We start from the raw sequence: 54,940 nt of genomic DNA on the forward strand, positions 1-54,940 counted from the left end.
TTGCGCAGGGTGTGGAGGTTGGCGAGGCGGCGGACATTGCGCTTGCGCCGCGCCGAGACGCCGTAGCGCAGCCAGTGCTCCTCGCGGGCGATCTGCCGGTCGAGCTTGTGCTGCTCCTTCTCCTCCTGCTCCAGCACCTCGTCGCGCCAGGCCTCGAAATGGGCGAAGCCCTTGTCGAGCCGGCGCGTCATGCCGCGGTCGAGCCAGACGGTCGTCCGGGAGAGGTTTTCGAGGAACCGCCGGTCATGGCTGATCATGACGATCGCCGAGGGCAGGCGCTTCAGCGTCTTTTCCAGCCACTCGATGGCCGGCAGGTCGAGGTGGTTGGTCGGCTCGTCGAGGATGAGGACGTCCGGCTCCGGCGCAATGGCGTGCGCGAGAGCGGCGCGCTTCGCTTCGCCCCCCGAGAGCGAGGCGGTGCCTTCCTCGCCGGTCAGTCCCAGCTCTTCCAGCAGCATCCGCGCGCGATAGGGGTCATCGCCGGGCCCAAGGCCGCTTTCCACATAGGCAAGGGTGGTCGGGAAGGCCGAGAGATCAGGTTCCTGCAGGAGATAGCGGATCGTCGCGGTCGGCTGGGCGAAACGGCTGCCGGAATCGGCCTCCACCAGTCCCGCGGCGATCTTCAGAAGCGTCGATTTGCCCGAGCCGTTGCGGCCGACCAGCGCCAGCCGGTCGCCGGCTTCCACCGACAGCGCGGCGGCGGTCAGCAGCGGCGTGCCACCGAAGGTGAGGGCGATGTCCTGGAGCTGAAGAAGGGGAGGAGCCATGGCCCGCCGTCTAGCATCCCCGCGCGGCTCGTGCACCCTGTCGCCACAGCGATTCTGACCGTGGTGCCGCCATGCGCATGCTCGTCGTCTATTGCCATCCCTGTCCCGAGAGCTTCACCGCGGCGGTACGCGACCGCGCGCTGGCAGCCCTTGCCGCCGCCGGCCACGAAACCCGGCTCATCGACCTGCACGGCGAGGGTTTCAACCCGGTCATGGATGCGCAGGAGCGGCGGGACTATCACAGCGAAGGCGTCAATGAGGCGCCCGTCGCCGCCCATCTCGACGCCCTGCGCTGGGCCGAGGGCCTGCTCTTCGTCTATCCGACCTGGTGGTATGGCCTCCCCGCCATGCTCAAGGGCTGGCTCGACCGCGTCTGGGTGCCGCATGCGACCTTCACCATGCCCTCTGGGGGCAAGCCCATCGGCCGCGTGCTGACGCAGATCCGCTTCATCGGCGCCGTGTCGACGCTCGGATCGCCCTGGTGGTGGTGGCGGCTCGTCATGGCCGAGCCGGGCCGGCGGACGCTGTTGAGGGGCTTGCGTCCCCTCGTCAATCCACGCTGCCGGACGCTGTGGCTCGCCCTGCACCAGATGGACACGGCGGGCGATGCGGAACGGCGGGCCTTCCTCGACAAGGTCGAGTCGAAGCTGACAGCGCTGCGCTAGTGCGTCAGTCGAAGAGGCTCGAGACGCTTTCCTCGCTCGCGGTGCGGGCGATGGCCTCGCCGATCAGCGTGGCGACGGAGAGGGTGCGGATGTTGCGCGCGACGCGGACGGCCTCGGTCGGCTGGATGGAATCGGTGATCACCAGCTCCTTCAGCTTCGAGGCGGTGATGCGGGCGACCGCGCCACCCGACAGCACGCCGTGGGTGATATAGGCCGAGACGTCCTTGGCGCCGCGGGCGAGCAGCGCCTCGGCGGCGTTCACCAGCGTGCCGCCGGAATCGACGATGTCGTCGACGAGGATGCAGCTCTTGCCCTCGACATCGCCGATGACGTTCATCACCTCGCTCTCGCCCGGCCGCTCACGCCGCTTGTCGACGATGGCGAGGAGGGCGTCGATGCGCTTGGCCAGCGCGCGGGCACGGACCACGCCGCCGACGTCCGGCGAGACCACCATGACGTCCTCGATGCTGCGGTTGTCCTTGATATCCTTGGCGAGGAGCGGAGCCGCGAAAAGGTTGTCGGTGGGGATGTCGAAGAAGCCCTGGATCTGCCCGGCATGGAGGTCGAGCGTCATGACGCGGTCGGCACCGGCCTGGGTGATGAGGTTCGCCACCAGCTTCGCCGAGATCGGCGTGCGCGAGCCGGACCGGCGGTCCTGGCGGGCATAGCCGAAATAGGGGATCACCGCGGTGATGCGCTTGGCCGAGGACCGGCGCAGCGCGTCGCAGATGATCAGCAGCTCCATCAGGTGGTCATTCGTCGGGAAGGACGTGGACTGGACGATGTAGACGTCCTCGCCGCGCACGTTCTCCTGGATCTCGACGAAGATCTCCATGTCGGCGAAGCGCCGCACGGAGGCCTTGGTGAGCGACGTGTTGAGATAGGCCCCGATCGCTTCGGCGAGCGGCCGGTTGGAATTGCCGGAAACGATCTTGATCCCGGATTTTCGCGACATTGGAACGTTTCTCGCGGCGGCAACAGTGGCGCCCTCTTAGCAACCCGTCCCCCCTGCCACAATGCCGCAGCGCGGCAAGGACGAGCGCAATCAACAGGGTGTGACGGGAGAGTGACGATTCCGCGAGTTGTTGCGTGCCGCCAGGCGATACGGTTCAGCCCTGGAGGGCGATTCCCGCGATGTGGCGGCCGTAATCCGCCTCGTGACGATGCGTGGTGCGCCGGTAGGAGTAGAAGCGCTTTTCGTCCGGATAGGTGTCGAGGCCGAGATCATCGACGGCCGCGACACCAGCCGCCGTCAGCCGGTGGGCGATGAAGCCCGGCAGGTCGAACTGCGCGTGACCGGGCTTGCCGTCAATGAAAAAGCGGGCATAGGCCTCGTCGGCGCTGCGGAACTGGTCGACGAAGACCTGGCTCACCTCGTAGCTCGGTTGGCGGATGAGCGGGCCGATGGCCGTGCGGATGCGGGCGCGGTCGGCACCAAGCGTCTCCATGGCGGCTATGGTCGCTTCCAGGATCCCGCCAATGGCGCCTTTCCAGCCGGCATGGGCGGCGCCGACGACGCCCGCCTCGGCATCGGCGAAAAGCACCGGACCGCAATCGGCCGAGGCGACGCCGCAGGCGATCCCCGGCACTTTCGTCACCACCGCGTCGGCCTTCGGGCGCTCGCCGCCGTCATGCGGCCGCTCGGCGATGACGACGAGGTCCGAATGGACCTGGTAGCAGGAGATCAGCGCATCCGGGCCGACGCCGAGCGTCTCCGCCATCCGCCGCCGGTTCTCGCGGACGCGATCGGGATGGTCGGCCGAGCCGAGCCCGGCATTCAATGAAGCATAGAGCCCCTCCGACACCCCGCCTTCGCGGGTGAAGAAGGCATGGCGGATGCCGGGGAGGGCGGAGAGGCTGGCCGATGTCACGTACATGGCTTGAAGCGAAATCTGCTTCGCCATGGACTGTCAATCGACGAGCGGCAGGCGCGCGAGGACATCCCGGTCACTGGCGAGCGCGATCGCCTTGAACAGGCTGCCCATGCCGGTCGGAGCCGGGTCGACCAGACGCTCGACGCCGGCGCGCAGCGTCTCGAAGGCCTCCGGCCGGGCTGCGGCCAGCCGCTCCGCCCGCTCCGCAAGCCCAAGCCCGAAGAGCAGGTCGCGCTGCGTCACCACGGGTCCGGCACTGAGGCCCGCGCTGCGGGCTGCCGCCGCGAAGGCGGCGAAGTCGACATGGGCCGTGAGGTCGGCATCGCCCGGTTCAGCCAGGGGATCGACGGGACGATGGGCCTTCACCGCCTGTAGCGTCTCACCGCCACGACTTGTCGCGTGGCCGTAGTCGATGAAGAGGGCGGCAAGCGGCGCGCCGCGCGCCGCGAGCGCCGCTGCGAGCGAGGCGAAGGCCGGACAGATCTCCACCAGCGTGCCCGGCGAGGCCTCGCGCAGGGCGTCCGGCAAGAGGCCGGGCGGCACGGGATCGCGCGACAGGCCGAAGGCGAAGGCGCCATCGCGCATGCCCACCAGCCTCTCGCGCCACCCCGCGTCAGCCCGGACGAACTGGCGGATCGGCAGGGCGTCGAGGAACTCGTTGGCGATGAGCAGGGTCGGGCCCGGCGGCACCTCATCGAGGCCGCGATGCCAGGTCGCTGCATCCCCAAGCACCTGCCGCTGGCGCTCCGCGAGGACCGGCGATGTCTCGACAAGATGCACGTCGAGGGCCGCGGCGAAGGCGGGCAGGGCCTTGGCCATCCTGAGGAGATCGGCCATCAGCGTTCCGCGCCCGGGGCCGATCTCGACCAGCTGCACGCGGTCCGGCCGGCCCATGGCCTCCCAGGCCGAAGCCGCCCAGACCCCCATCAGCTCGCCGAAGACCTGGCTGATCTCCGGTGCGGTGACGAAGTCGCCCGCAGCACCGAAGGGGTCGCGCGTCATGTAATAGCCGTGGCGCGGATGACCGAGCGCCAGAGCCATGTAGCGATCGACCGGGATCGGGCCCTCGCTGGCGATCAGCGCGGCGAGGTCCTCGGCCAGCGGCGTCATGCGGCAGCGCGGCGTGACCGCAGCACCAGCCAGATTCCCACGGCGATCAGCGGCAGCGACAGCAACTGGCCCATGGTCGCCCCGGCGAAGAGGAAGCCGAGCTGCGGATCGGGCTGGCGGAAGAGTTCCCCGAAGGATCGGGCAAGGCCGTAGCCGATGCCGAAGCAGCCGGCGAGGAAGCCTGGGCGCTTCAAGCCTCCGGAGCGGGCGATGAGGAGCAGGACGACGAAGAGCAGGAGGCCTTCCGTTCCCGCCTGGTAGAGCTGGCTCGGATGGCGCGGATCAGGACCGGCGCCGGGGAAGATGATTCCCCAGGGCACATCGGTGACGCGGCCCCACAGCTCCGGCTTGATGAAATTGGCGAGGCGCCCGAGGGCGATGCCGATGGGTGCGACGATCGCCGCGAGGTCGATCAGCGGCAGGACGGGCAGGCTGTTGCGGCGGGCGAAGATGGTGAGCCCGACGACCGCGCCGACAATGCCGCCGTGGAAGGCCATGCCGCCTTCCCAGACCGCGAGGATCGCCGCCGGATGGGCGATGTAATAATCGAGATTGTAGATAAGCACGAAGGCGAGACGGCCGCCGAGAATGCCGCACAGCGCCGCCCAGACGATGGCATCGTCGATGGCCGCGGGCGGCATTGGCGCTTTGCCCCCGGCCCAGAGCCGGTCGGTGGCGAGCAGGCGCTTGGCCAGCCACCAGCCGAAGAGGAAGCCGCCAATATAGGCGAGCGCATACCAGCGGATGGCGAGCGGGCCGATTTCGATCAGCACCGGGTCGATCACGGGGAAGGGCAGGGCGAGCAGCGGCATGGCGGTGCTGTGCCCGCGCCCCGCGACGCGGTCAAGACCGGCGCGACGACGCCGCGAGCCCTTGCAACGGCGCGGCGGGGTCCCCATACCCTCTCCCAGACCCATCACGACGCCGAGGAGGCGCGTTCCATGACCCAGACCACCGATCGCATCGCCGACGAGTTCGCCAAGTTCATGACCGACGCCGCCGGCTTCGCCCAGGGCATGAAGCGCGAGGCCGACACCTTCGTGAAGACCCAGGCCGAGCGCCTGCTGCGCGAGATGGACCTGCCGAGCCGCGAGGAGTTCGAGGCCGTGCGCGAGATGGCGGTGAAGGCGCGCGAAGAGAACGAGGCGCTCAAGGCCCGCATCGAGGCGCTGGAGGCGCGGCTCTCGGCAGGGTGACCGTCAGGCTTTGACGCTTTGCCCTTCGGAAATGCGTCCTTCGAGGCTCGCTGCCGCTCGCACCTCAGGATGAGGAAGGTTGCGAGCTGCAGGTCCCGTTCCGCATGAGCGGTGCGCTGAAGGCGCCTAACCCGAGGCGCCACACACGACGGTCCCCATCCTGAGGTGCGAGCGGCAGCGAGCCTCGAAGGACGCACTTGCGCGATGCAGGGCGCGTTCCTCGGGGAAACGGCAACCGCCGCTCACCCCGGCCAGCGCGAGGCCTTGGACACCAGGAAGTCGCGGAACACCTGCACGCGGGCGACCGACTTCAGCTCCTCGGGATAGACGAACCAGGCGTCGAGAACAGGCATCTCCTCCTCGTCGAGGATCTGCACCAGCCCCGAGCCGTCCCGGATGAGATAGTCCGGCAGTACGGCGATGCCGATGCCGTTCTCCACCGCCGCCACCAGGCCGGAAATGTTGTTGATCGTCATGGCGAAGGAGCGCGGCGACATGCCGTTGCGGCCCGCCGTCGACAGCCAGGTGACGTTCTGCATGTAGTTCGGCGCACGCCCGCCGAAGGCGAGGATGCGGTGGCCATCGAGCTCGGCGGCGCTCTTCGGTGTGCCGTGCCGCTTCAGATAGTCCGACGAGGCGAAGGCGTGGAACTTGATCTGGAACAGCTTGCGCTGGATCAGGTCGGGCTGCACCGGCTGGCGCACGCGGATACCGACATCGGCCTCGCGCATCGACAGGTCGAGCTCCTCATCGGTGAGGATCATCTTGATCTGGATGTCGGGATAGAGGTCGAGGAACTCGCCGAGGCGCGGCGCCAGCCAGGCGGTGCCGAGGCCGACGGTCGTCGTCACCTTCAGCTCGCCGTTCGGGCGCTCCTTCGAATCGGTGAGCTTCACCTTGGCGCTCTCAAGCTTCATCAGCACGTCCTGCGCCGTGTGATAGAGAAGCTCGCCCTGCTCGGTGAGAACCAGACCGCGCGCGTGGCGGTGGAACAGCGGCACTTTCAGGTCCTGCTCCAGCGAGGAGACCTGTCGGGAGACCGCCGACTGGGACAGGCCCAGCGTGTCAGCCGCATGCGTGAAGCTGCCGGCTGCTGCGGCGGCGTGGAAAATCCTCAGCTTGTCCCAGTCCATTCTATCCCCCGGAGCCGGCTGCCTTGTGCGTCTTATTCTGCGGCTTGGCGGATCGTCGCGTGGTGGGCGAGGAACCGTTCGGCTTCGAGCGCGGCCATGCATCCCATGCCGGCAGCGGTGACCGCCTGCCGGTAGATGTCGTCCGTCACGTCACCCGCGGCGAAGACGCCGGGAATGTCCGTGGCGGTGGAATCGGGGGCGGTCCACAGATAGCCCGAAGGCTTCTGGCGGAGCTGCCCCTCGAAGAGCGAAACCGCCGGCGCATGGCCGATGGCGATGAAGACACCGTCCACCGGCAAATCCCGCGTCTCGCCGGTCTTGATGTTGCGCAGTCGCGCGGCTGTCACGGCAGCCGGGTCGTCGCGGCCGAGGATCTCGTCGAGTGTCGAATCCCAGACCACCTCGATCTTCGGATGGGCGAAGAGCCGGTCCTGCAGGATGCGCTCGGCCTTGAAGGAGTCCCGCCGGTGGACGACGGTCACCTTGGCGGCGAAATTGGTGAGGAAGAGCGCTTCTTCGACGGCCGTGTTGCCGCCGCCGACCACCAGCACCTGCTTGTTGCGGTAGAAGAATCCGTCGCAGGTGGCGCAGGCCGAGACGCCGAAGCCGCGGAACTTCTGCTCGGAGGGCAGGTCCAGCCACTTGGCCTGGGCGCCGGTGCAGATGATCAGCGCCTCGGTCTCATAGACAGCGCCGCTATCGCAGGTGAGCCGGAACGGCCGCTGCTTCAGGTCCACCGCGGAGACATGGTCATAGACGATGCGGGTGCCGACATGGGCCGCCTGCTTCTCCATCTGCTCCATGAGCCAGGGGCCCTGGATGACGTCGGCGAAGCCCGGATAGTTCTCGACGTCGGTGGTGATGGTGAGCTGGCCGCCCGGCTGGATGCCCTGGATCAGGACCGGCTTCAGCATGGCGCGGGCGGCGTAGATGGCTGCGGTGTAGCCGGCGGGACCCGAACCGATGATGACGACGCGCTCGTGCTGAATGCCCATGATAGTCCGGCCGGGGAAAAGAGGGAGAAACCGCTCTCGGATGGCCGGTAATGTGAAGTAGCTATGCACGCCACGCAAGGCTGAATGGGCCTTGTTCCCCAGCCCTGCGACGAAAAGCGTTGATGGAATTCGTCAGATTTCTGAATGAGACGCATCGCATGCCGATACGCAGGCCGCGACATGCGATGCGTGAAGACCCTCAGGCGGCCTTGCCGGTGATCATCCGGATGAACTTCTTGAACCGGCTGGAACGGGCGTGGCGGCCCTGCTCGTGATCGACGACGGTCTGGCTGGTGACCCAGTTCATCTGGATGGCGCGGCGCTTGCCGGCAAAGGGCTCATGGCCGTGCCAGGACTTGTCCGAGCGCTTGAAGATCAACAGCGTGCCGCCGTTCGGTGGGATCTCCGCGACATGGTCGTTGAGGTCGCTACCGCTGCGCAGGATGCGCAGGCGCCCGCCATCGGCGTCCCAGTCATCGTTCATGTAGAGCAGGACGGTGATGATCTTGGTCTCGGAATCCGCGTGGATCTTGCCGTCCGTGGCGCGGGTATAGCCACGCACGGTGTACATGGTCGGCCGGCCCGCCAGGTCGATGCGGAACTTGTCCTCGACGATTGTCCGGAACGGTTCCTGGTCGAGCTCATCCATCAGCGCCTTGAAGTCACCGCGGATGTCGAGGACCGAGGGCGGATGCGATCCGGGGCCCGGAACATCAGGATAATCCTTCAGGATGTCCTGCAGCCGGTCGGCCTTCACGAAATTCGGCACCACCACATAGTCGTAGGGGTCGGTCTGCAGGGGCGTCGACCGCAGGCGGTCGAGATCGATCAAGCTCATGGCAAGCCTCTGAAAATCAGTCGTCGCAAAAAATGAGCGCGGATGATGGGCAACGCGCGGCGTCGGCAAAAGTCACAAGCCGCGCTGCGGCCCATCTTCGCAACCCCCGACACGTGAGGCAGGGTTGCGGCGAAATTTTGTTGCGGGGGCAGGGGGGCTGCGCTATCCGGCTGGTCAAGCCCCGCCGCTCGCCAAACCGGAGACGCGCCCCGTGAAGGCCCGCCTTGACGCCATCGACTGGAAGATCCTGAAGGAGCTCCAGGCCGACGGCCGGATGACCAACGTCGAGTTGGCAAGCCGTGTCGGCATTTCCGCGCCGCCGTGCCTCAGGCGCGTCAGGGCTCTCGAGGAGATGGGCATCATCCGCGGCTACCGCGCGTTGCTGGCCGCCGAGCGCCTCGGCTACGGCGTCACCGTCTTCGCCATGGTCCACCTTGCCAGCCAAGCCGAGGCTGACCTCAACGCCTTTTCCGAGAAGGTGCGACACTGGCCGGTCATCCGCGAATGCCACACGGTCTCCGGCGACTTCGACTTCGTGATGAAATGCGTCGCCCCGGATCTCGCGAGCTTCCAGCATTTCGTCGGTGAACTGACGGCGACGCCGAACGTGCGCAATGTCCGCACGGTTCTCACCCTTGGCCAGGTCAAGGACGAGGCCGCGGTGCCGCTGAAGATCGCGCCGGCCGACTGACGGCCAGAACCCTGCAAAGCGGCCTGCATGACCGACATTTTCACCACAGCCGCCCGCAGGTCCGACCTCACCGTGGGAGATGGGTCCCTGTCGGTCCTGCGCTGGGGACGGCAGGAGGGCGCGCCCGATCTCATTTTCCTGCACGCCACCGGCTTCAACGCCCTGACCTATGATCCGTTGCTGGCGCCGCTGGCCGCGGATGCAGCGGTTGCCGCCATCGACCAGCGCGGCCACGGCCTCTCGACCGTGCCTGCCGATCCTGCCGGCCTGATCGACTGGTGGCCCTATGCGCGCGACATCATCGCGGTTCTCGATCACTGGGTGCCGGAAGGCGCGCCGCCGGTCGTGCTCGCCGGCCATTCCATGGGTGGCATGGTGTCGTTGCTCGCCGCCAGCCAGCGGCCAAAGGCGGTGAGGGGGATCGTTCTGCTCGATCCGGTCTTCATGCCGCCTGCCGTGCGCTTCGCCCTCTACACGCCCTGGGGACGGGCCCGGTCGCGCCGCTTCGGCCTCGCCGTCGGCGCCGCCAAGCGCCGCCCGGTCTTCCCGTCCAAGACGGAGGCGCTTGCCACCTACCGCACCCGCAAGGCTTTCTCGACCTGGAGCCCCGGCTTCCTCGATGCCTATGTGGAGGGCGGCTTCGTCGCCGATCCCGAGGGTGTGCGCCTGGCCTGCGCCCCGGCCTGGGAATCCGCCACCTTCTCGGCCCAGCGCCACGCTTCCTGGCAGGCCCTCAAGCGCGTCCCCATGCCGGTGCATCTTCTCGCGGCCGGCAGTGGCTCCACCGTTGTCGGTGGCGCGGCCAAGGTCATGCGGGTCGCCCCCCGCACCGTCGCCGAAACGCTTGATGCGCAGACCACGCATTTCTTCCCGATGGAGCGTCCTGACCTGGTGCGCGAGCGAATTGCCGCCATGCTCGCGAAGTCGTGAGCGCGATCAGCGGGACGTGATTAGCCCGTTCAGGGTTTGGTGACCATAAGAGGGTATCGGCTTGTCGCAGTGCAGCAGAACGTCTGCCCGAATTTCCTGCCTCTCGCCCGCCCCTGTCGCTTTCACCAACGGCCTTCATGTCCAGCCCGCTCGGCTTCGGTTCCTGGTTCTGGTTCGGCGCGTCGCCCGCGGGCGCCGTGCGCGTGGAGCGTGACCCGCGCGTCGACATCTTCCGCGGTCTCGCCTTGCTGGTCATCTTCATCGACCATGTGGCGGGCAATGTGCTGATCCGCCTGACACCGTCGTCGATGGGTTTCTCCGACGCAGCGGAGGCCTTCGTCCTGCTCGCCGGTTTCTCCGCCGCGCTTGCCTATGGCGGCGTCATGGATCGTCGCGGCTGGCTCACCGGCACGGCTCAGGTCGTGGCGCGGATCTGGAAGCTCTACCTCGCCCATCTTGGCCTCTTCGTCTTCACCGCGGTGGCGGTGGCCTTCATGGCCGTGCGCTTCGGCAACCCGCTCTACTATGAGCACGTGGCGATCCTGCCTTTCTTCCAGGACCCGGCGACGACGATCCTGCAGACGGTCGCCTTGCTCTTCCTGCCGAACTATCTCGACATCCTGCCGCTCTACGTGCTGCTGCTGGCCATGCTGCCGCTGCTCTGGGTGCTTGCCCGCAAGGCGCCGGCGCTGGCCCTGGCGGTGTCGGTCGGCCTCTATGCCGCAGCCTTGGAGTTCGGCTGGGCGCTGCCGAACCTGTCGACCGGCGGCAACTGGTTCTTCAACCCCTTCGCCTGGCAGCTGATCTTCACCATCGGCGTCGTCGCCGGCCACGCGCTGCTCAGCGGCGTTGCCCTGCCGCGCTCACCGGTCCTGACCCTCGTCGCCCTTGCCGTCGTCGCCTTCGGCCTCGTCAGCGCCGCGCCCTGGGCGGCCGTTCCGGGCTTTGAGGGCGTGGTCCTGCCCGACGAATGGCGCCTCGACCTCGACAAGACCAATCTGTCGATGTGGCGCCTCGCCCATGCCCTGTCGCTCGCCTATCTCGTCGCCGCGCACGTGCCGCGGGACGCCCGCTGGCTTCGCGCCGGTGCCGGCGCCTTGCTGGAACAGGCCGGCCGACACTCGCTGCCGCTCTTCTGCTCCGGCGTGATCCTGTCGCTGCTCGGCACCTTCGCCCTCACCGAGATCGGTCGCGGCTGGGCCATGCAGGTGGCTGTTAATGTCGTCGGCATTGGCAGCTTGCTCCTGATGGCCAGTGTGCTTGAATGGTATCGCGGCGCCACGGCCAAGGCGCCCGCTCCGGCAACCACGGCAGGCGAGGTGAAGACCGCGTGAGGATGATTGGAAGGCTAGTGCGGCTCTCCGCGTCGGGCCTCGTCCTCGCTGGTGCTGTCACCGCCGCCGGCGCCAGTGAACTGCGCGCCGACACAGCCTGTACGGTCGCACGCGAGATGCGCGGCTTTGGGGGAGACCTCAGTGCCTCCCGCGGCCTGATTGCCGATGGCGGCAAGCTGACCGTCGTGGCGCTCGGATCCTCCTCGACCTTCGGCGTCGGCTCCTCCTCCCAGGACCGCACCTATCCCGCCATCCTCCGCCAGGAGCTCGGGCGTCTTCTGCCGGGCCACCAGATCGACGTGGTCAATGCCGGCATTGCCGGCAATTCCGCCCACCAGATGTACCAGCGCATCGATGACGACGTGCTCGGCGAGGAGCCGAAGCTGGTCATCTGGCAGACCGGCGTTTTCGACGCGATCAACGATGTGGGGATCGACCGTTTTAAGCGCATCCTGCGCAAGGGCATCGCCAAGCTGCGCCAGGCCGGCGTGGACGTGGTGCTGATGGACCAGATCCCGCTGCCGCGCATGGAACGCTTCCCCAGCTACCCTGCCTATGTCGCGGCCCTCCACGAGGTCGCCGTCGAGACCGGCACGCCGGTCTTCCGTCGCAACGACATGGTGGCGATGCTCCTAGGCGAGGGGCGGCTGCGGCCCGAAGAGGTCTTGCCGGCCGAGGGTCAGCAGCACCAGGTCGATGCGAGCTATTACTGCATCGGTGTAAACCTCGCCCGCACGCTCGCCGAGAAGCTCTCGCCGCGGGCCGTTCCCGAGGTTGCCGTCACTCGCTGAGCCGTCGTCACGCGACCGGCAAGGTCACCCTGACCGTAAAACCCTTCGGCTTGCGATCGGCGAAGCTGATCGTGCCCTCGTGCGCCTCGACCACCGCGCGGGTGATCGACAGGCCGAGTCCGAAACCGTCGGCCTCGTTCATGTTCCGCGCCTCGTCGCCCCGCACGAAGGGCTGGAACATGGCCTCCCGCCGCTCAGCGGCAATGCCCGGACCCTCGTCGCTGATTTCCACCACCGCGCATTCGCCAACGCGGAACAACGCGATGGCGGCGGTCTCGCCATACTTGAGCGCGTTGTCGACGATGTTCGTGACCGCACGGTCGATGTCGAGGGCCCGGCCGCGAACGGCGAGGCGCCCGGTCTCGACCATGGTCACGGGCTTGCCGACATCCTGGTAGCGATCGGCGATCGTCTGCAGGAGGCTGTGCAGATCAAAGGTGGCTGACTGGCCCGTGCCGCGACCGTCGCGCAGATGACTGAGGGCGCTCTGGACCATTGCGTCCATCTGGTCGAGATCGGCCAGCATCCGTGCCTTTTCCGGCGTGTCCTCCAGCATCTCGGCGCGCAGGCGCAGCCGGGTGATCGGCGTGCGCAGGTCGTGGCCGACGGCCGCGAGCGTACGCGTGCGGTCCTCCAAGAGCCGCGTGATGCGCTCCTGCATGCGGTTGATGGCCTTCGAGACGGTTCGGATCTCCCGCGGTCCTGTCTCCGGCAGCGGCGTATGCGTGTCACCGCTGCCGTAGGCTTCCACCGTTGTCTCCATGGCCCGAAGCGGGCGCAGGAGGAACAGCGCCGTCCACGTGCCGAGAAGACTGAGGATGAGCAGCAGGAAAATCGCGGTTCCGATCACCGCGCCGCCGAACCCGGGAGGCGCGCCAGGCGGTTGATCGAAGGGCAGGGTGACCGCCACGACCGTTCCGTCGCTGAGGGTAACGGGGATGCGGACGCGGCGCGGGTCGTCGCTTTGCTCGGGGTCGGCGACGACAAGATTGCCCCTGAGCAGGCGGCGCAGGTGCTGCGCCCGGGGATCCTGGGCGCGAGGCGACCCGCTCGTCTGTGCAAACGGATAGGTGAGGGTGAGGCCCGGCGAGGCCTGGGCCATCCGCGCGATGAGGGCGGCTCTCTCGGCGAGCGGCGCGGCATCTAGCATTTGTACAAAGCCGGCCACGCGGCCTGTTGTCTCGGCTGGATGCTCCGGGGGAGGGCCACGGCGGATCGACACCACGGTGATGTAGACCGCGGCATGGAGCAGCAGAACCGACATCACGACCAGCAAAGCGATCTGTGCCGCGATCCGGTCGGGCAGCAGGCGCGTCCAGAACCGGCCGCCCTCGCGCGCCATCACGACGCCTCGACGTCCGGGGTGAACATATAGCCGCCGGAGCGCACCGTCTTGATGAAGTCCGGCCGCTGCGGGTCGGCCTCGATCTTGCGCCTCAGGCGCACCACCAGGATGTCGATGCTGCGCTCATTCGGCCCGGCAGCGCGGCCCTGCGTCAGGTCGATCAGCTGGTCGCGGCTGAGCACCCGGCCGGGCCGCTGGCAGAGCACCCGCAGCAGGTCGAATTCGCCGTCGGTCACCGAGACGCGGGCGCCTGACGGGTCGGTGATGGTGCGTCGAAGCGCGTCAAGGGTCCAGCCGTGAAAGCGGAAGAGGTGGGCGGCATCCGCGGGCAGCGTGTCCACAGGCCCCGATGTCCGGCGCATCACCGCACGCACCCGCGCCAGCAGCTCACGCGCGGCGAAGGGCTTCACCAGATAGTCGTCGGCGCCGATCTCCAGGCCGATCACCCGGTCGACCTCCTCCCCCTTGGCCGAGACCATGATGATGGGGATCTGTCGCTGCGCCCGCAGGCGGCGGCAGATGGACAATCCGTCCTCCTGCGGCAGCATCACGTCGAGGATGACGAGGTCGATGCGGCTGTCGGCAAGGATCCGGTCCATCTCGCGACCGTCACTCGCGGTGGAGACGCGGAACTCGTTGGCCTTGAGCAGACGCGCCATGAGGGCGCGAATCTCGCGGTCGTCCTCGACGATCAGAATGTGCGGCTCGGTGGACATGGGCCGAGGATTAGGGGAGGCGGGCGGTGCCGGGAAACGCAAATTTGTTTCCGTCTGTTTCACGTCACGGGCTCGGAAATCAACTGAAACCAAGTGATACGTGCGAATAACGTCTCATTAAGCCTGCGGGCGCGTCCTCGTGGATGTCAGCGTACCCCTGCCACCGCCATCCACAGGAGGCTCCCATGACGACGACGATTTCCTCGTCCTCGTACGGCATGCAGCGGCTGTCGCCGCGCGACATGCTGCAGAATACCCTCGCATCCCAGGTCGCGTCCGGCGCGGTCTCGTCCTCGGACGAGAGCGCGCTCTCCAACGCCCTGGACACCATCGACCAGGCCATGAAGGCCGACCGCGGCTCGTTCTCCTCGACGCGCATGGCACCGCCATCTCCGGACGAGGCCAAGCAGAAGATCAGCGACCTGATCTCGCAGCAGGTCGAGGCCGGCACCCTCACCGAGGACCAGGCCAAGGAACTGCAGGAGGTCTTCGACAAGACCTTCTCCGGCGGCCCGCGTGGTCACGGCGGTCCCCATGGCGCCGGCGGTCCGCCCCCCGGCCCGCCGCCCGGCGAGGACGGCGACAGCAGCACGACCACTTTCACGATCACCACCAATGATTCGGCGGTCAGCACGGCGCTGCAGGACTTCCTGAAGCAGCTTCAGGACAAGCTCGGCTCCGGCTACGGCACATCGGGTGAGGCGACCTCCGGCGCGACCACGTCCAAGCTCTTCGACGTCACCGCCTGATCGCTCGTCGACCCGCTCCAGGCCGTCGCGCTTGACCGGCGCGGCGGCCTTTTCGCGTCGCTTGTCCACCGCCGCGGGCGGGCAGGGCGGTCCAGTGCTTCCCATCGGCGGGAAAGGCGTCTATAGGGGCCGCTTAATCACGCGACCCGACGTTCAGGGTAGGCGGTTGCGGGAGGCTGGCTCTTGGGGAGTCCGGCCTCTTTTTTTGCGCCGCGCGTCCCTGACCCAACGAGCCTTCCAAGGGCCGGAGCCTCATGCCGAAACGCACCGACATCTCCTCCATCCTGATCATCGGCGCCGGTCCGATCGTCATCGGCCAGGCCTGCGAGTTCGACTATTCGGGCACCCAGGCGGTGAAGGCGCTGAAGGAGGAGGGGTATCGCATCGTCCTGGTCAATTCGAACCCGGCGACGATCATGACCGACCCCAATATGGCGGATGCGACCTATATCGAGCCGATAACGCCGGAAATCGTTGCTAAGATCATCGAGAAGGAGCGAAACGCCGTTCCCGGCGGGTTCGCCCTGCTGCCGACCATGGGCGGCCAGACCGCGCTGAACACCGCGCTGAAGCTCGAGGAGATGGGCGTCCTCGCAAAGTTCGACGTCGAGATGATCGGCGCCCGGGCGGATGCCATCGACAAGGCGGAGAACCGCGAGCGCTTCCGCCAGGCCATGGCCAAGATCGGCCTGCAGACGCCGAAGAGCCATGTCGTCCAGTCGCTGGGCGCTGCCCTCGACGTGCTCGACGATATCGGCCTGCCGGCCATCATCCGCCCGTCCTTCACCATGGGCGGCACCGGCGGCGGCATCGCCTACAACAAGGCCGAGTTCATCGAGATCGTCGAGCGCGGCCTCGATGCCTCGCCCACCACCGAGGTGCTGGTCGAGGAGAGCGTGCTCGGCTGGAAGGAGTTCGAGATGGAGGTGGTCCGCGACCGCGCGGACAACGCCATCATCGTCTGCTCGATCGAGAACCTCGATCCGATGGGCGTCCATACCGGCGATTCCATCACCATCGCCCCGGCGTTGACGCTGACCGACAAGGAATACCAAATCATGCGCGACGCCTCGATCCGCGTCCTGCGCGAGATCGGCGTCGAGACCGGCGGCTCCAATGTCCAGTTCGCGGTGAACCCCGCTGACGGCCGCCTCGTCGTCATCGAGATGAACCCGCGCGTGTCCCGCTCCTCGGCGCTCGCCTCCAAGGCGACCGGCTTCCCCATCGCCAAGGTCGCCGCCAAGCTCGCCGTTGGCTACACGTTGGACGAGGTTCGCAACGACATCACCGGCGGCGCGACCCCGGCCTCCTTCGAGCCGACCATCGATTACGTCGTCACCAAGGTGCCGCGCTTCGCCTTCGAGAAGTTCCCCGGCGCCGACCCGGTCCTCACCACCTCGATGAAGTCGGTGGGCGAGGTCATGGCCATCGGCCGCACCTTCCAGGAATCGCTGCAGAAGTCGATGCGCGGCCTGGAGACCGGCCTCACCGGCCTCGATGAGATCGAGATCGAGGGCCTCGGCAAGGGTGACGACAAGAACGCCATCCGCGCCGCCCTGGGCACGCCGACCCCCGATCGCCTCCTGAAGGTCGTCCAAGCCATGCGCCTCGGCATCTCCAACCAGGAGATCCACGCCTATTGCCGCATCGACCCGTGGTTCCTCGAGCAGATCCGCGGCATCGTCGATGTCGAGGCCGAGGTCCGCGCCAAGGGCCTGCCGGCCACCGCCGGCGCCTTCCGCCGTCTCAAGTCCATGGGCTTCTCCGACGCCCGTCTCGCCGTGCTGACGGCCAAGACCGAGGCGGAGGTGTCAAAAGCCCGCCGCGCCCTCGATGTGCGCCCGGCCTACAAGCGCATCGACACCTGCGCCGCCGAATTCGCCTCGCCCACCGCCTATATGTACTCGACCTACGAGACGCCCTTCGCCGGCCACCTCGCCGACGAGGCCGCGCCCTCGGACCGGCAGAAGGTCGTCATCCTCGGCGGCGGCCCGAACCGCATCGGACAGGGCATCGAGTTCGACTATTGCTGCTGCCACGCCTGTTTCGCGCTGTCGGACGCCGGCTACGAGACCATCATGGTCAATTGCAATCCGGAGACGGTCTCGACCGACTACGACACCTCCGACCGCCTCTATTTCGAGAGCCTGACGGCGGAAGACGTCATCGAGATCCTCGAGCGCGAGAAGACCCGCGGCACGCTGAAGGGCGTCATCGTCCAGTTCGGCGGCCAGACGCCGCTGAAGCTCGCCCGCGCGCTGGAAGAGGCCGATATCCCGATCCTCGGCACCTCGCCGGACGCCATCGACCTCGCCGAGGACCGCGACCGCTTCAAGCGCCTCCTCGACAAGCTCGGCCTCAAGCAGCCGAAGAACGGCATCGCCTATTCGGTCGAGCAGGCCCGCCTCATCGCCGGCGAGCTCGGCTATCCGCTGGTCGTGCGCCCGTCCTACGTGCTCGGCGGCCGCGCCATGCAGATCATCCGCGAGGAGGGCCAGCTCGGCGACTACCTGCTGGGCACGCTGCCCGAACTGGTGCCCGCCGACGTCAAGGCGCGTTATCCCAATGACAAGACCGGCCAGATCAACACGGTCCTCGGCAAGAACCCGCTGCTCTTCGACCGCTACCTCTCCGACGCCATCGAGGTCGACGTCGACTGCCTCGCCGACGGCAAGACCAGCTATGTCGCCGGCATCATGGAGCATATCGAGGAGGCCGGCATCCATTCGGGCGACAGCGCCTGCTCGCTGCCGCCCTATTCGCTGCAGCCGGACATGCTCGCCGAGCTGGAGCGCCAGACCAAGGCGCTGGCCCTTGCCCTCGACGTCGGCGGCCTGATGAACGTCCAGTACGCGCTGAAGGACGGCGAGGTCTATGTGCTCGAGGTCAATCCGCGCGCCTCGCGCACCGTGCCCTTCGTCGCCAAGGTGATCGGCGAGCCCATCGCCAAGATCGCTGCCCGCGTCATGGCCGGCGAGAGCCTCGCCTCCTTCGGCCTCGCGCCGAAGCAGCTCGGCCATATGGGTGTCAAGGAAGCCGTCTTCCCCTTCGCCCGCTTCCCCGGTGTCGACGTGCTGCTCGGACCCGAGATGCGCTCGACCGGCGAGGTCATGGGCCTCGACCGCTCCTTCGCCACCGCCTTCGCCAAGAGCCAGCTCGGGGCCGGCACCATCGTGCCGACGCAGGGCACGGTCTTCGTGTCGGTGCGCGACAACGACAAGCCGCGCATCCTCGACTCGATCCGCCTGCTGCACGAGCTCGGCTTCAAGATCATCGCCACCTCGGGCAACCAGCGCTATCTCGTCGAGCAGGGCATCCCCTGCGGCAAGATCAACAAGGTGCTGGAAGGCCGTCCACACATCGTCGATGCGCTGAAGAACGGCGAGGTCCAGCTGGTCTTCAACACCACCGAAGGGGCCCAGGCGCTGGCCGACAGCCGCTCGCTGCGGCGCGCGGCCCTCTTGCAGAAGGTCCCCTATTACACCACTCTTGCGGGAGCTGTCGCGGCGGCCCAGGGCATCAAGGCCTATCTTGAGGGCGACCTCGAGGTCCGCTCGCTGCAGAGCTATTTCGGCCAATCCTGATCCCGGCACTCTCCGGGACAGGGGCTGCCGGAAGGCGCTTCGCATAACAGGTGAAGGTTCGCGGGGCCGGCGTCCTCGGCCCGCGGACCTTTATTCGTCATTGAAAGGCAAGGGCGAGCATCATGGAAAAGGTCCCGATGACCGTCGGCGGTTTCGCCAAGCTCGAAGCCGAGCTGAAGGAGCGCCAGCAGATCGAGCGCCCGCGCATCATCGCGGCGATCGCCGAGGCCCGTGCCCACGGCGACCTCTCGGAGAACGCCGAATATCATTCCGCCAAGGAGCAGCAGTCGCTCAACGAGGGGCGCATCCACGAGCTGGAGAGCCTCATCGCCCGCGCCGAGGTGATCGACGTCACCAAGCTCTCCGGCGAGACGGTGAAGTTCGGTGCCACGGTGAAGCTCGTCAACGAGGACACCGAGGAGGAGCGCGTCTGGCAGATCGTCGGCGACAGCGAGGCTGACGCCAAGGCCGGCCGCATCTCGATCTCCTCGCCGCTCGCCCGCGCCCTCATCGGCAAGAGGAAGGGGGCCACGGTCGAGGTGAACACCCCGAAGGGCCCGCAGAGCTATGAGGTCCTGGACGTTCGCTGGGGCTGAGGCCTGTCCGCACCGTCCCGGCATCGCAGCGGCGCCCCGACGGGCGCCGTTTCCTTTTCGGGCGCTGAAACATAGCGCCGTCCTGTCGCGTCAGGGTTGAAACGGCCAGCGGCGATCATCGGCACAGAACGATGGAGTGCCCGATGACCCTTGCCCCGTCCCGCCGCGCCGTCCTAACGCTCGCCAGCGCCGGCTTCTTCATCCCCGTCACGGTCCTTGCCCAGGGAGCGGCGACACGCGCCCCGGCCGCGCCGGATGCCGAGCTCCAGGCCGCCATTGCCAAGTCCAACGCCTACACAGCGCTGATGAACCGGACGCTGCGGGCCATCGAGTCCTGGCAGCGCTACCGCAGCTGGGTGAACATCCAGCAGGGACCGACGGGCCGCGAACGCTATATCAGCTACGGGCTCTACAGCCTCTACGACGTGCGCAGCGAGCTGGAGAAGGCGGAAGCCGCGACCGCCCAGGAACCGGCCATCCCCGATCTCGACGACGCCATGCGCCGCTACATCCAGTCCTATCGCGAGCTCGCCCCGCTCATCACCCGCGCCAACGGCTATTACGAGCGCAAGGACTACGAGGACGACCGCATGGCCCTCGGCCGCGAGCTGCACCGCCAGATGGTGCCGGCGGCGGAGGCCTTCCTGAAGGATCGCGCCGATGTCGAGGCGGCGATGAGGGTCTTTCGCACCGACCTCAACCGCCGCGAACTCGCCGACATCGAGCGTCGCGAGGGCCGGTCAGCGCGCTGGCACGTGCGCAACGTCCTCATCGCCGCCCGCGGCGTTATGGACTTGATGCCGAGCAACGACGCCCCGCGCGTCAACATGGCCGCCTTCGACGCCGCGATCGCCGCCTATGCCGCGGCGCTGCGCGAAATGGACAAGCTCAAGGAGACCGATCCGGACGGCGCCTCGATCATCGACAGCCAGGCGAGTTCCTGGCTCGGGAGCCTGCGCGAATATCGCCAGAAACTCGCTCGCGCCAATGGCGATGGCCGCCGTGCGGCGGGCCATGAATCCATGTGGATCGTCAACAATTACAACATGATGGTGTCGATGTCGGAAACCCGGCTGCGGACCCGGCGGTGAGGCGACCTGCCGCGCCTCACGCGCGATCACGCGGGGTTGAGCGGAGAGGCCCGGTCTGATGGACTGGGGGCCAGCGTTTGAGGTGAAGCTGCAGCACCCGGGAGCCCCGCCATGCCGAACCGTCGCCATCTCGTCGCCGCCATCGCCGTTCTCGCCATGCCCGCCGCCGCGCTTGCCCATCACGGCTGGGGCGGCTTCGACACCTCCAAGGTGCTGGACCATACCGGTCCCGTGGCGCGCTCGACCTATGCCAATCCGCACGGCACGCTGTTCATGGTGAAGGACGGCGAGGAACTGACCATCGAGCTGGCGCCGACCTCCCGCATGCAGGCCCGCGGCCTTGCCGAGGGGGATGTCGCAGCGGGCAAGACCCTGCGCGTCTATGCCTATCAGAACCGCGGCAATCCCAAGGTCTACCGCGCCGAGTGGGTGGAGGTCGCAGGCCGCCGCGTCGAGCTCAGGTGAAGGCGATCCAGCGGCCAAGGCCAAGCGCCGCGAGCCAGCCTGCGAGCGACACGGCGCCGGCGAACCGCGCATAGGGTCCGGGGCGCTCGCCCTCGTCGGGGAGGCGGCCGAGGAGGCTGAAGGCGATCGCGTTCAGGCTTGCGGCTGCGACGACCACAAGTTTCGCCCAGACGACGGGATTGGCGAAATACTCGCCGGGTCGTGCGGAGAGCAGCATCACCCCGGTCGCGAGCGACAGGGCGAGGCCCGTGGCGGCGACCCGCCGCAGCTGGTCCGCGGCAAGGCGGGGCAGGGCCGTGAGCCCCACCAGCCTCAGGTCAACGAGCAGGATCCCGCCGATGAGCAGGGCGAGCCCCAGCACGTGCAGGCCGGAGACCAGGGCATAGAGCGGCGACGACAGGGCGATGCCGCTGGCGCGGCCGAGTTCGGTGAGGAGGCCCGTCAGCGCCTCCACCGGATCAGCCAAGCAGCTGCTTGACCAGCGGGCTCGCCTTGCCGAAATCCATCTGGCCGGCGAAGCGGCCTTTAAGCTCGCCCATGACCTTGCCCATGTCCTTGACGCCGGCCGCGCCGATCTCGGCGATGACGGCAGCGATGGCCGCCCTGGCCTCGGCCTCGTCCATCTGCTGCGGGAGATAGGCGCTGATGGTCGCGATCTCGGCATTTTCCTGGGCGGCGAGTTCGGGACGGTTGCCCTCCGTATAGAGGCGTGCGCTTTCCTGACGCTGCTTCACCATCTTCTGCAGCAGCTGGAGGATCTCGTCGTCGCTGAGCGGCTCCTTGCCATTGCCGCGGGCCTCGATGTCCTTGTCCTTCAGCGCCGACTGGATGAGGCGGATCGTCCCGAGACGGCCCTTGTCACCGGCCTTCATGGCCTCCTTGACGTCGCTGGTGAAACGGTCGCGCAGCATGGGCTGTCTCCTGGCCGGGGGAAGGCCCGGCGCCGCATGCGGCGAGGGGGCAGGGGCCTTCGGGGAATGGAACCGGCAGGTCGCAGGGGATTTTCACCGGGGCAGCGCCCCATTCCTTTTGACCGATGCCGAAGTCGCCGCTATGTAGGCGCCTCATGACACACAGACAAGACGAATCCGGCTGGAGCGATCCCAAGCCGACCGCTTTGCTCGTCCTTGCGGACGGCACCGTGATCGAAGGACAGGGCCTCGGCGCCGAAGGCATTGCCGATGGCGAGGTCTGCTTCAACACCGCCATGACCGGCTACCAGGAGATCCTCACCGATCCCTCCTATGCCGGTCAGATCATCACCTTCACCTTCCCGCATATCGGCAATGTCGGTGCGAACGACGAGGATATCGAGACGGTCAACATGGCCGCCGCCTCAGGCGTCCGCGGCGTTGTGCTGAAGGCCGCCATCACCGATCCCTCGAGCTACCGCTCCAGCGGCCATTTCGACGCCTGGCTGAAGCGCCGCGGCATTGTCGGCCTCTCCGGCATCGATACCCGCGCGCTGACAGCGCTCATCCGCGAGAAGGGCATGCCCAACGCGGTGATCGCCCATTCGCCGACCGGGACCTTCGATATCGAGGCGCTGAAGCGTCGCGCCGCGGGGCTCCCGTCCATGGACGGCCTCGACCTCGTGCCCGGCGTGACCTCGTCGCAGCGCTATCCCTGGTCCGAGACGATCTGGGAGTGGAACGAGGGCTACGGCAAGGCTGGCGAGGGCCGCTTCCACGTGGTCGCGCTCGACTACGGCGTGAAGCGCAACATCCTGCGCCTGCTCGCCAATGCCGGCTGCCGCGTCACCGTCGTGCCGGCCAATGCCAGCGTCGAGGACGTGCTCGCCCTGAAGCCCGATGGCGTCTTCCTGTCGAATGGCCCCGGCGACCCGGCCGCGACCGGCGTCTACGCTGTGCCGGTCATCCGTGCGGTGCTCGAGAAGAAGATCCCGACCTTCGGCATCTGCCTCGGCCACCAGATGCTCGGCCTCGCTGTCGGCGCGAAAACCATGAAGATGCACCAGGGCCATCACGGGGCGAACCACCCGGTGAAGGACATGGATACCGGCAAGGTCGAGATCACCTCGATGAACCATGGCTTCGCCGTGGACGAGGCGACGCTGCCGGCCAATGCCCGGCCGACCCATATCAGCCTCTTCGACGGATCGAATGCCGGCATTGCCCTGACGGACCGCCCGGCCTTCTCGGTGCAGTACCATCCCGAGGCGAGCCCCGGCCCGATGGACAGCCATTATCTCTTCGATCGCTTCGTCGCGATGATGGAGACCGCGAAGGCTGCGGCCTGACGGGTGTCGGCGGCGTCCTGCGCCGCCCACTTGTCCACGTTATCCACAGGTTGCAATGGCTGCGGCGGCGTGTCGCCGTGTTGCAGCAAAGAAACGCGAAACGCCGCCCTGCCAGATGGTTGGGCGGCGTTCTTCATGTAAAATCCTCGCAGTGTGGCGTTATGTCAGTGCCGCGCGACACGCACCCGCCCGACACCGCGGTCGATGAGGCCGATCTGCCGCGCCGCGCCGCGCGAGACGTCGACGATCCGCCCGCGGACGAAGGGGCCGCGATCAACCACGGTGAGCACGGCCGAGCGGCCATTGGCGAGATTGGTGACGGTGATCTTCGAGCCGCAGGGATAGGTGCGGTGGGCGGCGGTCATGGCCTCCGGATTGTGGCGGCCGCCACAGGCTGTGCGTCCGGGGAGCTGGTACCAGGAGGCGAGGCCCGTGCTATCGGCCAGGGCGGGGGTGAAGGGCGCAACGGCAAAAAACACCGTGCACAGCGCCGCGAGGCGCGTTCGGTTTGTCATGATGATCTGTTTTCAGCTTTCGCGCGGCGAAGCCTGCGCGGGTGGGTTCCAGCGGCGCGGGCGTCTTCGCTCACGGGCCGCCAAGCGGGACCCGCGCTGCTAAAGCCGAAATGAGACCAGAATGGGGCCCCGCCGCCCTTCCATGCGCGCGAAGGCCTCGACAGGCCCCGACGACTGCGCATCATCGACGGAAGGGTCGCGCTTGCGGACCCTCAAGCGAAGGACAGCGGGACCATGAGCGGAACCTGGCGCGTCGGCGACCTCACCATCCACCGGATCGTCGAGCAGGAGGGCGCATTCCTCGACGCCTTCGACATGCTGCCGGGCCTGACACCGGAGCTGCTCGATCAGGAGCGGGGCTGGCTCGCCGCCGCCGGCGGGCTTGCGGCTGACGGGCGCCTGAGCCTTGCCTTCCAGACCTATGTCGTCCGTACGCCCCATCACGTCGTGCTGGTCGACAGTTGCATCGGCAACGGCAAGCACCGGCCGACCCGTCCCGACTGGCACGAAAAGGCCGATACGCGCTTCATGGACGGGCTCGCAGCGGCAGGGCTTGGCGTCGGCGACATCGACTACGTCTTCTGCACCCATCTCCATGCCGACCATGTCGGCTGGAACACCCGGCTGGAGGATGGCCGCTGGGTGCCGACCTTTCCGAAGGCGCGCTACGTCTTCGGCCGCGGGGAATACGACCACTGGCAGGCGGCCGATGCCAAGGCGCCGGTCTTTCCCTTCCGGGACAGCGTGCTGCCGGTGGTCGAAGCGGGGCGGGCGGAGCTCGTCGCCTCCGACCATGCCATTGGCGACCACATCCGCCTCCTGGCGACGCCCGGCCATACGCCGGGCCATGTCTCCGTCGCCTTCGGCAAGGGGCGGGACGAGGCGGTCGCCCCCGGCGACCTCATCCATTCGCCGCTCCAGGCGCGTTATCCCCAGCTCTCGACCAAGTTCGACGTCGATCAGGGGCTGGCGGCGGTGACCCGTCGCGGCTTCCTGGAGCGCTATTGCGACACCGAGACCCTTTGCTGCATGGCGCATTTCCCCTCGCCCTCGGTCGGGCGCATCACCCGCTGGGGCGAGGGTTTCGCTTGCAGTCCCGTGGATGTGTGAGGGACCCGGGCCTCAGGCCCAGAGCCGCTCGCGCTCGCGGCCGCGATAGAGCGGCGCGACATATTCACCGTAGCCGTTGAAGAGCTGGGTCGGCACGCGGCCGCCGCCGCCGATCAGCTCCTCCGTCGCCTGGCTCCACCGCGGATGGGCCACCGCCGGGTTCACATTGGCCCAGAAGCCATACTCGCCGCCCTGCAGCCGCTCCCAGAAGCTCTGCGGGCGCTCCTCGGTGAAGGAGATGCGGACGATCGACTTCACCGACTTGAACCCGTACTTCCACGGCACGATGAGGCGCAGCGGCGCCCCGTGCTGCGGCGGCACCGGCTTGCCGTAGATGCCGGTGACGAGGATGGCGAGGTCATGGGCCGCCTCGTCGATCGTCAGTCCCTCGACATAGGGCCAGGAATACCAGGGCGAGCGCATCCCTGGCGCCCAGCTCTGGGTGTCGAAGGTCTCCATGCGGACAAACTTCGCCGAGCCGAGAGGCTGGACCATGTCCATCAGCGCCTTGATGGGAAAGCCGGTCCAGGGAACGGTCATGCCCCAGGCCTCGACGCAGCGGAAGCGATAGACGCGCTCCTCCAGCGGCATGGCGCGGATGAGCTTGTCGATGTCGATCGTCTGTGGCTTCTCGACCAGGCCGTCGATCTTCACCGTCCAGGGCCGGATCGGCAGGGCCTGGGCGGCGCGCGCGATCTGCTTCGATGTGCCGAACTCGTAGAAATTGTTGTAGTTCGCGGCAACCTGCTCGGCAGTGAGCGGTCGCTCGACCTTGTAGGTCTCGTTGCGCCGCGCCGGATAGAGGTCGGCGGTCGGGTCGGCCGCGGCTTCCGCCGGCGTGCCGCCACCGAGCGTCGCGGCGGCCGCGAGGCCGGCGCTGGCCGCCATCACGCTGCGCCGCGACAGGAACGCCGCCTCCGGCGTCACCGCGCTCTCCGGCAATTCCCAGCCACGTCGGGACTTGATCAGCATCGGGGGGCTCCCTTCGTCATCTCTTCAGGCTATAGCCGCGCGCGTCCGCGACCAAATCACACCGTGGCGAGTCGCCGATTCCGGAGAACCTCGTGCTGCCGCCGACCCTCGTTCCCTATATCGGCCTCGCCGCGGCTTTCGTTACGACCTTCTGCTGGCTGCCGCAGGCCATCCGCATCATCCGCACCCGCGACACCAAGGCGATCTCGCTGCCCGCCTATGGCGCCTTCGCCTTCGGCATCGCCCTGTGGCTGGTCTATGGCATCTCGCTCGGCGACCTGCCGCTCATCCTGTCCAACACGGTGACGCTGGGCCTCCAGCTCACCATCGTCGGTCTCAAGATCAGATACGGGTAGGTTCGCCGGACGGATCGGGATTGAAACGATCGACGGGCAGATGGTGCGGGCATGAGGCTGCCATGCACACCACGCCCGTCCTGTCCCTCGCCGCTCTCGCCTTGCTGGTCGCAGCCGCTCCGGCGGCCGCCTGCAATCCTGCCATGCCCGTGATCCGCTCCGACCGAGGCCTCGTCTTTTCCGCCGAGGCCTTCGCCCATCCCACCTGGCGCCAGCGCTCCGCCGACGGACGGATGCGCACCTTCGGCCGGCAGATCTGGCGGGGGCGGATCGGCGGCCGCAGTGCCTATCTGACCTTCGACGAGATCCCCGGTACATCAGGGCCCAACCACTATCTCGCCCATCGCCTCGACAGGGTGCCCGCGCCGCTGCGCTGGGAGCGGGCAGGGCGCTACGACCTCGGCGAGAGCTTCATCATACGCGGCGGACCGCTCGACGGCGTCTGGACCGTCACCAACTGTAGGCCGTGACCGCCGCCTCAGCGGTGCTGCCGATGCCGGGTTCGTGCTACCGACGCACAGGTCTCCTGGAGATGTGCCGATGCCCTGGCTGACGTCCCCCGCAGTCTCGCCCATCCTGCTGCTGCTCGCCTCGAACGTTTTCATGACCGTGGCGTGGTACGGTCACCTGAAGTTCAAGTCGGCGCCGCTCCTCGCGGTGATCCTAGTGAGCTGGGGCATCGCCTTTTTCGAGTACTGCCTCGCCGTTCCGGCGAACCGCATCGGCCACGAGGTCTACAGCGCCGCTGAGCTCAAGACGATCCAGGAGGTCATCACCCTCGTCGTCTTCGCCGTCTTTTCGGTGGTGGTTCTCAAGGAGCAGCTGTCATGGAACCATGCCGTCGGTTTCGCGCTGATCGCAGCCGGGGCATTCTTCATCTTCCAGGGGAGGGGCGGATGAGCGACTTTTCAAGCGGCATTGCCACGCTCGACGCCTATCTCGACGAGGGCTACGAGACCGTCACCGGCATGTCCTCGCGCTTCGCCGCGACCATTTGCGGCCATCTGCTGCGCCGGCAGACGGAAATGGGCATCCGCGGCTCGGTGGCCGAGATCGGCGCCTTCGAGGGCCGCTTCCTCATCGCCATGGGGCTGGCTCTGGCGCCCGGCGAGCACGCCTATGGCTTCGACATCTTCACCTGGCCGGACGACGGCGTCCTCGATCGCTTTCTCGCCAATGGCGCGCGCTGGGGGCTGACCGAGGACCGTTTCACCGCGCGCCCCTTCGACACAGGCACCCTGTCACCGGACGAGTTTGCCGGCCTCACGGGCCGCCAGCCGCTGCGCTTCATCCATGTCGATGGCGACCATTCGCTGGAGGCGCTCACCCACGACTTGACGCTGGCCGCGGCCGCCCTGCATCCCCAGGGGCTGATCTGTCTCGATGACATGCTCCACCCCGGCTACCCGTTCCTGGTGGTGGCCGTCCACGCCTTCCTCACCGCCAACCCGCAGCTCTGCCTGATGTGCGTGATCGACCGCGAGGACATTGTCGCAGCGCCGAAATTCCTCATCTGCCGGCGTGACGCGGTCAGCCTCTACGAGACCGACCTGATGAGCCGCTTCGCGCCCCAGCACTTCATCCTCGGCGGCGATGCCATGGGCCATCATTGCGTGGTCCTGACGCCTCATCCGCGCATTGCAGACGTCTGAGGCGGTCAGGCGCCCTGCGGCGCAAGGCGCAGGACCGCGCCGTCCCTGGCGTCGGTGAGGAGGTAGAGCGCCCCGTCCGGGCCCTGCTGCACATCGCGGAAGCGCTGGCCGACATTGCCGAGCAGACGCTCCTGGCGCACCACCGTCTCGCCGTCGAGCACCACCCGCACGAGCGTCTGGGCCGCCAGCGCGCTGACGAAGAGATTGCCGCGGAAGGCCGGCATGAGCGCGCCGGTGTAGAAGGCGATGCCGGCTGGCGCGATGGAGGGGGTCCAGTGGACCAGCGGCTGGACGAGGTCGGCCCGCTCCCGCAACCCGCCATTCACCGGCCGGCCATCGTAATGGGTGCCCCAGGAGATGAGCGGCCAGCCGTAATTGGCGCCGGCCTGCACGACATAAAGTCCGTCGCCGCCGCGCGGTCCGTGATTGCTGACCCAGAGGCGGCCGGTCTCAGGGTGCAGCGCCGCTCCCTGCACATTGCGCAGGCCGATGGCATGGATCGCCGGGTTCCAGCCCCGCGCCCCACCCGCATCCCCGGCGGTTGCGCCCTCGGCGGTGATCCTGACGATCTTGCCGAGCGTGTTGGCGCCGTTCTGGCTCTGGTCCATCTGGGTGAACCGTTCGCCGGTGGTCACGAAAAGGTGGCCGGTCCGGTCGAAGACGAGGCGCGAGCCGAAATGCAGGCGGCTGGCGATCGGCGGGTCCTGGCGCCAGATCGTGCGCCCCTCCTCGAGCGCCGCACCGGAGGCGGAGAGCCGGCCTCGGAACACCGCTGTCCCATTGGTGCCACCGCCGCGCGGCTCGGCGAAGCTCAGAAAGACCAGGCGGTCACGGGCAAAGGAGGGACTGAGCGCGATGCCGAGCAGGCCGCCCTGTCCCACCGCATCGACGGCAGGCGTGCCGGCAATGGGGGGACCGACAGTGCCGTCGCGGGTTACGAGCCGCAGCCGGCCCGGTCGTTCCGTGACGAGGCACCGTCCGTCGGGAAGGAAGGCGAGGCCCCAGGGATGTTCGAGGCCGCGGGCCAGCACTGTGGTCGTGATGTCCGCGGATTGCGCAGCGCCCAAACGCGGCGCAAAGGGTGCGGCACTGATGGCGATCGCACCGGCCAGCAGGCCACGACGATGCAGCCGGGCTCCGCCCATGGCCGCCGCGTCAGGCGGCCAGCGGCGGATTTCTCCGCCGGTCGAAGCCCGCATAGCGGCGCAGGGCGGCAGCGAACAGCAGGGCGAGGCCGATCGTCAGCACCGCCACCGTCGCCGACAGGACCAGCGTCTCCTGGTCGACACCCTCCTCGAAAGTGGCGGGATCGAACAGTTCGGTGGTGATCGAGAAGCCGGCAACGACGAGCGCGATGAACAGGGCGGCGATCACGCCGACGGAGACGAGCATCGGCACGCGCGGCCGGCCCCGGGTGAAGCCGGGGCGGGGGGCGCCGATCCGAAACGACTGGGGCGAATGCAGCATGTCTGACCTCGTCCGAACCCATCACCGTCGCAGGTGCATCAATCCGAGAATCGATCGCACCGCAGCAGGGTCATCATCGCGAGAACAATGGTGGCAACACGGCGGTTCCCGGCGAAATTGCGGCGCGCTCTCACGGCTGCGTGAAAGATGCCGCCGTCCGGCGGGCCTTCTGCACGGATCGCCAACCAGAGCTTAACCATGTGCAGGCATGATGACGCCGTTGTCGTAGCGCGTGGAGTTCGAGATGTCGCGTTGGGTTCTGTTCGCCGTCGCTGCGGCCTCCATCCTCCTCGCCCAGTTCGTCGACCGCGGATCGAAGGACCTCGCCCAGGAACTGCACGCGGCGCGTCCGCCCATCGTCGCCGACGATGCGATCATGACCGGTTCGGTGCGCCGCCCGCCCCAGCGCTGACGCGGGTCTGCGCTCCCCCATCTCTGACGTTGCAGCGCGAGATACCGCCCTTGCGCCGGCGTGGCCGCGGCGCGACCATGGTGTCACGCGAGGTCCCGCAACAAGACCCTCCGTTTGGCCTGTCACTTCCGGGTCGACCTTCTCGCCCGGGCCCCGACACGAGGGGATGAGACATGGGCGACGACACGACCGGCAGCACGCCGTCGGGCAGAAGAGCATCGGGTCCACGGTGCATTGCGCTGGTGGGCCCGTTCCAGAGCGGCAAGACCACCCTGCTGGAGGCGATCCTCGAGCGCACCGGCGCGATCCCGCGCATGGGCTCGGTCGATACCGGCACGACGGTCTCCGACGCCTCGGCGGAAGCACGCCAGCTGCGCATGAGCGTCGAGGCGGGCTTTGCCAGCACGGGGTTCATGGGTGACGACTACACATTCGTCGACTGTCCCGGCTCCATCGACGCCTTGCAGGACATGCGCGGCGTCCTGCCGGCGGTGGATGCGGCTGTGGTCGTCTGCGAGGCCGACGAGCGCAAGGTGCCGGCCCTCGGCGTCATCCTGCGGGAGCTTGAGGAGCGCGGCATTCCCCGCATCCTCTTCATCAACAAGATCGACAAGGCCTCGCGTCGCCTTCGCGAGGCGCTGCAGGTGCTCAGGCCGGCCTCCCGCGTGCCGCTCCTGCTGCGGCAGATCCCCATCTGGTCCAATGGCATCGTCCGCGGCTTTGTCGACCTCGCGCTGGAACGGGCCTTCGTCTATCGCGAGCACGCGGCCTCCGAGGTGATCCCGCTCGACGGCGAGGATCTCGCCCGGGAGAAGGAGGCGCGCTTCTCCATGCTGGAGACGCTGGCCGATCACGACGACGAGCTGATGGAGAGCCTGCTCTCCGACCTCGAGCCGCCGCGCGACCGGGTCTTCGACGATCTTGGCCGCGATCTCGCCGCCGGTCATGTTGTGCCGGTGCTCTTCGGCTCGGCTCTCCACACCAATGGCGTCCTGCGCCTGCTCAAGGCGCTGCGTCACGACGCGCCCGGCATCGAGGCGACCGCGAGGCGCCTTGGCGTCGGCGGGGAGGGGGCGAGCGCCCTGGTGATGAAGACCTTCCACACGCTGCATGGCGGCAAGCTCTCGGTGGCGCGCGTTCTCTCGGGACGCCTTGCCGAGGGTGCCGTGCTGACCGGTGCCGCCGGACAGGCCGAGCGAACCTCGGGCCTTTTCCGCCTCTTCGGGCCGGGCACCGAGAAGCTGGCGGAAGCGCGGGCCGGCGACACCGTGGGCCTCGGCAAGCTCGACCATGTCGCCACCGGCGAAGTCCTGACGACGGCGCGAACCGTGCCGGCCGCGCCGGTGCTGGCGCCGCCGCAGCCGGTCATTGCCGTGGCGTTGGCGCCGCGCGACCGCAAGGACGACGTCAAGCTCGGCTTAGCGCTGGCGAAGCTCCATGACGAAGACCCGTCGCTCGTGGTCAGCCATGGCGGCGACGGCGGCGAGATGGTTCTGGCGGGTCAGGGGGAGATGCAGCTGCGCGCCGCAATTGCGCGGCTGGCGAGCCGCTACGGCATCCAGGTGACCCAGGCGCGCCCCGTCATCGGCTATCGCGAGACCATCCGACGCAGCGCGACGGCAGTGCGCGGCCGCCACCGCAAGCAGTCGGGCGGCCACGGCCAGTTCGGCGATGTCGTGGTCGATGTCGCGCCGGGACCGCGCGGCGCGGGCTTCGTCTTCACCGACCGCATCGTCGGCGGCGTCATCCCGCGCCAGTACATCCCCGCGGTGCGCGACGGCATCGCGGACGCGCTGCGCAAGGGGCCGCTCGGTTTCCCCGTGGTCGACGTCGCCGTGACTCTGACCGATGGCAGTTTCCACGCGGTCGACAGCTCCGACATGGCCTTCCAGCAGGCCGGCCGCATCGCCATCCAGGAGGCGCTCGCCACCTGCCAGCCGGTGCTGCTCGAACCGGTCCACCGGGTCGAGATCGCCGTGCCCTCCGAGGCGACCGCGCGGATCAATGCCATCGTTGCGGCGCGGCGGGGCCAGATCCTCGGTTTCGACGCGCGGCCGGGATGGCCCGGCTGGGACTGCGTGGCGGCGCTGATGCCCGAGGCGGAGATCGGCGACCTCATCGTCGAGATCCGCTCGGCGACGGCAGGGGTCGGCAGCTACACCGCGGCCTTTGATCATCTGGCCGAACTGAACGGGCGCGAGGCCGATCGCATCGTTCAGGCGCGGGCGGCCTGAGATCACCGCACTGCAGCATGAAAAAAGGGCCGGGCTCCAGGAGCCCGGCCTTATGAGTTTCGGCTTCCGATGATGAACACCTGGAAGCCGCCTTCCAGAGGGGAACGCCGACAGCGACGCATGGGTCACAGGGAGGGCGTGACCCGGAATAAAGCTATCGACCGCCCGAAGATGGCGCGTTCGTGTGCAGCGCACAACCGGAAGGCCTGCATGGCTGGCTCGCCCCTGCCGCACGTCTCGGCAGGCTGCCCTCAGTTTGGGCACAATTAACGGTGGGGCGACGGCCCCTTCAGCCGATCCGTGTGGATAAGGATGACGCTCCGATTGCAGCCGGATGACGAATCCAAGATCGATGGGCGCGTCAGTAGGCAGCGCCGTCGTCCTGCGTTAGGGTTTCTGACAAGGATCGATTCGAGCAATCGAATCAAACGCTTGGCGCTCCCTCGCGGGGCGCTTGGCCGCCGGTCCCTTGTCAGGTTGCGTCCCGTCGCGTCTGTCCGACATCCGAGCGAACCGCACGGGGGCGGAATGTCCTTGATCGATATCGAAACGACCGACCGTCAGGTCAACCCCGTCGACCTCGTCGAGGATCTGGCGGCCGTCAACGAATGGACCTTCGACAGGTCCGGGGATGACGAGATCACCCTCTCGGTGACCGGACGCTGGGCCGACTATCATGCCTCCTTCACATGGATGGACGACATCGAGTCGTTGCACCTGGCCTGCGCCTTCGACCTGAAGGTGCCGGAGCGGCGGCGCGCCGAGGTGAAGGACCTGATCCAGCTGATCAACGAGCAGCTCTGGCTCGGCCATTTCGACCTCTGGCCCCAGGAGGGGGTGGTGATGTTCCGCCACGCCCTGCTGCTGGCCGGTGGGGCAGAAGCCTCCGGCCGGCAGTGCGAGGCCCAGCTGGACGCGGCGATGGAAGCCTGCGACCGCTACTATCAGGCCTTCCAGTTCGTGGTCTGGGCCGGCAAGTCGGCGCGCGAGGCGATGGACTCGGCGCTGTTCGAGACCGCCGGGGAGGCGTGACAGGCGCGGATCGCGCGGCTATCGGTGGGCGGTCAGTCCCCGAGGTCGCCATGTCCGAGGGCGCCAAGTCCGAGGTCGTCATGTCCGCTTCATCCGCCACGCCGTCCATCGCCACCCTCGCCGATTTCACCGGCCACGTCGTCCTCGTCGGCGCCGGCCAGATGGGCGGCGCGCTGCTGCGCGGCTGGCTATCCCATGGACTGGCCCCGGCCCGGGTCACCATCATCGACCCCCGCCCGCCCGCCAATATCCAGGCGGTCATCGACGCCCACGGCATCACCCTCGACCCGGTCTCGCCGGCCGTCGCCGATGTGCTGATCGTCGCGGTGAAGCCGCAGATCGCCGACGAAGTCATGCCTTTGGTGCGCCACGTCGTCGGACCGCAGACGGTCGTCGTCTCCGTCATGGCCGGCAAGACCATCGCCCGGCTGGAGCAGGTCTTCGGCGCGACGACCGCCGTCGTCCGCACCATCCCCAACACGCCGGCCGCCGTCGGCCGCGGCATCACCGGGGCGGCCGCCAACGCCCATGTCACGGGCGCGCAGCGATCGGCCGTCGAGCGCCTGCTCTCCGCCGTGGGGCGGGTCGAATGGCTCGCGCGCGAGGACTGGATCGACATCGTCACGGCGGTCTCCGGTTCAGGCCCCGCCTATGTTTTCTTCCTCGCCGAGACGCTCGCCCGCGCCGGCGCTGCGGCCGGTCTGCCGTCTGAGCTCGCCGCGCGCCTCGCCCGCGCCACCGTCGAGGGCGCCGGGGAGCTCATGTTCCGGTCGCCCGACATCGAGCCGGCCACCTTGCGCCAGAACGTGACCTCGCCGAACGGCACCACCCACGCCGCGCTGCAGGTGCTGATGGGCCCGCATGGCATCGACGTGGCCTTCATGGAGGCCATTGCTGCGGCGACGAAACGCTCGCGGGAACTGGCGGGCTGAGCGCGGCGTCCTATCTTCAGGGGCAGGACACCAGGAGACCGCCATGACCGACGTCAACCCGTCCGATGCCTCCGCCGCCACGCCGCGCGACGCCATCATCTCCGCCTTCATGGACCTCGTCGGTGAACGCGGTTGGGACCAGGCCTCGCTCGCCGACATCGCCGAGCGCTCCGGCCAGGGCCTCGGCACGATCCGCGCCCATTTCCGCTCGCGTATGGCGATCCTCGAGGCGTATGTGGCGGGAATCGATCGCGCCGTGCTCGACGGCATCGACGCGGACCTCGCCGACCAGGACACCAAGGAGCGTCTCTTCGACGTGCTGATGCGGCGTCTCGACCTGCTCACGCCGCAGAAAGCCGCCATCCGCGCGCTGTCCAAGGCGGCGATGCGCGATCCCGGCCTTGCTCTCGCGCTCAACGGCCTTGCCGTGCAGTCCCAGCGCTGGATGCTGGCCGCAGCCGGCGTCGATGTGAACGGGGCAGGCGGCATGATCCGCGCCCAGGGCATCGCGGTGGCTTTCGCCAAGGTCGTCCAGACTTGGCTCGAGGATGACGACCCGGCGCTCGCCCGCACGATGCGCGTGCTCGACGAACAGCTCGTCAAGGCGGGCCGGGCGGCGCGGACCCTGACATCGGTCGAGCAGCTGACGCGCCCATTGAAGAGCCTTCTCTGCGCGCCGCTGGCCTTCGGCCGCCGCCGCCGGAAGGACGGGTGGGACGAACCGAGCCGCTCCGGCGAGGATGGTCCGGGCTGGCGGGGCGACGATTTCCGCGATCCCCGCGTCACGCCGGTCTGAGTCTGACAGCTTCGACCACGCCCCGCTTGACCGAAGAGCGGCGCGCGCCCTAGCCGTGGGATGACGCCTTATCCCACGGAGCGACCCATGCTTGCCGCCGGCCCGCCGAGCCCGCCCATCAGCTTCGATGATTTCATGAAGGTCGATATCCGCATCGGCCGCATCGTCGAGGCGCAGCCCTTTCCCGAGGCGCGCAAGCCGGCCATCAAGCTGGTCATCGATTTCGGCGAGCCGATCGGCCGGAAGAAGTCCTCGGCCCAGATCACCCGGCACTACCAGCCGGAGACGCTCGTCGGCCGGCAGGTCCTCGCGGTGGTGAATTTCCCGCCGCGGCAGATCGGCAAGTTCATGTCCGAGGTCCTGACCCTCGGCGTGCCGGACGCCGAGGGCGAGGTCGTGCTCATCGGTCCCGGCCATGAGGTGCCGGAGGGCGGGCGCCTGTTCTGACGCCCGCGCCTGTCGTCAGCGGATCGGCGGGGCGTATTGCAGGCCGCCCTTGTTCCACAGCGCGTTGAGGCCGCGGGCGATGCCGAGGCGCGAGCCGGCGCCGAGGTTGCGGTCGAAGCTCTCGCCGTAATTGCCCACGTGGCGCATGATGCGCACGACCCAATCGCGGCTGAGGCCGAGCGCCTCGCCGAAATTGCCCTCGGCGCCGAGCACGCGGCGGATCTCGGGATTGGCCGACTGCAGCATCTGGTCGAGATTGCCGCGGGTGATGTTGAGCTCCTCGGCGGTCACCATGGCGAAGTGGGTCCACTTCACGATGTCGAACCACTGGTCGTCGCCGTGACGCACCACCGGGCCGAGCGGCTCCTTGGAGATGATGTCCGGCAGGACCATGTGGTCGTCGGGCTTGGCGAGGCTGAGGCGCTGCGAATAGACGCCCGACGCATCGGTGGTGAAGACGTCGCAGCGGCCGGATTCATAGGCCTTCAGCGTTTCATCGGCCGTGTTGAACACCACCGGCTCGTAGCGCATGCTGTTGCTGCGGAAATAGTCGGCGACGTTGAGTTCGGTGGTGGTGCCGGTCTGCACGCAGACGGAGGCGCCGGAGAGTTCGCGGGCGGTCCTCACGTTCAGCGACTTGCGCACCATGAAGCCCTGGCCGTCATAATAGTTGATGCCCGCGAAGTTCAGGCCGAGCGCCGTGTCGCGCTGCAGCGTCCAGGTGGTGACGCGGGAGAGCACATCGACCTCACCGGACTGCAAGGCTGTAAAGCGGTCCTTCGCCGAGAGCGGCGAATAGCGCACCTTGCTGGGGTCATTGAAGATCGCCGCGGCGAGGGCGCGGCACAGGTCCACGTCGAGGCCGGTCCAGGTGCCGGCGCTGTCGGGCTGCGAGAAACCCGCAAGGCTGGGGCTGACACCGCATTTCACGGCACCGGCGCTCTGAATGTTCCGCAGCGTTGCACCCGACGTCTGGGCGAGCGCCGGGCCGGCGGCCGCTCCCATGCCGAGGGCCGCGGCGAGCGCGAGGGAGGAGACGATCCGTTTCATGGGTACTGCTTTCCGCTCTGGATGGTTGTCGTTGTGGCGGTCGCCGCGATCCGTCCGGCCCCCGCTCCGGAACGCAGCCTATCAGGGGGTGCGACAAAAGCGACAGATCGGGCGCATCCCCGATCCGCTTGGCGCACCAACGAAAAAAGCCGGGCTGAGCCCGGCCTTTCGTCATGTCGGTAAGGGAAGAGAACCTCAGGCTGCGGCCGCCTTCGGCGTCACTTCCGCCGTGTAATCGTCCAGGATGGTCTTGGACATGTTGCCGGGCGTGTAGCGATAGGGGCCGATCTCGGAGACCGGGGTCACCTCCGCGGCGGTGCCGGTGATGAAGCACTCGTTGAAGCTCGACAGCTCCTCCGGCATGATCCGGCGCTCGATCACCTCGAAACCGCGCTTCTTGCACAGGTCGATGACCGTGCGACGGGTGATGCCGTCGAGGAAGCAGTCGGCGGTCGGGGTGTGGACCTGGCCGTCCTTGATGAAGAAGACGTTGGCGCCGGTGCACTCGGCGACGCGGCCCTGCCAGTCGAACATCAGCGCGTCGGCATAGCCCTTCTTCTCGGCCCGATGCTTGGAGATCGTGCAGATCATGTAGAGCCCGGCCGCCTTGGAGGTGGAGGGCGCGGTCGCCGGGTCAGGCCGGCGGAAATCGGCGATGTCGAGGCGGATGCCCTTCATCTTGGTCGCCGGGTCGAAATAGCTCGGCCATTCCCAGGTGGCGATGGCGAGGTGGATCGTGTTGTGCTGGGCCGAGACACCCATCATCTCCGAGCCACGCCAGGCGATCGGGCGCACATAGGCGTCGGTCTGGCCGTTGGCCTTCAGCGTCGCCATCTTCGCCGCGTCGATCTCCTCGACGGAGAAGGGGATCTCGAAGTCGAGAAGCTCGGCGGACTTGCGCAGACGGGCCGAATGCTCGGTCGACTTGTAGATCACGCCGCCATAGGCCCGCTCGCCCTCGAAGACGGCGGAGGCGTAGTGCAGGCCGTGGGTCAGCACGTGAACCTGGGCGCTGCGCCAGGGGACGAGCTTACCGTCCATCCAGATATAGCCGTCGCGGTCGTGGAACGGGACGAGGGACATGTCTTCCTCCTGTACTCTCCAGGCATCTCGGGGGTCCGCGCGCGACTTTTGCGAAGCGGGCCGGGTCCGGCTAACCTTGTCATGCGAGAAGCGGCGCTGCGCGACGATTCCCGATGGGTGAGCAGCCTTTGGGTACGATCGTTTCGTGAATGCGAGCGGATGAGTAACAATCGGCATCGAATATGTCAACATGGCTGACATAAATGTCTCGCCGGCCCGGGGCCGGTCCGGAACGGGCGCGCCGGGATCGGCGCTGGGATCGGGGCAGGGTGCAGCCCAGGGCGGGGCGGCGGACGGGGGCGCGCGCGACCCCGCCTACGATCTCATCGAACTGATGTTCTTCGCCTATCGCGATTTCGTCGGCGATCCCGACCACGTGCTGGAGCGCTATCAGTTCGGCCGGGCTCACCACCGCGTCCTGCACTTCGTCTACCGCCATCCGGAGATCCGGGTGGCCGACCTCCTCGACATCCTCAAGATCACCAAGCAGTCGCTGGCGCGGGTGCTCAAGGAGCTGATCGAGCAGGGCTTCATCCAGCAGAAGGAGGGGCAGGTGGACCGCCGCCAGCGCCTCCTCGCCGTCACCGAGAAGGGCAGGGCCCTGGCGCTGGAACTCGCCCGTCTTCAGACTGAGCGCTTCGCCCGCGCCATCGCCCAGTCCGGTACGACGCGTGACCAGGCGGTGCGCTTCCTCTATGCGATGATCGACCCCGAGAGCCGCGAGGACGTGACGCGGATGATCACCCAGGCCGACCGCGCGCTGGCGCGCACGAAGGAGCGGTGATGCCGACCCCCGCCCCCGCAAAAGCCCCCGCCGACGACGCGCCGCACCTGCTGATCGTCGACGACGACCGGGTGATCCGCCAGACACTGGCACGCTATCTCACCAACAATGGCTACCGCGTCACCACCGCCGAACATGCCAAAGCCGCCCGCAAGCGGCTTGATGGCTTCACCTTCGACCTCGTCATCCTCGATGTGATGATGCCGGGCGAGACCGGCTTCGACCTCGCCAAGGCGATCCGCGCCGGCAGCGCAGGGCCGATGGCGGATCTGCCGATCCTCATGCTCACCGCCCGCTCGGACCTGTCCGACCGCCTCACCGGGCTCGAGCTCGGCGCCGACGACTATCTGCCCAAGCCCTTCGAGCCGCGCGAACTTCTGCTGCGCATCGGCGGCATCCTGCGCCGCGCCATGCCGGCGCCGCAGCCTGTCGTCGAGGCGGTGCGCTTCGGCGATTTCCATTTCCACATCGGCCGCCTCGAGCTGAAGAAGGGCGAGGAGGTCATCCGCCTCACCGATCGCGAGAAGGAGATGCTGCGCATCCTCGCGGTGAAGCCCGGCGAGACCGTGCCGCGCTACGATCTCGCAGCGCCCGGCGGCGACATCAACGAGCGGACGGTCGATGTCCAGGTGAACCGCCTGCGGCGCAAGATCGAGATCGATCCTGCCAACCCGCTTCATCTCCAGACGGTGCGCGGCATCGGATACCGCCTCATCGCCACGCCCTGATGGGGCACGCCGGGTGCGAAACAGAGTTCGACACGGCGAGCCGAGCCACTGAAACACGGGCGTGACCCTTTGGCGCCGAACCATTTCATGGGGGATTCCATGTCCATGGACGACAACGGGTGGAACGCCGGACCGGCGGACACCAGCACCGAAACCACCGCAGACGGCGACAGCACGACCGAACATGTCGGCTTTCTCGAGCGGCTCTGGCAGTCGATCACCGGCATTCTGATCGGCCTCGCTCTCATCGCCGCGACGGTCTGGGGCATCTTCTGGAACGAGGGCAGGGCCATCGGCACCACCCGCGCCCTGAACGAGGGCGCCGGCGTCACCGTCACCGTCCCGGCAACCCGGGTCGATGCCGCTAACGAGGGCACGCTCGTTCATGTCAGCGGCGACTTGCGGTCGAACGGCACGCTCGCCGACAGCGATTTCGCCATCTCCTCCAATGCCGTGCGCCTCGTCCGCAAGGTCGAGATGTACCAGTGGAAGGAGGAGCAGCGGACCGAGACGCGCAGCAATGCCGGCGGCTCGCAAACGCGCACCACGACTTACGAATATTCCCGCGTCTGGTCGGACCGGCCGATCGATTCGAGCCGCTTCCGTCGCCGCGACGGCCACGAAAACCCGGCCATGCCGGTGACCGGCCGCAGCCAGACCGCGCCGAACGCCACGCTCGGTGCCTTCCGGGCGGAGAGCCGCGTGGTCGGCCTTTTCGGGTCGAGCGCCGATCAGAAGCTCGAGGTCACCGACGCCCAGCTCACCGCCTTCCAGCGCCGCCTCGGCGCGCAGGCGCGCCTGAACGACGGCGGGGTCTATGTCGGCTATGACGCCGCCAACCCGGTGATCGGCGACATGCGCATCACCTATGCCGTCCTGCCGGAAGGCGCGGCCACCGTCGTCGCCCGCCAGGTGGGCCAGGGCTTCGGTCCCTACCAGGCCTCAAACGGCCGCGAGGTCTTCCTCGGCGAGATGGGGGCAAAGAGCGCCCAGGAGCTCTACAAGCACGCCCACGAGGCCAACAGCATCCTCACCTGGATCCTCCGGGCTGTGGCGCTGCTGGTCATGTGGATCGGCTTCAACCTGATCCTCCGGCCCTTTGTCGTGCTCGCCGACGTCATCCCGCTGCTCGGCTCCGCCATGGCTGCCGGTGCCGGCATCGTCGCCCTCGCCCTGACGCTCGTCGTCGCCCTGCCGACCTTTGCCATCGCCTGGTTCTGGCACCGGCCGGTCCTGTCGATCGCGCTGATCGTCGCGGGCCTCGCCGGCGCCTATGGCCTCAAGCTCCTCGGCGAGCGTCGGCGGCCAGCGCCACGACGGCCGACCGCGGCTCCGGCCCCTGCCGGCCTCGGCGGGCAGCAGGGGTGGCCGCCGCAGGCTCCCGCGCCGCAGGGCTGGCAGCAACAGCCGCAGGCGCCGCAGGGCTGGGGCCAGCCGGCGCCGCAGCAGCCCTCTGGCTTCCTCAACGTGCCGCAAGGGCTGAGGCCCGGCCAGCAGTGAGTTGAGGTCGCTGAAATGACAAACGCCCGGCTGAAAAGGCCGGGCGTTTTTGCTTCTGGTGGAGGTCGATGCCTCAGGGCAGCAGGATGATCGACCCTGTGGTCTTGCGGCCGGCGAGGTCCTTGTGGGCCTTGGCCGCGTCCTTCAGCAGGTACTCCTGCGGCTTCTGGATCTTTACCGTGCCGTCCGCCACCACCGCGAAGACATCCTTGGCATTGGCCAGGAGCTCCTTGCGGGTGGCGATGTAGTGATAGAGGCCGGGGCGCGTCAGCGAGGCCGACTTCGCCGCCAGCGCGGTCGGCGGGAACGGATCGGGCGCCCCGGAGGCCGTGCCGAAGAGCACGAGATGGCCGCGCACGGCGAGGCATTCCAGCGACTTGGCGAAGGTATCCTTGCCGACGCCGTCATAGACGACCTGCACCCCCTTGCCGCCGGTGATCTCCATCACTTTCGCGACGAAATCCTCCTGGGTGTAGATGATCGGGAACTTGCAGCCGTTCTTCTTGGCCAGCGCCGCCTTCTCCTCGCTGGAGGTGGTGCCAATGACGGTGCAGCCCAGCGCCTTGGCCCACTGGCAGAGCCACAGGCCCATACCACCGGCCGCGGCATGGACGAGAATGGTGTCGCCCTTCTTGACCGCATGGGTCTCCTTCAGGAGATAGCGGGCCGTCATGCCCTGCAGCATGATGGCGGCGGCCGTCTTGTCGTCGATGGCCTTCGGAATCTTGACGAGCTGGGCCGCCGGAATGAGCCGCTTCTCGGCATAGGAGCCGGGCGGCCCGCCCGCATAGGCGACCCGATCGCCGAAGGCCACCTCGGTGACACCGGGGCCGACGGCCTCGACGACGCCTGCCGCCTCCATGCCGATGCCATGCGGCAGGGCCGGGAGCTTGTAGAGGCCGCTGCGGAAATAGACATCGATGAAGTTCACGCCGATCGCGGTGTGGCGCACATAGGCCTCGCCCGGCCCCGGCGGTTTCAGCTGGACGTCCTCATAGACCATCGCATCCGGCCCGCCGGGTTTGTGGATGCGGATCGCCTTCACCATGTCGTGCCTCTTGCCCTGTCCGCCGGACTGAACCGGCCCCTAACCCGATGATTCCGTTGTAATGCCTCGGGCCCTCCGGCGTCGATGGCCTTGTTGCCGGCGAAGGGTGCGCGGCTTGCGACCCGCCGCCACGCCCTGGCCTTCATGCGATGGGAACGGGACTTGCGTAGAAGGAGGCAAGGAGCACCCCATGCTGTCCCGTCGCGAAACGATCCTGTCCGCGTTGCGCGCCACCACCGGCTTTGCCGTGGCGGCCTCGTCCCCCTTCGGGACGCTGATCGCCGGCGAGGCTGCCGCCCAGCCGGCCGGCGGCGTGCGCCTGCCGCTCGGCGCTGCGGTGCGCGACGATCCGCTGGAGAAGGAGGCGGACTACCGCGCCGCCATCATCCGCCATTGCACCCAGATCGTCGGCGAGGGGGGGCTCAAATGGTACGACCTGCGGCCGAGCCGCGAGCGTTTCGTTTATGACCGCCCCGACCGCCAGCTCGCCTTCGCCACCGCCAACGGCATGACGCTGCGCGGCCACACGCTCGTCTGGTACGGCGCCATGCCGGACTGGACCAAGTCCATCTCCTCCGCCGCCGAGGCCGAGCGCGAGATGGTCGGCCATATCGAGCAGGTGATGGGCCGCTATCGCGGGCGGATCAAGAGCTGGGACGTGGTCAACGAGGCGATCCCCGACGAACCGGCGAGCCGCTCCGACATCCGCCCGTCGATCTGGCAGCAGCGCCTCGGCGAAAGCCACATCGCGCTCGCGCTCAGGACTGCCGCGCGGGTGGATCCGCAGGCCCAGCTCGTCATCAACGAATACGACATCGAGTTCGTCGGACCCCGCTTCCGCCGCAAGCGCGAGGCCTTCCTGCGCCTCCTGCGCGACCTCAAGCTGCGCAACGTGCCGCTCCATGCCGTTGGCCTGCAGGGGCATCTGCGGGCCGAGATCCCCATCGACAAGGAGGGGCTGTCGGCCTTCATCTCAGAATGCAGGACCATGGGCCTCCAGGTCCTTGTCACCGAACTCGACGTTGTCGACGAGAAGCTGCCCGGTCCGCCGGAGGTGCGCGATATCCTTGCGGCTTCGCGCGTCTATGACTTCCTCGACGCGGTGCGCGCCGGCTCGCCGATCGACTCGATCCTCACCTGGGGCATCACCGACCGCTACACCTGGGTTCCGCTTTATTTCAAACGGGCCGATGGCCTGGAGAACCGGCCCTTGCCGCTTGACCGCGACTATCGCCCCAAACCGATGCTGACGGTGATCGAGCACTTCCTGCGGGATCGCCGCTGATGCTTATCCGTCAGACCTCCACCTACATGGTCGCCCATGGCACGTCCGCCGCCCTGGGCTTCCTGTCGGTGATCCTCTTCACCCGGCTGTTGTCACCCGCCGAATACGGCATCTATGTCGTGGCTTTGTCGGTCGCCGGGATCATCTCGGCGCTGCTCTTCACCTGGGTGCGGCTGTCGGTCCTGCGCTTCGAGTCGGAAGGGGAGGCGACCGACATCCGCCTCACGGCGCTCGCCGCCTATCTCGTCTCGGTCCTGACCCTGCCAGCGGCGCTCATCGCCACGGTCTGGTTCGCCCATGTTCCGCTCGACAAGGCGCTGGCTGCCATCCTCCTTGCCGCAGCGCTCGGCCTGTTCGAACTCGGTCAGGAGATCCTGCGCGCGCGGCTCGATTCCACCTCCTATATGCGGGCGACCGTCGTTCGCGCCTTCGCGGCGCTCGGCATCTCCTATGGCCTGGTGCAGATGGGCTGGGGTGGCTTCGGCCTCGTCGCCGGCGTTGCCGGTGGCTATATCATCGCTGCCGCCCTGTTTTCGCCCTGGGTCTGGCAGGGACCGCGCAAGCCTTTCGACCGCGTGACATTTCGCACCATGCTCGGCTTCGGCATTCCCATGGCCATGTCGGGCGGCGTCTTCGCCTTCCATTCCGCGCTGGACCGGCTGCTTGTGGCCTATCTGCTCGGCGATGCCGCCGCCGGCGTTTATGGCGCTGCCGCTGACCTCGTCCGCCAGATCATCCTCTTTCCGGCGCTGTCGGTGGCTTCGGCCATCGTCCCGCTGGCCATCCGTTCGCTGGCGGAGGATGGCGTCGAGGCGGCCGATGCCCATCTCACCCGCAGCGGCGAATTGCTGCTCGCGGTGGTCATGCCGGCCGTCGTCGGCCTCGCCATCGTCGCCCCGCATTTCGCCGCGCTCATCCTAGGGCCCGACTTCCGCGACACGGCCGCGACGCTGATCCCGATCCTCGTCTTCGCCTGGCTGTTCCAGACCATCTCGCAGCAATTCGTTCAGGTGAGCTTCCACCTCGCCAAGAAGCCCTCGCTCATGGTCGCCCATGGCACGGCAATCCTGGTGGTCAATGTCATTGCCATGGCGCTGCTGGTGCCGCGCTTCGGTCTCATCGGCGCCGCCTGGTCGCTCGTCATCGCCGAGGCGGCGGGTGTCGTTGCCGGCTATCTGCTGTCGCAGAAGGCCCATCCGCTGCCGCTCGCCTGGCGGCCGGTGGCGCGCGTGATTGCGGCCGTGGCGATCATGGCGGCACCGACAGCCCTGCTCGACCGGGCGCTGCCGGACGGCGGATTTGTCACCTTCGCCGCAACTGTCCTGGTCGGGGTCATCGCCTATGCGCTGGCCGCCCTCGCGCTCGATATCGCGGGCATCCGCACGGCGCTGATGGAGCGACTGCGACCGGCCGCGCAGGGCTGAGGCCCAGCCAGCGTCGCCAGTTTCGCCATCGACAAGGGGAACGGCGTTCAGGCGTCCCAGCGCACGGCTGCGACGTGCTGGGCGAGATCGGCATCGGTCTCGTGCCGTGCCGGATCGAACGCCTCGCGGCCCATCCGCTCATATTTCCAGCTGTCGCTGATCTCGCGAAAATGGCGGTAGCTGAATTCCTGCGTCATCAGCCGCGAGGCCACATGGCCGCCGATGGAATGGATCTTCCACTGCTGCCCATCGGCGATGCGATGGGGCACCAGCGTCCATTTCGGCGGGCATCGATCCGCGTCGACGGTCAGCACGCCGAGCTTGCGCACAGGGCGCTCGCGGCGCGTGACCGTGTAGTCCTTGTGGCGACGACCGGGACGGGCCGGCGGCGGCTCCAGGCCCTCAAGGCCGATCACCCAGCGGCCGGCATAGCGCAGCACGCCCGTCGGCGAGGCTTCCGCGGCAGCAAACAGGCTACGCCCGCGAAGGGGCAGGATGAATTCGTCCACGTCGGAGCATTGGACGCTCGCCGCCGCCTCGAGGAAGCGCCGGCGACCATGCTCCCAGACGCCATGCTGGCCGAAATCGGAATCCCACCAGCGTGTCGCGTCCCAGCCTTGGGGGCCGAACTTGTAGGGCCAGTCGACCACCCGCACCGCCGCGATCCCATCGAGCCCCGCGATGGCCTCGGCGAGCTCGTCCGGGCGATAGCGCGTCGAGCCGTTGTCGTAGATCAGCACCGCGTCGGCGCCATGGATGTCCCGGGAAAAGCGCACCCAGTCGAGGATCCAGGCGATGTCGTTGTTGCGGGACTGGGTGAACATCACCCGGCGACCGGCGAAGATGTCGACCTCGCTCGGCTGCACGGTGATCTCCACCGTGCCGAAGGATGCGGTCAGGACGAGGCGCTCGGTGCCCTGCGGGGCCGTCACATGCACCTGGCCGTGGCGGTCGAGCTCGCGGATCTCGAAGGGGCAATCGGCGCCGGAGGGCAGGGCGGTGATGCGCGCCATGTCCATCGCCGGCTTGAGGTTGAGGAATGGGGGCCCGAGCAGCACGATACGGCCGCGCGAGCCGAAAAATGCGTCGTAGAATAGCGTCTCGGCGTCGAACTTGTCGCCATAATCGGCCTCGCGCGCCTCGACCGGGCGCGGCGCTTCGCGGCGCGCCCGCGAGAAGGTCGGCAGCGATGTCGCCACCGGACGCAACACCTCGACGCGCGCGGCATGACGGATCACGGATGTATCCCCCTTGGTCGCCGGACCTTGGAATGGCGAGCGCGCCGGTGTCAAAGACGCCGCGGCGGTCATGACGACCGCGTGGCCATCAGCCAGATGGCCTTCGGGTTGGTGACGGCATAGCGCCAGAACAGGCGGCGCGGCTCCAGCCAGATGCGGAAGGCCCATTCGAGGGACGCCCGCTGCATCCAGTCCGGAGCCCGGCGGTTGGTGCCGGACAGGAAATTGAACAGGCCGCCCGAGGTCTTGATCATCCCGACATGGGTGAGCCGGTGGGCGAAGCGCGCCACGAAGCGCTGCTCATGCGGCACGCCCATGGCGAGCCAGAGGATGTCGGGCGCCAGCGCGTCGATCTCGGCGACCTTCGCCTCCAGCGCCTCGCCCTTCAGGAAACCGTGGTGATGACCGACCAGCCGCAGGCGCGGATAGGCGGCCCGGACATTGGCGACGGCCTTCTCGACCTCCTCGGGCGTGGCGCCAAGCAGGTAGAAGGTCGTGCCGCCGTCCTCGGCGCGGCGGGCAACGTCATGGAACAGGTCGGTCGTGGCGACGCGCTCGGGCAGGGCCATGCGGCAGCGGTAGCGGGAGGCGAGGACGAGCGGCTGTCCGTCGGCAACGATCTGGTCGGCCATGCCGATCAGGCCGGCGAGCTCCGGATCGGATGAGGCTCGGGCGATCACCTCGCCATTGGCCGAGGTCAAGTAGAGCGGCCTGCGGCCACGCGGCCGCTCGCGCGCCGCACGGATCATCCAGTCGGCGGTCGCGGCCCGGTCGAGCACGGCGATGGGCAGGCCGCCGACCGTGACGGTCGGGATCGCGGCGAAGGCCTCATCGAAGGCCTCGGTCGCCGCGATGGGGGACGGCGCGCTCGGGGCGGTACCGGTTATCGCCATGGGACCGCTCACTGGACGAGCCGGGCGAGCGGCGCACGGGTCACCGGCTCCGCGGCACGGCGACGGACGGGCGCCGGGCCGGCGCCACCGCGCAGCAGGGCGGCGAGGAGGGCGAGACCGACGCCGAGGCCGCCGCCGAGCACTTGGCCGGCCATTGCCATCACTACGCCGCGCGGCGGGAAGACACGATCCCGCGGCGGCTGGGCGACCGTGATGATGCGGGCATTGTTGGTGTCGACGCGCTCGAGCTCGCCCGTCTCGCGGGAGCGGGCGAGGAAGGCCTGGAGCAGGTTGCGGTTCACATCCACCTCGCGCTGCAACTCGCGCAGCTGGACGAAGGCCTGGCCGGCATCGGAGGTCTGGCGCGACAGGTCGTCGACGAGACGCCGCTGGGCGGCCTCCGCCGAGCGGGCGCGGTCGAGCTCGGCCCGCGCGGCCTGGGCGATGCGGCCGAGTTCCTCGGTGATGGCGCGATCGAGGTCGGAGACCTGCGCCTGGGCGTTGCGAACGACGGGATGGCGCGGACCGAACTCGGTCTGCACGTCGGCAAGGCGGCGGCGCGCCTCGGCCTGCTGGCCACGCAGCGCGGCGATCGTCGGCGAGAGCACCGCCTCGGGCAGGGCGCCGGCCTGGCTGGCGACGCGCAGCGACGCCTGGATCTGCTCCTGGCGTGCCTGTGCCTCCGAGACACGGGCCTGGGCCTGGGCGAGCTGGGTGTTGGCATCGGTCAGCTGCTGCTCGGAAACGAGCTGCGTGCGGGTGCCGAACAGGCCGTTGCGGCGGCGGAAATCCTCCACCCGCTCCTCGGCGCTCCGCACCCGGGTGCGCAGCTCGTCAAGACGGTTGGTGAGGGACTGCGTGGCGCGGCGGGCCGCATCGGCACGGGCGGCCGTCTGGCTGTCGATATAGGCGTGGGCGACGGCATTGGCGAGGCGCGCGGCCTTGTCCGGATCGGCGGCGCGGACGGTCACCTCAATAACGAAGGTGCGCTCGGGCCGGCGGACGATGACGCGGTCGTAAAGGGCGTTGAGGGCGAGCCGCTCGCGCTGCTCGAGGCTTTCCTCGCTCGTCCGACCCATGCCGAAGGACTTGAGCAGGCCGACGGCCCAGGACGCGCCGCCCTGGCCGTTGAACTCGGGATCTTCGGTCAGCCGCTCGCTGTCGATGACCCGCGACAGCACGCTCTGCGAGGTGACGATGCGCGCCTGGCTCTCGACAAAGTTGATGGCGGTGTTGGAATCCTGCTGGCGCGGGGTCAGCTCGTTGTCGAAGACCTGCAGGCCGCGGGGATCGACGAAGATCTGTGCCGTCGAGACGAAGCGCGGCGTCATGACACGCGAGGCGCCGTAGGCGAGAACGCCGCCGATGACGGCGAGCAGCACGATGGCAAGCCAGTAGCGCATCACCTCGCCGATGAGGCCGGGAGACGCGGCGGCTGGCCGCGTGGCGGCTGCGGCAGGAGCGGGGGCGGGATTATCCGGACGACCGTCGTCATACATGGCGATGTTGTCTCCTGGATCGTCCGGGAAGGTGCCGTGGCGCCCGTCCCGGATCGGAACACGTGAACTCTGTCGCTTTCCTCCTGCGCAAGGACGGGACCACGCCGCCCTGTGCCATTTCAGACGATGCCGCAGCGGTCGAGGGCCTCAGCCACCGGCATGATGGCGATACCCCGGTCGAGTGCGCCGGCGACCGTCGCCTCCAGGATCCGCGCTGTCGTGCCAAAGGGGGTCGGGGTATCGCAGACGTCGTGGGTGAATAGGACGAGCCAACCGCCGTCCCGCGCCAGCCGGTCGAGCCAGGCATCCATCGACACCGCCGCCAGCGACCGCTCGCTGATCTCAACCGACTTCAGGAAATCGAGGTCCGTGCGGCCCGCATTGATGCCGGCCATGACCGAGCGGCTCGCCCGCACGGTGCGCGACAGCCAGCGCTTCTGCGGCAGCCCGCAGATTCCATAGGGATAGGCGTAGGATTCATTGGACAGGCTGGGCACGAGCCGGCGCAAGGCTGCGCGATTGGCGGCGAGGTCTGCCGCGAAGTCGCCGGCCGTCATGGCCGCGGCCGGGCGATGGGCATGGCCGTGCAGCGCCATCTCGTGGCCGCGCGATGCGAGGTCCATCACCGCGTCCGCCCCCGCCACGGTCCACAGGTCGCTGTGGCGCTCGAACAGGCCGGAGGCCACGTAGAAGGTGCCGCGAACCCCGTGCGCCTCGAGAATGCGGCCGCCCTCGGTGCCGGCCGTGCGCGGAAAATCGTCGAAGGTGATGGACAGGATGGGCCTGTCGGGTCGGATGTCGCCGGTGCGGAAGGCGATGCGGCGGCCCACCGCGTGGTTGATCCGCGCGAGGAGCCCGCCATCGCGGGCCGATGTCGCATCGTCGGGGCCGATCGCCGCGGCTTGAGCCGCTGTTTGGACCGGCATCGTCGGGTGTCCTTGCGTCAAATTGAAATCCCTCGCCCAGAGGCCGTGAGCGCATCTGACCTGTTTTCGCACAGTTTACGGTACGTTACCGGACTGGCGCGATAACATCAGCAATGGGTGCGCCAACGCCGTCGTCGCTGTGACCCCGGGACGGCAAGGACCTTGCTCCGACAGGCGCAGATCGCCCCGAACCGGTGCTTTGCGCGCCAGTTCTGAACCAGGATGGAACGGTGACCCTCGCCATGTCCCGCGACGAGACGTCCACCACGCCGCCCGCTGCCCCGGTGCGCAGCCCGCTCCTCGATGCCGCCGCCGTGCGCGCCGTCGTCGTCGTGCCAACCTTCCGGCGGCCAGTGATGTTGGATGAGACACTGGCCTCGCTGGCTGCTCAGCGCACGGCGCGCGCATTCGCGGTCGTGGTGGTGGAGAACGAGGCCGTCGGCCGCGAGGGCCTGGCCGTCGCCGGCCGCTGGCTTGCCGGCGGTTCCCTGGAAGGCGAGGCCATCGTTGAGACGGCGCAGGGCAATGTCCACGCGATCAATGCTGGCTTCGCCCACGCCCTCGCCAGCTTCCCGGGCGCGACCCATATCCTGATGATGGATGACGACGAGGTCGCGACTCCCGACTGGCTGGACCTGATGGTCGCCGCGGCCGAGCGCGAGGATGCCGATGTCGTCGGCGGGCCGGTTGTGCCGCGTTTCCGCGCCGAAGCACCGTCCGTGCTCCGCCATCATCCCGTCTTCTGGCCGAGCCATCATCGTACCGGCCCGGTGCCGATGATCTATGGCACCGGCAATTGCCTGATGCATCGCCGTGTCTTCGAGCGCCTTGGCGCCAAACCACTCGACACACGGTTCAACTTCCTCGGCGGCGGTGACATGGACTTCTTCACCCGCTGCCGCCTCGCGGGCTTCCGCTCCTGGTGGGTGGAGGAGGCGCTGATCACCGAGACGGTGCCGGCCGAGCGTGCCCGGATCGCCTGGGTGTTGAAGCGCGGCCTGCGCATCGGCTCGATCAACCGCGCCGTCGACCTGAAGCGGGCCGGCGAGGCCGGCCGCTGGAAGATCCTCGCCAAGGACGTCGCCATCGTGCCGCTGGCCTTCGCCCGCGCCACGCTCACGCTGCTGCGCACCGGCAATCCGGTGGTTGCCGCCCATCCGCTCGCCGTGTCGGCGGGGCGGATCGGAGCCTGGTTCGGGGTCGAGCAGCAGCCCTACAAGGCCGGAGCCACCACGTGAGCGTCCTGTCCAGCCCCCGGCTCATCCGCCTGCCGACGGAGGACCTAGCCGAGTTGATGCGCTGGGGCCGCCTGGCGGTCTTTGCCGGCACGCTGCTCCTCGCCTGGATTACGCTTGAGCCTTTCGCCGACCTGACGAGCACCGATGTGCTCGAACTCGCCACCGGCCGCGACGGCGCCACCTATCTCGCCTATGGCCTGCTCGCGGCAGCCGGCATGGCCATCGTGCTGCTGACCCAGCCGCGGCTGCTGGCGAGCCTTCTCCATCCGCTGTGGATCCTGCTCGGTGCCTGGCTCTGCGTGACCGTCGTCACATCGGCCGATCCGAACCTGTCGATGAAGCGGCTGATCCTCTTCTTCCTGCTGGCCCTTCTGTGCGCGACGTTGTTCCTGATGCCGCGCGGGCGCAAGCAACTGGCGCTCTTGCTCGTGGTCGCGGCGGGCGTGGTCACCGCGCTCTCGCTGGTCGGCGTGGCGCTGATGCCGGAACTCTCCATTCACCAGGCAACGGATGTGGGCGAGCCGCAGCTCGCCGGTGACTGGCGCGGCATCTTCGCCCACAAGAACACCACCGGCGCCATCTTCGCGATGATCATCTTCATGATGATCTTCGCCATCCGTGCCGGCTATGCCGTCGCAGCTGGACCGATTCTCGCGGCCTCCGTGCTGATCGTCGCCATGTCGGGTGCCAAGAGCTCCACCATGCTCTTTGTCGGCGCCATGCTCATCGCCATCCTGGTCCAGCGGATCCGCAGCGGATTCATCGTCGGCACCATCGCTTTCGCTCCGCTTGTCGTGCTGTCGGTGCTTGGCCCCGGTTCCGTGGTCAGCGACGCGATCGCAGGCGTGGTGCAGAAGCTTCCCTTCGATGCGACCTTCACCGGGCGCGCCGACATCTGGGAACTGGCCCTCGAGAAGATCGCCGAACGGCCGCTGACCGGCTGGGGCTATCAGGCCTACTGGGCGCTGGAGAGCACCCGGTTCGGCCAGGAGGACACCACCCAGTGGGCCGGCCACGCCGCCCATGCGCATAACGGCTATATCGATGCGGCGCTCAATATGGGCCTGCCCGGCCTCGCCCTGACGCTCATCGTCTTCGTCATCATGCCGCTGCGCAACTATCTGGCCGCCCGTCGCGGCGGCGCGGATCCCGCACTGCTGCTCATGCTCATGCAGATCTGGCTGTTCGGCGTCTACCTGTCGGTGATGGAGAGCTTCATGTACCTGCGCTTCCATCCGACCTGGATCACCTTCCTCTTCGCGGTCTTCGGCCTGCACTATCTCGCGAGGCGGCCGCATGTCGCGTCCTGACGCGCCGGCCCGGCTGGACGTCCTTGTCTCCGAGACGGCCGCGCCCTGCGGCGTCGAGGCGTTTGCCCGCCGCCTCGCGGCGACCGCCGGCGACCGCGCCGCAACGCGCCCGCTTGGCACCGAACCGCCGGCGGAGGCCGGCGTGCTGGTGCTGAACCTGCCTGTGGTCGCCTGGAAGAAGCGCCTCGTGGAGCCGATCACGGCTGCGGGGCGGGCTCGCGCTGCCGGTCGCCCGGTGCTCATCGTGCTGCATGAATGGGCCGATCTCGACTGGAAGCGGCGGGCGAGCTACGCGCCGCTGCTGCCGCTGGCCTCCGCGATTCTGTTCTCCTCGCCCGAGGTTGCCGCGCAATTCGCCGCAAGCCCGCAATCCCGCCTCGCGCCGAAGCGGCGTGGCATCGTGCCCATTCCGCCGAACGTCATCCTGCCCGAGCACCTGCCCGAGACGGAACTGAGCCGGCTCATGGCCGCCGAGCGCCACCGTGGCCGGCTTGTGCTTGGCCATTTCGGCTCGATCTATCCGCGCAAGCAATCGGCCCAGATCCTCGACCTGACGGCGACGCTGGTCCAACGCGGGGCCGACCCCTTCGCCATCTTCCTTGGCTCCTTCGTCAAGGGGCAGGACGACGTGGAAGGCGATTTCCGCGCCCGCGCCAGGGCCCTCGGCGTCGAGGATCGAATCCATGTCAGCGGCTATATCGCCGATGACGCCGACCTCTTCGCCGCTTTCGCCGAAGTCGACGTCTTCGCCTATCTCTTCGCCGAAGGCCTCACCAGCCGGCGCGGCAGTGTCCTGGCCTGCGCCATGTCCGGCCGTCCGGTGGTCGTGAACGCGCCGGAGACGGCGGGGGCCTTCGACCACCACCCGACCTATCGTCGTCTGCTCGACGAGGGGCGGCTGAGGCTGGTTCCAACCCATGCCGGGCTCCATGAGGTCGCCGAGGCCATCGAGGCCGCCGCCGCTGCGCCACGCTCGCCGGGCCAGCTTGATGTCGAGAGCGCCTGGCGCGATGCGCTCGCGGCCCTCGACGCGGTTCTCGCCGCCTGAGCCGATCCTGCAACTCCTGACACGACGAAGGCCGCGGATTGCTCCGCGGCCTTTTTCGGTCGGCGCTGGCCACGAACCTTCAGAAGGCATTGTCGTAGGCTTTGCGTGAGAAGACCGTGCGGAACAGGATCTCGATGTCGAGCAGGATCGACCAGTTGTCGATGTAGAACAGGTCGTGCTCGACGCGCGCCTTCATCTTGGCGTCAGTGTCGGTCTCGCCGCGCAGGCCATGGACCTGCGCCCAGCCGGTGATGCCCGGCTTGACGTTGTGGCGACGGGCATAGAGGGCGATGCGCTCGTCGAACTCGCGGTCATGGGCGATGGCGTGGGGACGCGGTCCCACCAGCGACATCTGCCCGGCCAGCACATTGAGCAGCTGCGGCAGCTCGTCGAGATTCCAGCGGCGCAGCACGCGGCCGACGCGGGTCACGCGCTGGTCGTTGCGGGTGGCCTGACGCACCACGTCGCCGTCGTCCATGACGGTCATGGTGCGGAACTTCACGATCTGGAACTCGCGCTGGTTGAAGCCGAGGCGGCGCTGGCGGAACAGCACCGGGCCGGGGCTGTCCAGCTTGATGGCGAGGGCGATGAGCATCAGCACCGGCGTGAACATGAACAGGGCGAAGGAGCCGAGCGCGAGGTCGAGGGCGCGCTTCAGCGTCACCTCGCCGGCCGTCAGCGGCGACCGGCCGAGCTGCAGGCTGGCGATGCCGCCGGCCTTGGCGATGTGGATGTCCTGGAAGCGGTCGAAGATGCGCTCGGGGCCGAGATGGATGGTCACCGGGATGCGCATGAACCCATCGACCAGCCGGTCAATCGTCTCGGTCTCCGACCAGGGCACGATGATCAGCACGTCGTCGAGCTGCATGTCGCGCGCCTGGCTGGCGATGCGGGCAATGTCGTCGCGGCTGACCGGGCCGCCGGCGGGGGCGAGCAGGCCCGTGCCAGCGATGTGCATGCCGGCATTCCACGGCTGGTAGCGCATGGCGAAGGCGGTCACGTCCTCCTCGCGGCCGACCAGCATGACCCGGCGCGCCGGGATGATGCCGATCTTCGAGCCGAGGGTCATCATCCGGCGGGCCGCGCCGCGGGCGATGAAGATGGCCGGCAGGCCGAGGACGAAGCTGAGCGTGACCGCGACACGCGAGAAGTTCTCGGTGGTCTTGGTGGCGAATGCGAAGGCGATGAGAATGACGAAGGTGGCGCTCCAGAGGGTCAGCGTCGTGCCGAAATCGCGGCGCACGCCGACATAATGGCCGATCTGGTACTGGCCGCGTACGGCATTGAGCAGCACGAAGGTGCTGGCCAGCACCGCCGCGAGCGCAACTTGCGACTGCGAGGTCCACCATTCGCCGCTCGATGCGCGGGCATAGAGGACGGAGATCAGGAAGGAAGCGCCGGCGATGACCATCCAGTCGATGGCGCCGGTGGCGAGTTTGAGCGCGAACCGCGTCCAGGCATAGCCGCCACGGTTGCGGCGGGTGATGGCGCCTGCGGCGAGATCCAGTTCCTTCAGCGTCATGGCGAGGTGCCTCGTGCCATTCTGCGGCAGCTCTGTCCCGGGCGGGGACGCTGTCGCAGGGTCGCACTGATCCTTGCAGGCCTCATGCCGCGTCGCTCCCTCGCGCCATCCCGCGTCGCCTGACGAGGGCACTGACGCGGTCCACGACGGTCCGCCGCGCCTGCGGCGGCGTCATGTCGTGGTCCGCCGCCGGCACCACCGTGATCGGTGGAATGCCCTGGCGGAGGAGCCAGCGTCCGCCGCTGCCGAAATGCAGGGAGAGATCGCCAAGCCCGGCGTCGTTCTCCGAGAAGATGAGGTCCATTGCGACACGCCGTTGTGACAGCGCGCGCATGAGCAGGCGCGCCTGCCGCGTCTGCTCGGAGGGGCGGATCGCGGCGACACGCTGGCCGATCCGCCGGCTGAACTCGCGGACGAGGGGCAGGACCTTGCGCTCGCCGGTGAGGATGCGCTTCCAGGCGCGCGCCTCGAACACCTTGCCGGCATAGCTGGAGGCTAGCGGATAGGCCGAGGCGATGGCCTCCTCGACGGTCTCGCCGGGACGCCAGACGAAGCGCTGGATGTTGACGAGGATCAGCCCGCTGATGCGCGGGTCGGCCGCAGCATGGTTAAGGGCGAGATAGGCGCCGGAGCAGGCGCCGAGCATCGTCAGCTCGCCATAGCCTCGGGCGGCGATCAGGTCGACGCCGTCGGTGACCTGGCTCGCATTGGCGGGGTGGTAGAGGACGGCGTCCACCGTGTCAGGGGCGCCCGGCCTGTCGCGGCCATCGCCGATGCCGGCGAGGTCCATGCGCAGCGAAGCGACGCCCTGGGCGGCGAGTTCGCGCGCCAGAAGCACGCCGGAGCGGGCCCAGCCGACATGCGAATTGCGGCCGGCATTGACGATGATGAGGGCCGGCTGGCCCTCGGCGGGCACATTCGGCTCGCACAGGACGCCGAACAGCCGCCCGGCCTCGCCGAAGACGACGGCTTCCTCGGTGAAGCCCGGACCGGAGAGGCGCGCCGGCTCGAGCGGTTCGGCCGGGCGCAGCGTCCGGGCCGGAAGGGTGTCGAGCCAATCGCCCGCGCGCGCGATCACCTCATGCGGCGTCGTCGCCATGGTCGGGCTCAGCGAGATCGCCTCGAAGCCGCTGACGGGTTCGATAGCGAGGTCCTGGCGCGCCGGCCAGCTCGTCGCCAGCGACGTGGCGTCGGCGGCGCCGGGCCGGTGGAGGACCAGCGTCGGCACGGCAGGCGGCACCTGCCGTCCAAGATCGACGGTGCGGATCGCCGCCAGGGTCTCGTTGGTGGTGGTCAGGCCGGCAATGAG

General features: G+C 68.2%; 57 protein-coding genes (2 of these 57 only partly in view). 31 read left to right on the top strand and 26 right to left on the bottom strand.

Translation table 11 applies throughout. The features are described from left to right. Positions 1-767 carry the 5' portion of an ABC-F family ATP-binding cassette domain-containing protein gene (locus O9344_RS07215; protein WP_298474681.1) on the bottom strand. The gene continues 1,048 nt to the left of window position 1, outside the view, so the window shows 767 of its 1,815 coding nt (coding positions 1-767); it begins with the start codon at positions 765-767; the stop codon falls past the left edge of the window. A 71-nt stretch (positions 768-838) separates the two neighbouring features. Between O9344_RS07215 and O9344_RS07220 the strand changes: the two genes are divergently transcribed. Next, on the top strand, positions 839-1,432 hold the full coding sequence (locus tag O9344_RS07220; protein WP_298474683.1) for an NAD(P)H-dependent oxidoreductase: 594 nt from the start codon (positions 839-841) through the stop codon (positions 1,430-1,432). A 4-nt stretch (positions 1,433-1,436) separates the two neighbouring features. Here O9344_RS07220 and O9344_RS07225 read toward each other — a convergent pair whose 3' ends face one another. The 4 genes from O9344_RS07225 to lgt all read right to left on the bottom strand — a co-directional run bounded on the left by O9344_RS07225 (position 1,437) and on the right by lgt (position 5,228). Further along, on the bottom strand, positions 1,437-2,387 hold the full coding sequence (locus O9344_RS07225; RefSeq protein WP_298474685.1) for a ribose-phosphate pyrophosphokinase: 951 nt from the start codon (positions 2,385-2,387) through the stop codon (positions 1,437-1,439). A 154-nt stretch (positions 2,388-2,541) separates the two neighbouring features. Next, positions 2,542-3,309 carry a peptidoglycan editing factor PgeF gene (gene pgeF / locus O9344_RS07230; protein WP_298474950.1) on the bottom strand — a complete coding sequence of 256 codons (768 nt, stop codon included), beginning with the start codon at positions 3,307-3,309 and terminating at the stop codon, positions 2,542-2,544. 33 nt (positions 3,310-3,342) lie between these two features. Then, positions 3,343-4,416, bottom strand: a complete 1,074-nt coding sequence (locus O9344_RS07235) for an SAM-dependent methyltransferase (protein WP_298474687.1) — start codon at positions 4,414-4,416, stop codon at positions 3,343-3,345. Then, positions 4,413-5,228, bottom strand: coding sequence for a prolipoprotein diacylglyceryl transferase (lgt, locus tag O9344_RS07240; protein WP_298474689.1), 816 nt, complete (start codon positions 5,226-5,228; stop codon positions 4,413-4,415). Before lgt ends, O9344_RS07235 begins: the two co-directional genes overlap by 4 nt. Positions 5,229-5,357: 129 nt before the next feature. On the opposite strand from lgt, the gene O9344_RS07245 reads away from it, so the two are divergent. Beyond that, positions 5,358-5,612, top strand: a complete 255-nt coding sequence (locus O9344_RS07245; protein WP_298474691.1) for an accessory factor UbiK family protein — start codon at positions 5,358-5,360, stop codon at positions 5,610-5,612. Positions 5,613-5,854: 242 nt separating this feature from the next. On the opposite strand, the gene O9344_RS07250 is transcribed toward O9344_RS07245, so the two are convergent. The 3 genes from O9344_RS07250 to O9344_RS07260 form a co-directional block, all read right to left on the bottom strand. Next, positions 5,855-6,745: a LysR family transcriptional regulator gene (locus tag O9344_RS07250; protein ID WP_298474693.1), complete on the bottom strand. Its 891-nt coding sequence runs from the start codon at positions 6,743-6,745 to the stop codon at positions 5,855-5,857. Between the two features lie 32 nt (positions 6,746-6,777). Beyond that, on the bottom strand, positions 6,778-7,740 hold the full coding sequence (trxB, locus tag O9344_RS07255; protein WP_298474695.1) for a thioredoxin-disulfide reductase: 963 nt from the start codon (positions 7,738-7,740) through the stop codon (positions 6,778-6,780). 199 nt (positions 7,741-7,939) lie between these two features. Then, positions 7,940-8,578 carry a 2OG-Fe(II) oxygenase gene (locus tag O9344_RS07260; protein WP_298474696.1) on the bottom strand — a complete coding sequence of 213 codons (639 nt, stop codon included), beginning with the start codon at positions 8,576-8,578 and terminating at the stop codon, positions 7,940-7,942. Positions 8,579-8,789: 211 nt separating this feature from the next. On the opposite strand from O9344_RS07260, the gene O9344_RS07265 reads away from it, so the two are divergent. The 4 genes from O9344_RS07265 (at position 8,790) to O9344_RS07280 (ending at position 12,324) form a co-directional block, all read left to right on the top strand. Next, complete coding sequence (locus O9344_RS07265) at positions 8,790-9,269, top strand: Lrp/AsnC family transcriptional regulator (protein WP_298474698.1); 480 nt, start codon at positions 8,790-8,792, stop codon at positions 9,267-9,269. Between the two features lie 27 nt (positions 9,270-9,296). Then, positions 9,297-10,199 carry an alpha/beta hydrolase gene (locus O9344_RS07270; protein WP_298474700.1) on the top strand — a complete coding sequence of 301 codons (903 nt, stop codon included), beginning with the start codon at positions 9,297-9,299 and terminating at the stop codon, positions 10,197-10,199. Between the two features lie 137 nt (positions 10,200-10,336). Next, entirely contained in the window at positions 10,337-11,533 is a 1,197-nt protein-coding gene (locus O9344_RS07275; RefSeq protein WP_298474702.1) for an OpgC domain-containing protein, read from the top strand. Positions 11,534-11,550: 17 nt separating this feature from the next. Beyond that, entirely contained in the window at positions 11,551-12,324 is a 774-nt protein-coding gene (locus tag O9344_RS07280; protein ID WP_298474704.1) for an SGNH/GDSL hydrolase family protein, read from the top strand. A 7-nt stretch (positions 12,325-12,331) separates the two neighbouring features. On the opposite strand, the gene O9344_RS07285 is transcribed toward O9344_RS07280, so the two are convergent. Both O9344_RS07285 and O9344_RS07290 read right to left on the bottom strand, forming a co-directional pair. Beyond that, positions 12,332-13,666 carry an ATP-binding protein gene (locus O9344_RS07285; protein ID WP_298474706.1) on the bottom strand — a complete coding sequence of 445 codons (1,335 nt, stop codon included), beginning with the start codon at positions 13,664-13,666 and terminating at the stop codon, positions 12,332-12,334. Next, positions 13,666-14,385, bottom strand: a complete 720-nt coding sequence (locus O9344_RS07290) for a response regulator (protein WP_298474709.1) — start codon at positions 14,383-14,385, stop codon at positions 13,666-13,668. Before O9344_RS07290 ends, O9344_RS07285 begins: the two co-directional genes overlap by 1 nt. Positions 14,386-14,570: 185 nt before the next feature. Here O9344_RS07290 and O9344_RS07295 point away from each other — a divergent pair, with 185 nt between their 5' ends. The 5 genes from O9344_RS07295 to O9344_RS07315 all read left to right on the top strand — a co-directional run bounded on the left by O9344_RS07295 (position 14,571) and on the right by O9344_RS07315 (position 20,870). Next, a complete protein-coding gene (locus tag O9344_RS07295) occupies positions 14,571-15,134 on the top strand; it encodes a hypothetical protein (RefSeq protein WP_298474711.1) in 564 nt (187 codons plus the stop codon). Between the two features lie 254 nt (positions 15,135-15,388). Beyond that, a complete protein-coding gene (gene carB / locus O9344_RS07300; protein ID WP_298474713.1) occupies positions 15,389-18,718 on the top strand; it encodes a carbamoyl-phosphate synthase large subunit in 3,330 nt (1,109 codons plus the stop codon). A gap of 119 nt (positions 18,719-18,837) precedes the next feature. After that, on the top strand, positions 18,838-19,314 hold the full coding sequence (gene greA, locus O9344_RS07305) for a transcription elongation factor GreA (protein WP_298474952.1): 477 nt from the start codon (positions 18,838-18,840) through the stop codon (positions 19,312-19,314). Between the two features lie 143 nt (positions 19,315-19,457). Further along, positions 19,458-20,405, top strand: coding sequence for a YiiG family protein (locus tag O9344_RS07310; RefSeq protein ID WP_298474715.1), 948 nt, complete (start codon positions 19,458-19,460; stop codon positions 20,403-20,405). A 111-nt stretch (positions 20,406-20,516) separates the two neighbouring features. Continuing rightward, on the top strand, positions 20,517-20,870 hold the full coding sequence (locus O9344_RS07315) for a DUF6152 family protein (RefSeq protein WP_298474717.1): 354 nt from the start codon (positions 20,517-20,519) through the stop codon (positions 20,868-20,870). On the opposite strand, the gene O9344_RS07320 is transcribed toward O9344_RS07315, so the two are convergent. Then, positions 20,863-21,336, bottom strand: a complete 474-nt coding sequence (locus tag O9344_RS07320) for a DUF6644 family protein (protein WP_298474719.1) — start codon at positions 21,334-21,336, stop codon at positions 20,863-20,865. The two genes, O9344_RS07315 and O9344_RS07320, sit on opposite strands and share 8 nt — an antisense overlap. Then, positions 21,329-21,781 (bottom strand): GatB/YqeY domain-containing protein, encoded by a 453-nt coding sequence (locus O9344_RS07325; RefSeq protein ID WP_298474721.1) that lies wholly within the window; start codon positions 21,779-21,781, stop codon positions 21,329-21,331. The genes O9344_RS07320 and O9344_RS07325 overlap by 8 nt, the downstream gene beginning before the upstream one ends. Before the next feature lie 155 nt (positions 21,782-21,936). On the opposite strand from O9344_RS07325, the gene carA reads away from it, so the two are divergent. Beyond that, the gene (carA, locus tag O9344_RS07330) at positions 21,937-23,130 is read left to right on the top strand and encodes a glutamine-hydrolyzing carbamoyl-phosphate synthase small subunit (RefSeq protein ID WP_298474723.1); all 1,194 of its coding nucleotides are present in this window, start codon (positions 21,937-21,939) and stop codon (positions 23,128-23,130) included. On the opposite strand, the gene O9344_RS07335 is transcribed toward carA, so the two are convergent. Both O9344_RS07335 and O9344_RS07340 read right to left on the bottom strand, forming a co-directional pair. After that, complete coding sequence (locus O9344_RS07335) at positions 23,076-23,267, bottom strand: hypothetical protein (protein ID WP_298474725.1); 192 nt, start codon at positions 23,265-23,267, stop codon at positions 23,076-23,078. The two genes, carA and O9344_RS07335, sit on opposite strands and share 55 nt — an antisense overlap. Before the next feature lie 27 nt (positions 23,268-23,294). Continuing rightward, positions 23,295-23,645 (bottom strand): septal ring lytic transglycosylase RlpA family protein, encoded by a 351-nt coding sequence (locus tag O9344_RS07340; RefSeq protein ID WP_298474727.1) that lies wholly within the window; start codon positions 23,643-23,645, stop codon positions 23,295-23,297. Positions 23,646-23,879: 234 nt separating this feature from the next. Here O9344_RS07340 and O9344_RS07345 point away from each other — a divergent pair, with 234 nt between their 5' ends. Further along, complete coding sequence (locus O9344_RS07345) at positions 23,880-24,755, top strand: MBL fold metallo-hydrolase (protein ID WP_298474729.1); 876 nt, start codon at positions 23,880-23,882, stop codon at positions 24,753-24,755. A gap of 12 nt (positions 24,756-24,767) precedes the next feature. On the opposite strand, the gene msrP is transcribed toward O9344_RS07345, so the two are convergent. Further along, positions 24,768-25,727 carry a protein-methionine-sulfoxide reductase catalytic subunit MsrP gene (gene msrP, locus O9344_RS07350; RefSeq protein ID WP_298474732.1) on the bottom strand — a complete coding sequence of 320 codons (960 nt, stop codon included), beginning with the start codon at positions 25,725-25,727 and terminating at the stop codon, positions 24,768-24,770. 92 nt (positions 25,728-25,819) lie between these two features. On the opposite strand from msrP, the gene O9344_RS07355 reads away from it, so the two are divergent. From O9344_RS07355 to O9344_RS07370, 4 genes are all read left to right on the top strand, one after another. Continuing rightward, complete coding sequence (locus O9344_RS07355) at positions 25,820-26,083, top strand: SemiSWEET transporter (protein WP_298474734.1); 264 nt, start codon at positions 25,820-25,822, stop codon at positions 26,081-26,083. A 62-nt stretch (positions 26,084-26,145) separates the two neighbouring features. Continuing rightward, positions 26,146-26,553 carry a hypothetical protein gene (locus O9344_RS07360; RefSeq protein WP_298474736.1) on the top strand — a complete coding sequence of 136 codons (408 nt, stop codon included), beginning with the start codon at positions 26,146-26,148 and terminating at the stop codon, positions 26,551-26,553. 70 nt (positions 26,554-26,623) lie between these two features. Next, a complete protein-coding gene (locus O9344_RS07365) occupies positions 26,624-26,983 on the top strand; it encodes a DMT family protein (protein ID WP_298474738.1) in 360 nt (119 codons plus the stop codon). Continuing rightward, positions 26,980-27,735 (top strand): class I SAM-dependent methyltransferase, encoded by a 756-nt coding sequence (locus tag O9344_RS07370; RefSeq protein ID WP_298474740.1) that lies wholly within the window; start codon positions 26,980-26,982, stop codon positions 27,733-27,735. The genes O9344_RS07365 and O9344_RS07370 overlap by 4 nt, the downstream gene beginning before the upstream one ends. Before the next feature lie 5 nt (positions 27,736-27,740). Here O9344_RS07370 and O9344_RS07375 read toward each other — a convergent pair whose 3' ends face one another. Continuing rightward, positions 27,741-28,880, bottom strand: coding sequence for a PQQ-dependent sugar dehydrogenase (locus O9344_RS07375; RefSeq protein ID WP_298474742.1), 1,140 nt, complete (start codon positions 28,878-28,880; stop codon positions 27,741-27,743). Between the two features lie 10 nt (positions 28,881-28,890). Continuing rightward, complete coding sequence (locus O9344_RS07380) at positions 28,891-29,202, bottom strand: hypothetical protein (RefSeq protein ID WP_298474744.1); 312 nt, start codon at positions 29,200-29,202, stop codon at positions 28,891-28,893. Positions 29,203-29,446: 244 nt separating this feature from the next. Between O9344_RS07380 and O9344_RS07385 the strand changes: the two genes are divergently transcribed. The 6 genes from O9344_RS07385 to O9344_RS07410 all read left to right on the top strand — a co-directional run bounded on the left by O9344_RS07385 (position 29,447) and on the right by O9344_RS07410 (position 35,055). Beyond that, positions 29,447-29,614, top strand: coding sequence for a hypothetical protein (locus O9344_RS07385; RefSeq protein ID WP_298474746.1), 168 nt, complete (start codon positions 29,447-29,449; stop codon positions 29,612-29,614). A 173-nt stretch (positions 29,615-29,787) separates the two neighbouring features. Next, on the top strand, positions 29,788-31,848 hold the full coding sequence (locus O9344_RS07390) for an elongation factor G (protein WP_298474747.1): 2,061 nt from the start codon (positions 29,788-29,790) through the stop codon (positions 31,846-31,848). 528 nt (positions 31,849-32,376) lie between these two features. Next, positions 32,377-32,880 (top strand): YbjN domain-containing protein, encoded by a 504-nt coding sequence (locus O9344_RS07395; protein WP_108174513.1) that lies wholly within the window; start codon positions 32,377-32,379, stop codon positions 32,878-32,880. A gap of 80 nt (positions 32,881-32,960) precedes the next feature. Then, a complete protein-coding gene (proC, locus tag O9344_RS07400) occupies positions 32,961-33,812 on the top strand; it encodes a pyrroline-5-carboxylate reductase (protein ID WP_298474750.1) in 852 nt (283 codons plus the stop codon). 43 nt (positions 33,813-33,855) lie between these two features. Then, positions 33,856-34,608: a TetR/AcrR family transcriptional regulator gene (locus tag O9344_RS07405; RefSeq protein WP_298474752.1), complete on the top strand. Its 753-nt coding sequence runs from the start codon at positions 33,856-33,858 to the stop codon at positions 34,606-34,608. Between the two features lie 87 nt (positions 34,609-34,695). Beyond that, positions 34,696-35,055 (top strand): tRNA-binding protein, encoded by a 360-nt coding sequence (locus O9344_RS07410; RefSeq protein WP_298474754.1) that lies wholly within the window; start codon positions 34,696-34,698, stop codon positions 35,053-35,055. 15 nt (positions 35,056-35,070) lie between these two features. Here the strand turns inward: O9344_RS07410 and O9344_RS07415 are convergent, their stop codons facing one another. Both O9344_RS07415 and O9344_RS07420 read right to left on the bottom strand, forming a co-directional pair. Further along, on the bottom strand, positions 35,071-36,105 hold the full coding sequence (locus O9344_RS07415) for an amino acid ABC transporter substrate-binding protein (protein ID WP_298474756.1): 1,035 nt from the start codon (positions 36,103-36,105) through the stop codon (positions 35,071-35,073). Between the two features lie 195 nt (positions 36,106-36,300). Further along, entirely contained in the window at positions 36,301-37,188 is an 888-nt protein-coding gene (locus O9344_RS07420) for a branched-chain amino acid aminotransferase (protein ID WP_298474758.1), read from the bottom strand. A gap of 190 nt (positions 37,189-37,378) precedes the next feature. Between O9344_RS07420 and O9344_RS07425 the strand changes: the two genes are divergently transcribed. From O9344_RS07425 to O9344_RS07435, 3 genes are all read left to right on the top strand, one after another. Beyond that, a complete protein-coding gene (locus O9344_RS07425) occupies positions 37,379-37,972 on the top strand; it encodes a MarR family transcriptional regulator (protein ID WP_298474760.1) in 594 nt (197 codons plus the stop codon). Continuing rightward, the gene (locus tag O9344_RS07430) at positions 37,972-38,700 is read left to right on the top strand and encodes a response regulator (protein ID WP_298474762.1); all 729 of its coding nucleotides are present in this window, start codon (positions 37,972-37,974) and stop codon (positions 38,698-38,700) included. The genes O9344_RS07425 and O9344_RS07430 overlap by 1 nt, the downstream gene beginning before the upstream one ends. Before the next feature lie 105 nt (positions 38,701-38,805). Then, the gene (locus O9344_RS07435) at positions 38,806-40,200 is read left to right on the top strand and encodes a TMEM43 family protein (RefSeq protein WP_298474764.1); all 1,395 of its coding nucleotides are present in this window, start codon (positions 38,806-38,808) and stop codon (positions 40,198-40,200) included. Positions 40,201-40,273: 73 nt separating this feature from the next. Here the strand turns inward: O9344_RS07435 and O9344_RS07440 are convergent, their stop codons facing one another. Continuing rightward, positions 40,274-41,248: a quinone oxidoreductase gene (locus tag O9344_RS07440; protein WP_298474766.1), complete on the bottom strand. Its 975-nt coding sequence runs from the start codon at positions 41,246-41,248 to the stop codon at positions 40,274-40,276. 190 nt (positions 41,249-41,438) lie between these two features. On the opposite strand from O9344_RS07440, the gene O9344_RS07445 reads away from it, so the two are divergent. Further along, positions 41,439-42,533 (top strand): endo-1,4-beta-xylanase, encoded by a 1,095-nt coding sequence (locus tag O9344_RS07445; protein ID WP_298474768.1) that lies wholly within the window; start codon positions 41,439-41,441, stop codon positions 42,531-42,533. Further along, positions 42,533-43,957: an oligosaccharide flippase family protein gene (locus O9344_RS07450; protein ID WP_298474770.1), complete on the top strand. Its 1,425-nt coding sequence runs from the start codon at positions 42,533-42,535 to the stop codon at positions 43,955-43,957. Before O9344_RS07445 ends, O9344_RS07450 begins: the two co-directional genes overlap by 1 nt. A 47-nt stretch (positions 43,958-44,004) precedes the next feature. Here O9344_RS07450 and O9344_RS07455 read toward each other — a convergent pair whose 3' ends face one another. The 4 genes from O9344_RS07455 to O9344_RS07470 form a co-directional block, all read right to left on the bottom strand. Next, positions 44,005-45,195: a hypothetical protein gene (locus tag O9344_RS07455; RefSeq protein WP_298474772.1), complete on the bottom strand. Its 1,191-nt coding sequence runs from the start codon at positions 45,193-45,195 to the stop codon at positions 44,005-44,007. Positions 45,196-45,263: 68 nt separating this feature from the next. Beyond that, the gene (locus O9344_RS07460; protein ID WP_298474774.1) at positions 45,264-46,088 is read right to left on the bottom strand and encodes a WecB/TagA/CpsF family glycosyltransferase; all 825 of its coding nucleotides are present in this window, start codon (positions 46,086-46,088) and stop codon (positions 45,264-45,266) included. Between the two features lie 8 nt (positions 46,089-46,096). Next, on the bottom strand, positions 46,097-47,587 hold the full coding sequence (locus O9344_RS07465; RefSeq protein WP_298474776.1) for a GumC family protein: 1,491 nt from the start codon (positions 47,585-47,587) through the stop codon (positions 46,097-46,099). A 119-nt stretch (positions 47,588-47,706) separates the two neighbouring features. Next, a complete protein-coding gene (locus O9344_RS07470) occupies positions 47,707-48,513 on the bottom strand; it encodes a polysaccharide deacetylase family protein (protein ID WP_298474778.1) in 807 nt (268 codons plus the stop codon). Positions 48,514-48,743: 230 nt separating this feature from the next. Between O9344_RS07470 and O9344_RS07475 the strand changes: the two genes are divergently transcribed. The 3 genes from O9344_RS07475 to O9344_RS07485 are packed head-to-tail and all read left to right on the top strand — an operon-like array spanning position 48,744 to position 52,109. Beyond that, on the top strand, positions 48,744-49,751 hold the full coding sequence (locus tag O9344_RS07475) for a glycosyltransferase (RefSeq protein WP_298474780.1): 1,008 nt from the start codon (positions 48,744-48,746) through the stop codon (positions 49,749-49,751). After that, on the top strand, positions 49,748-51,061 hold the full coding sequence (locus tag O9344_RS07480; protein ID WP_298474782.1) for an O-antigen ligase: 1,314 nt from the start codon (positions 49,748-49,750) through the stop codon (positions 51,059-51,061). The genes O9344_RS07475 and O9344_RS07480 overlap by 4 nt, the downstream gene beginning before the upstream one ends. Continuing rightward, the gene (locus O9344_RS07485) at positions 51,048-52,109 is read left to right on the top strand and encodes a glycosyltransferase family 1 protein (protein WP_298474784.1); all 1,062 of its coding nucleotides are present in this window, start codon (positions 51,048-51,050) and stop codon (positions 52,107-52,109) included. The genes O9344_RS07480 and O9344_RS07485 overlap by 14 nt, the downstream gene beginning before the upstream one ends. Before the next feature lie 79 nt (positions 52,110-52,188). Here the strand turns inward: O9344_RS07485 and O9344_RS07490 are convergent, their stop codons facing one another. Both O9344_RS07490 and O9344_RS07495 read right to left on the bottom strand, forming a co-directional pair. Next, the gene (locus O9344_RS07490; RefSeq protein WP_298474786.1) at positions 52,189-53,631 is read right to left on the bottom strand and encodes an undecaprenyl-phosphate glucose phosphotransferase; all 1,443 of its coding nucleotides are present in this window, start codon (positions 53,629-53,631) and stop codon (positions 52,189-52,191) included. A gap of 82 nt (positions 53,632-53,713) precedes the next feature. Next, on the bottom strand, positions 53,714-54,940 hold the 3' portion of the coding sequence (locus tag O9344_RS07495; RefSeq protein ID WP_298474788.1) for an alpha/beta fold hydrolase. It continues 498 nt past the right edge of the window; only the last 1,227 of its 1,725 coding nucleotides appear in the window; its start codon lies beyond the right edge, outside the window; its stop codon occupies positions 53,714-53,716.

It is taken from the genome of Phreatobacter sp., assembly GCF_027532945.1.
Lineage (GTDB): Bacteria > Pseudomonadota > Alphaproteobacteria > Rhizobiales > Phreatobacteraceae > Phreatobacter.

Excerpts from the sequence above, each read along its gene's own strand:
- lgt (WP_298474689.1), bottom strand. The coding sequence starts at position 5,228 with ATGCCGCTGCTCGCCCTGCCCTTCCCCGTGATCGACCCGGTGCTGATC.
- O9344_RS07415 (WP_298474756.1), bottom strand. The coding sequence starts at position 36,105 with ATGAAACGGATCGTCTCCTCCCTCGCGCTCGCCGCGGCCCTCGGCATG.
- O9344_RS07405 (WP_298474752.1), top strand. The coding sequence starts at position 33,856 with ATGACCGACGTCAACCCGTCCGATGCCTCCGCCGCCACGCCGCGCGAC.
- O9344_RS07430 (WP_298474762.1), top strand. The coding sequence starts at position 37,972 with ATGCCGACCCCCGCCCCCGCAAAAGCCCCCGCCGACGACGCGCCGCAC.
- O9344_RS07375 (WP_298474742.1), bottom strand. The coding sequence starts at position 28,880 with ATGGGCGGAGCCCGGCTGCATCGTCGTGGCCTGCTGGCCGGTGCGATC.
- O9344_RS07310 (WP_298474715.1), top strand. The coding sequence starts at position 19,458 with ATGACCCTTGCCCCGTCCCGCCGCGCCGTCCTAACGCTCGCCAGCGCC.
- O9344_RS07335 (WP_298474725.1), bottom strand. The coding sequence starts at position 23,267 with ATGAAGAACGCCGCCCAACCATCTGGCAGGGCGGCGTTTCGCGTTTCT.
- O9344_RS07250 (WP_298474693.1), bottom strand. The coding sequence starts at position 6,745 with ATGGACTGGGACAAGCTGAGGATTTTCCACGCCGCCGCAGCAGCCGGC.
- O9344_RS07420 (WP_298474758.1), bottom strand. The coding sequence starts at position 37,188 with ATGTCCCTCGTCCCGTTCCACGACCGCGACGGCTATATCTGGATGGAC.
- msrP (WP_298474732.1), bottom strand. The coding sequence starts at position 25,727 with ATGCTGATCAAGTCCCGACGTGGCTGGGAATTGCCGGAGAGCGCGGTG.
- O9344_RS07470 (WP_298474778.1), bottom strand. The coding sequence starts at position 48,513 with ATGCCGGTCCAAACAGCGGCTCAAGCCGCGGCGATCGGCCCCGACGAT.
- O9344_RS07275 (WP_298474702.1), top strand. The coding sequence starts at position 10,337 with ATGTCCAGCCCGCTCGGCTTCGGTTCCTGGTTCTGGTTCGGCGCGTCG.
- O9344_RS07360 (WP_298474736.1), top strand. The coding sequence starts at position 26,146 with ATGCACACCACGCCCGTCCTGTCCCTCGCCGCTCTCGCCTTGCTGGTC.
- O9344_RS07295 (WP_298474711.1), top strand. The coding sequence starts at position 14,571 with ATGACGACGACGATTTCCTCGTCCTCGTACGGCATGCAGCGGCTGTCG.
- O9344_RS07390 (WP_298474747.1), top strand. The coding sequence starts at position 29,788 with ATGGGCGACGACACGACCGGCAGCACGCCGTCGGGCAGAAGAGCATCG.
- O9344_RS07385 (WP_298474746.1), top strand. The coding sequence starts at position 29,447 with ATGTCGCGTTGGGTTCTGTTCGCCGTCGCTGCGGCCTCCATCCTCCTC.
- O9344_RS07260 (WP_298474696.1), bottom strand. The coding sequence starts at position 8,578 with ATGAGCTTGATCGATCTCGACCGCCTGCGGTCGACGCCCCTGCAGACC.
- O9344_RS07380 (WP_298474744.1), bottom strand. The coding sequence starts at position 29,202 with ATGCTGCATTCGCCCCAGTCGTTTCGGATCGGCGCCCCCCGCCCCGGC.
- O9344_RS07245 (WP_298474691.1), top strand. The coding sequence starts at position 5,358 with ATGACCCAGACCACCGATCGCATCGCCGACGAGTTCGCCAAGTTCATG.
- O9344_RS07410 (WP_298474754.1), top strand. The coding sequence starts at position 34,696 with ATGCTTGCCGCCGGCCCGCCGAGCCCGCCCATCAGCTTCGATGATTTC.
- O9344_RS07440 (WP_298474766.1), bottom strand. The coding sequence starts at position 41,248 with ATGGTGAAGGCGATCCGCATCCACAAACCCGGCGGGCCGGATGCGATG.
- carB (WP_298474713.1), top strand. The coding sequence starts at position 15,389 with ATGCCGAAACGCACCGACATCTCCTCCATCCTGATCATCGGCGCCGGT.
- O9344_RS07485 (WP_298474784.1), top strand. The coding sequence starts at position 51,048 with ATGTCGCGTCCTGACGCGCCGGCCCGGCTGGACGTCCTTGTCTCCGAG.
- pgeF (WP_298474950.1), bottom strand. The coding sequence starts at position 3,309 with ATGTACGTGACATCGGCCAGCCTCTCCGCCCTCCCCGGCATCCGCCAT.
- carA (WP_298474723.1), top strand. The coding sequence starts at position 21,937 with ATGACACACAGACAAGACGAATCCGGCTGGAGCGATCCCAAGCCGACC.
- O9344_RS07345 (WP_298474729.1), top strand. The coding sequence starts at position 23,880 with ATGAGCGGAACCTGGCGCGTCGGCGACCTCACCATCCACCGGATCGTC.
- trxB (WP_298474695.1), bottom strand. The coding sequence starts at position 7,740 with ATGGGCATTCAGCACGAGCGCGTCGTCATCATCGGTTCGGGTCCCGCC.
- O9344_RS07365 (WP_298474738.1), top strand. The coding sequence starts at position 26,624 with ATGCCCTGGCTGACGTCCCCCGCAGTCTCGCCCATCCTGCTGCTGCTC.
- O9344_RS07285 (WP_298474706.1), bottom strand. The coding sequence starts at position 13,666 with ATGGCGCGCGAGGGCGGCCGGTTCTGGACGCGCCTGCTGCCCGACCGG.
- O9344_RS07425 (WP_298474760.1), top strand. The coding sequence starts at position 37,379 with ATGGCTGACATAAATGTCTCGCCGGCCCGGGGCCGGTCCGGAACGGGC.
- O9344_RS07395 (WP_108174513.1), top strand. The coding sequence starts at position 32,377 with ATGTCCTTGATCGATATCGAAACGACCGACCGTCAGGTCAACCCCGTC.
- O9344_RS07450 (WP_298474770.1), top strand. The coding sequence starts at position 42,533 with ATGCTTATCCGTCAGACCTCCACCTACATGGTCGCCCATGGCACGTCC.
- O9344_RS07220 (WP_298474683.1), top strand. The coding sequence starts at position 839 with ATGCGCATGCTCGTCGTCTATTGCCATCCCTGTCCCGAGAGCTTCACC.
- O9344_RS07325 (WP_298474721.1), bottom strand. The coding sequence starts at position 21,781 with ATGCTGCGCGACCGTTTCACCAGCGACGTCAAGGAGGCCATGAAGGCC.
- O9344_RS07235 (WP_298474687.1), bottom strand. The coding sequence starts at position 4,416 with ATGACGCCGCTGGCCGAGGACCTCGCCGCGCTGATCGCCAGCGAGGGC.
- O9344_RS07370 (WP_298474740.1), top strand. The coding sequence starts at position 26,980 with ATGAGCGACTTTTCAAGCGGCATTGCCACGCTCGACGCCTATCTCGAC.
- O9344_RS07225 (WP_298474685.1), bottom strand. The coding sequence starts at position 2,387 with ATGTCGCGAAAATCCGGGATCAAGATCGTTTCCGGCAATTCCAACCGG.
- proC (WP_298474750.1), top strand. The coding sequence starts at position 32,961 with ATGTCCGCTTCATCCGCCACGCCGTCCATCGCCACCCTCGCCGATTTC.
- O9344_RS07460 (WP_298474774.1), bottom strand. The coding sequence starts at position 46,088 with ATGGCGATAACCGGTACCGCCCCGAGCGCGCCGTCCCCCATCGCGGCG.
- O9344_RS07465 (WP_298474776.1), bottom strand. The coding sequence starts at position 47,587 with ATGTATGACGACGGTCGTCCGGATAATCCCGCCCCCGCTCCTGCCGCA.
- O9344_RS07340 (WP_298474727.1), bottom strand. The coding sequence starts at position 23,645 with ATGACAAACCGAACGCGCCTCGCGGCGCTGTGCACGGTGTTTTTTGCC.
- O9344_RS07445 (WP_298474768.1), top strand. The coding sequence starts at position 41,439 with ATGCTGTCCCGTCGCGAAACGATCCTGTCCGCGTTGCGCGCCACCACC.
- O9344_RS07270 (WP_298474700.1), top strand. The coding sequence starts at position 9,297 with ATGACCGACATTTTCACCACAGCCGCCCGCAGGTCCGACCTCACCGTG.
- O9344_RS07490 (WP_298474786.1), bottom strand. The coding sequence starts at position 53,631 with ATGACGCTGAAGGAACTGGATCTCGCCGCAGGCGCCATCACCCGCCGC.
- O9344_RS07435 (WP_298474764.1), top strand. The coding sequence starts at position 38,806 with ATGGACGACAACGGGTGGAACGCCGGACCGGCGGACACCAGCACCGAA.
- O9344_RS07315 (WP_298474717.1), top strand. The coding sequence starts at position 20,517 with ATGCCGAACCGTCGCCATCTCGTCGCCGCCATCGCCGTTCTCGCCATG.
- O9344_RS07290 (WP_298474709.1), bottom strand. The coding sequence starts at position 14,385 with ATGTCCACCGAGCCGCACATTCTGATCGTCGAGGACGACCGCGAGATT.